56 protein-coding genes (2 of these 56 only partly in view) are annotated in these 57,671 nt (G+C 46.0%); 32 read left to right on the top strand and 24 right to left on the bottom strand.

What is annotated here, in order from left to right; genetic code table 11:
- Positions 1-1,047, top strand: partial view of a THUMP domain-containing protein gene (locus AC5ZC7_RS13210; protein ID WP_496161778.1) — the 3' portion only. It extends 132 nt beyond the left edge of the window; the window shows 1,047 of its 1,179 coding nt (coding positions 133-1,179); the start codon falls outside the window, past its left edge; it ends in the stop codon at positions 1,045-1,047.
- A 134-nt stretch (positions 1,048-1,181) separates the two neighbouring features.
- Here AC5ZC7_RS13210 and AC5ZC7_RS13205 read toward each other — a convergent pair whose 3' ends face one another.
- Together AC5ZC7_RS13205 and AC5ZC7_RS13200 are read right to left on the bottom strand one after the other, a co-directional pair.
- On the bottom strand, positions 1,182-2,294 hold the full coding sequence (locus AC5ZC7_RS13205) for a prolyl oligopeptidase family serine peptidase (RefSeq protein ID WP_496161777.1): 1,113 nt from the start codon (positions 2,292-2,294) through the stop codon (positions 1,182-1,184).
- A gap of 162 nt (positions 2,295-2,456) precedes the next feature.
- Positions 2,457-2,930, bottom strand: coding sequence for an Lrp/AsnC ligand binding domain-containing protein (locus AC5ZC7_RS13200; protein ID WP_089897409.1), 474 nt, complete (start codon positions 2,928-2,930; stop codon positions 2,457-2,459).
- A 209-nt stretch (positions 2,931-3,139) separates the two neighbouring features.
- Between AC5ZC7_RS13200 and AC5ZC7_RS13195 the strand changes: the two genes are divergently transcribed.
- Positions 3,140-4,021 carry an SAM-dependent methyltransferase gene (locus AC5ZC7_RS13195; protein ID WP_496161776.1) on the top strand — a complete coding sequence of 294 codons (882 nt, stop codon included), beginning with the start codon at positions 3,140-3,142 and terminating at the stop codon, positions 4,019-4,021.
- Here AC5ZC7_RS13195 and AC5ZC7_RS13190 read toward each other — a convergent pair.
- Positions 4,008-4,337: a hypothetical protein gene (locus AC5ZC7_RS13190; RefSeq protein ID WP_496161775.1), complete on the bottom strand. Its 330-nt coding sequence runs from the start codon at positions 4,335-4,337 to the stop codon at positions 4,008-4,010. The genes AC5ZC7_RS13195 and AC5ZC7_RS13190 overlap by 14 nt on opposite strands.
- Positions 4,338-4,497: 160 nt before the next feature.
- Here AC5ZC7_RS13190 and AC5ZC7_RS13185 point away from each other — a divergent pair, with 160 nt between their 5' ends.
- Positions 4,498-5,139, top strand: a complete 642-nt coding sequence (locus tag AC5ZC7_RS13185) for a DUF4136 domain-containing protein (RefSeq protein ID WP_496161774.1) — start codon at positions 4,498-4,500, stop codon at positions 5,137-5,139.
- On the opposite strand, the gene AC5ZC7_RS13180 is transcribed toward AC5ZC7_RS13185, so the two are convergent.
- On the bottom strand, positions 5,140-5,577 hold the full coding sequence (locus tag AC5ZC7_RS13180; RefSeq protein ID WP_496161773.1) for a nuclear transport factor 2 family protein: 438 nt from the start codon (positions 5,575-5,577) through the stop codon (positions 5,140-5,142). It abuts the gene before it with no gap.
- A 92-nt stretch (positions 5,578-5,669) separates the two neighbouring features.
- Here AC5ZC7_RS13180 and AC5ZC7_RS13175 point away from each other — a divergent pair, with 92 nt between their 5' ends.
- Positions 5,670-5,903 carry a DUF3820 family protein gene (locus tag AC5ZC7_RS13175; RefSeq protein WP_291924249.1) on the top strand — a complete coding sequence of 78 codons (234 nt, stop codon included), beginning with the start codon at positions 5,670-5,672 and terminating at the stop codon, positions 5,901-5,903.
- Between the two features lie 81 nt (positions 5,904-5,984).
- Here AC5ZC7_RS13175 and AC5ZC7_RS13170 read toward each other — a convergent pair whose 3' ends face one another.
- Positions 5,985-6,458 (bottom strand): polymer-forming cytoskeletal protein, encoded by a 474-nt coding sequence (locus AC5ZC7_RS13170; RefSeq protein WP_496161772.1) that lies wholly within the window; start codon positions 6,456-6,458, stop codon positions 5,985-5,987.
- Between the two features lie 9 nt (positions 6,459-6,467).
- Positions 6,468-7,559 (bottom strand): ParM/StbA family protein, encoded by a 1,092-nt coding sequence (locus AC5ZC7_RS13165; protein WP_496161771.1) that lies wholly within the window; start codon positions 7,557-7,559, stop codon positions 6,468-6,470.
- A gap of 256 nt (positions 7,560-7,815) precedes the next feature.
- Here AC5ZC7_RS13165 and AC5ZC7_RS13160 point away from each other — a divergent pair, with 256 nt between their 5' ends.
- Both AC5ZC7_RS13160 and AC5ZC7_RS13155 read left to right on the top strand, forming a co-directional pair.
- A complete protein-coding gene (locus AC5ZC7_RS13160; protein WP_496161770.1) occupies positions 7,816-8,157 on the top strand; it encodes a hypothetical protein in 342 nt (113 codons plus the stop codon).
- Positions 8,158-8,227: 70 nt separating this feature from the next.
- Complete coding sequence (locus tag AC5ZC7_RS13155; RefSeq protein ID WP_496161769.1) at positions 8,228-10,087, top strand: M1 family aminopeptidase; 1,860 nt, start codon at positions 8,228-8,230, stop codon at positions 10,085-10,087.
- Between the two features lie 120 nt (positions 10,088-10,207).
- On the opposite strand, the gene AC5ZC7_RS13150 is transcribed toward AC5ZC7_RS13155, so the two are convergent.
- The 4 genes from AC5ZC7_RS13150 to AC5ZC7_RS13135 form a co-directional block, all read right to left on the bottom strand.
- Positions 10,208-11,233, bottom strand: a complete 1,026-nt coding sequence (locus AC5ZC7_RS13150) for a DUF4249 family protein (RefSeq protein ID WP_496161768.1) — start codon at positions 11,231-11,233, stop codon at positions 10,208-10,210.
- A 2-nt stretch (positions 11,234-11,235) separates the two neighbouring features.
- The gene (locus AC5ZC7_RS13145; protein ID WP_496161767.1) at positions 11,236-13,782 is read right to left on the bottom strand and encodes a carboxypeptidase-like regulatory domain-containing protein; all 2,547 of its coding nucleotides are present in this window, start codon (positions 13,780-13,782) and stop codon (positions 11,236-11,238) included.
- A gap of 88 nt (positions 13,783-13,870) precedes the next feature.
- Complete coding sequence (locus AC5ZC7_RS13140) at positions 13,871-14,851, bottom strand: FecR domain-containing protein (protein ID WP_496161766.1); 981 nt, start codon at positions 14,849-14,851, stop codon at positions 13,871-13,873.
- Between the two features lie 56 nt (positions 14,852-14,907).
- Positions 14,908-15,468: an RNA polymerase sigma-70 factor gene (locus AC5ZC7_RS13135; RefSeq protein WP_496161765.1), complete on the bottom strand. Its 561-nt coding sequence runs from the start codon at positions 15,466-15,468 to the stop codon at positions 14,908-14,910.
- A 355-nt stretch (positions 15,469-15,823) separates the two neighbouring features.
- Between AC5ZC7_RS13135 and AC5ZC7_RS13130 the strand changes: the two genes are divergently transcribed.
- The 8 genes from AC5ZC7_RS13130 (at position 15,824) to AC5ZC7_RS13095 (ending at position 25,717) form a co-directional block, all read left to right on the top strand.
- Positions 15,824-18,241 carry a glycoside hydrolase family 3 C-terminal domain-containing protein gene (locus AC5ZC7_RS13130; protein WP_496161764.1) on the top strand — a complete coding sequence of 806 codons (2,418 nt, stop codon included), beginning with the start codon at positions 15,824-15,826 and terminating at the stop codon, positions 18,239-18,241.
- Between the two features lie 232 nt (positions 18,242-18,473).
- Positions 18,474-19,832: an acyl-CoA dehydrogenase family protein gene (locus AC5ZC7_RS13125; protein WP_496161763.1), complete on the top strand. Its 1,359-nt coding sequence runs from the start codon at positions 18,474-18,476 to the stop codon at positions 19,830-19,832.
- Positions 19,833-19,909: 77 nt separating this feature from the next.
- Positions 19,910-20,665, top strand: coding sequence for a GDSL-type esterase/lipase family protein (locus AC5ZC7_RS13120; protein WP_496161762.1), 756 nt, complete (start codon positions 19,910-19,912; stop codon positions 20,663-20,665).
- A 160-nt stretch (positions 20,666-20,825) separates the two neighbouring features.
- Positions 20,826-21,332, top strand: coding sequence for a hypothetical protein (locus tag AC5ZC7_RS13115; protein WP_496161761.1), 507 nt, complete (start codon positions 20,826-20,828; stop codon positions 21,330-21,332).
- 324 nt (positions 21,333-21,656) lie between these two features.
- The gene (locus AC5ZC7_RS13110; protein ID WP_496161760.1) at positions 21,657-22,502 is read left to right on the top strand and encodes an alpha/beta hydrolase fold domain-containing protein; all 846 of its coding nucleotides are present in this window, start codon (positions 21,657-21,659) and stop codon (positions 22,500-22,502) included.
- 82 nt (positions 22,503-22,584) lie between these two features.
- Complete coding sequence (locus tag AC5ZC7_RS13105; RefSeq protein ID WP_496161759.1) at positions 22,585-23,694, top strand: SPFH domain-containing protein; 1,110 nt, start codon at positions 22,585-22,587, stop codon at positions 23,692-23,694.
- A gap of 88 nt (positions 23,695-23,782) precedes the next feature.
- Entirely contained in the window at positions 23,783-24,907 is a 1,125-nt protein-coding gene (locus AC5ZC7_RS13100) for a zinc finger domain-containing protein (RefSeq protein WP_496161758.1), read from the top strand.
- A 237-nt stretch (positions 24,908-25,144) separates the two neighbouring features.
- The gene (locus tag AC5ZC7_RS13095; RefSeq protein ID WP_496161757.1) at positions 25,145-25,717 is read left to right on the top strand and encodes a DUF4142 domain-containing protein; all 573 of its coding nucleotides are present in this window, start codon (positions 25,145-25,147) and stop codon (positions 25,715-25,717) included.
- Between the two features lie 70 nt (positions 25,718-25,787).
- On the opposite strand, the gene AC5ZC7_RS13090 is transcribed toward AC5ZC7_RS13095, so the two are convergent.
- From AC5ZC7_RS13090 to AC5ZC7_RS13055, 8 genes are all read right to left on the bottom strand, one after another.
- Positions 25,788-26,198, bottom strand: coding sequence for a DUF6691 family protein (locus AC5ZC7_RS13090; protein ID WP_496161756.1), 411 nt, complete (start codon positions 26,196-26,198; stop codon positions 25,788-25,790).
- Position 26,199: 1 nt separating this feature from the next.
- Positions 26,200-26,775, bottom strand: a complete 576-nt coding sequence (locus AC5ZC7_RS13085) for a YeeE/YedE thiosulfate transporter family protein (protein ID WP_496161755.1) — start codon at positions 26,773-26,775, stop codon at positions 26,200-26,202.
- Positions 26,776-26,913: 138 nt separating this feature from the next.
- On the bottom strand, positions 26,914-27,186 hold the full coding sequence (locus AC5ZC7_RS13080) for an N-acetyltransferase (protein WP_496161754.1): 273 nt from the start codon (positions 27,184-27,186) through the stop codon (positions 26,914-26,916).
- Positions 27,187-27,236: 50 nt separating this feature from the next.
- Positions 27,237-27,680, bottom strand: a complete 444-nt coding sequence (locus AC5ZC7_RS13075; RefSeq protein WP_496161753.1) for a (4Fe-4S)-binding protein — start codon at positions 27,678-27,680, stop codon at positions 27,237-27,239.
- A gap of 3 nt (positions 27,681-27,683) precedes the next feature.
- On the bottom strand, positions 27,684-28,085 hold the full coding sequence (locus AC5ZC7_RS13070) for an OsmC family protein (RefSeq protein ID WP_496161752.1): 402 nt from the start codon (positions 28,083-28,085) through the stop codon (positions 27,684-27,686).
- A gap of 9 nt (positions 28,086-28,094) precedes the next feature.
- A complete protein-coding gene (locus tag AC5ZC7_RS13065) occupies positions 28,095-28,724 on the bottom strand; it encodes an alpha/beta hydrolase (RefSeq protein WP_496161751.1) in 630 nt (209 codons plus the stop codon).
- 1 nt (position 28,725) lies between these two features.
- Entirely contained in the window at positions 28,726-29,658 is a 933-nt protein-coding gene (locus AC5ZC7_RS13060; RefSeq protein ID WP_496161750.1) for a VOC family protein, read from the bottom strand.
- Between the two features lie 75 nt (positions 29,659-29,733).
- The gene (locus tag AC5ZC7_RS13055) at positions 29,734-30,267 is read right to left on the bottom strand and encodes a YceI family protein (protein WP_496161749.1); all 534 of its coding nucleotides are present in this window, start codon (positions 30,265-30,267) and stop codon (positions 29,734-29,736) included.
- A 321-nt stretch (positions 30,268-30,588) separates the two neighbouring features.
- Here AC5ZC7_RS13055 and AC5ZC7_RS13050 point away from each other — a divergent pair, with 321 nt between their 5' ends.
- The 9 genes from AC5ZC7_RS13050 (at position 30,589) to AC5ZC7_RS13010 (ending at position 41,160) form a co-directional block, all read left to right on the top strand.
- Positions 30,589-32,043, top strand: coding sequence for a TolC family protein (locus AC5ZC7_RS13050; RefSeq protein WP_496161748.1), 1,455 nt, complete (start codon positions 30,589-30,591; stop codon positions 32,041-32,043).
- A 12-nt stretch (positions 32,044-32,055) separates the two neighbouring features.
- Entirely contained in the window at positions 32,056-33,045 is a 990-nt protein-coding gene (locus AC5ZC7_RS13045; protein ID WP_496161747.1) for an HlyD family secretion protein, read from the top strand.
- On the top strand, positions 33,042-34,214 hold the full coding sequence (locus AC5ZC7_RS13040) for an ABC transporter permease (protein ID WP_496161746.1): 1,173 nt from the start codon (positions 33,042-33,044) through the stop codon (positions 34,212-34,214). The genes AC5ZC7_RS13045 and AC5ZC7_RS13040 overlap by 4 nt, the downstream gene beginning before the upstream one ends.
- Entirely contained in the window at positions 34,207-35,382 is a 1,176-nt protein-coding gene (locus tag AC5ZC7_RS13035; RefSeq protein ID WP_496161745.1) for an ABC transporter permease, read from the top strand. The genes AC5ZC7_RS13040 and AC5ZC7_RS13035 overlap by 8 nt, the downstream gene beginning before the upstream one ends.
- A 3-nt stretch (positions 35,383-35,385) precedes the next feature.
- Positions 35,386-36,753 (top strand): exonuclease domain-containing protein, encoded by a 1,368-nt coding sequence (locus AC5ZC7_RS13030; protein WP_496161744.1) that lies wholly within the window; start codon positions 35,386-35,388, stop codon positions 36,751-36,753.
- 168 nt (positions 36,754-36,921) lie between these two features.
- The gene (locus AC5ZC7_RS13025; protein WP_496161743.1) at positions 36,922-37,851 is read left to right on the top strand and encodes a phosphoribosylaminoimidazolesuccinocarboxamide synthase; all 930 of its coding nucleotides are present in this window, start codon (positions 36,922-36,924) and stop codon (positions 37,849-37,851) included.
- A gap of 57 nt (positions 37,852-37,908) precedes the next feature.
- Positions 37,909-38,484, top strand: a complete 576-nt coding sequence (locus AC5ZC7_RS13020; RefSeq protein WP_496161742.1) for a DcrB-related protein — start codon at positions 37,909-37,911, stop codon at positions 38,482-38,484.
- 287 nt (positions 38,485-38,771) lie between these two features.
- Positions 38,772-40,568, top strand: a complete 1,797-nt coding sequence (locus AC5ZC7_RS13015) for an ABC transporter transmembrane domain-containing protein (protein WP_496161741.1) — start codon at positions 38,772-38,774, stop codon at positions 40,566-40,568.
- Positions 40,569-40,725: 157 nt separating this feature from the next.
- Positions 40,726-41,160, top strand: a complete 435-nt coding sequence (locus AC5ZC7_RS13010) for a DUF3276 family protein (RefSeq protein ID WP_496161740.1) — start codon at positions 40,726-40,728, stop codon at positions 41,158-41,160.
- A 167-nt stretch (positions 41,161-41,327) separates the two neighbouring features.
- On the opposite strand, the gene pgi is transcribed toward AC5ZC7_RS13010, so the two are convergent.
- Both pgi and AC5ZC7_RS13000 read right to left on the bottom strand, forming a co-directional pair.
- Positions 41,328-42,983: a glucose-6-phosphate isomerase gene (pgi, locus tag AC5ZC7_RS13005; protein ID WP_496161739.1), complete on the bottom strand. Its 1,656-nt coding sequence runs from the start codon at positions 42,981-42,983 to the stop codon at positions 41,328-41,330.
- Between the two features lie 44 nt (positions 42,984-43,027).
- Positions 43,028-43,765, bottom strand: coding sequence for a TspO-related membrane protein (locus AC5ZC7_RS13000; protein ID WP_511911599.1), 738 nt, complete (start codon positions 43,763-43,765; stop codon positions 43,028-43,030).
- Between the two features lie 201 nt (positions 43,766-43,966).
- Between AC5ZC7_RS13000 and prfB the strand changes: the two genes are divergently transcribed.
- The 3 genes from prfB (at position 43,967) to AC5ZC7_RS12985 (ending at position 47,317) form a co-directional block, all read left to right on the top strand.
- A protein-coding gene (gene prfB / locus AC5ZC7_RS12995; protein WP_496161737.1) for a peptide chain release factor 2 occupies positions 43,967-45,062 on the top strand; the annotation gives its coding sequence in 2 pieces (ribosomal slippage) (positions 43,967-44,026 and positions 44,028-45,062; 1,095 coding nt in all).
- 160 nt (positions 45,063-45,222) lie between these two features.
- Positions 45,223-46,854 (top strand): L-glutamate gamma-semialdehyde dehydrogenase, encoded by a 1,632-nt coding sequence (gene pruA, locus AC5ZC7_RS12990; protein ID WP_496161736.1) that lies wholly within the window; start codon positions 45,223-45,225, stop codon positions 46,852-46,854.
- Positions 46,855-46,933: 79 nt separating this feature from the next.
- Positions 46,934-47,317: a hypothetical protein gene (locus AC5ZC7_RS12985; protein ID WP_496161735.1), complete on the top strand. Its 384-nt coding sequence runs from the start codon at positions 46,934-46,936 to the stop codon at positions 47,315-47,317.
- A 106-nt stretch (positions 47,318-47,423) separates the two neighbouring features.
- Here AC5ZC7_RS12985 and AC5ZC7_RS12980 read toward each other — a convergent pair whose 3' ends face one another.
- Positions 47,424-47,915, bottom strand: a complete 492-nt coding sequence (locus AC5ZC7_RS12980; protein ID WP_496161734.1) for a redoxin domain-containing protein — start codon at positions 47,913-47,915, stop codon at positions 47,424-47,426.
- 237 nt (positions 47,916-48,152) lie between these two features.
- Between AC5ZC7_RS12980 and pyrR the strand changes: the two genes are divergently transcribed.
- Both pyrR and AC5ZC7_RS12970 read left to right on the top strand, forming a co-directional pair.
- A complete protein-coding gene (gene pyrR, locus AC5ZC7_RS12975; RefSeq protein ID WP_496161733.1) occupies positions 48,153-48,683 on the top strand; it encodes a bifunctional pyr operon transcriptional regulator/uracil phosphoribosyltransferase PyrR in 531 nt (176 codons plus the stop codon).
- Positions 48,684-48,734: 51 nt separating this feature from the next.
- Positions 48,735-49,664, top strand: a complete 930-nt coding sequence (locus AC5ZC7_RS12970; protein WP_496161732.1) for an aspartate carbamoyltransferase catalytic subunit — start codon at positions 48,735-48,737, stop codon at positions 49,662-49,664.
- A gap of 176 nt (positions 49,665-49,840) precedes the next feature.
- Here the strand turns inward: AC5ZC7_RS12970 and AC5ZC7_RS12965 are convergent, their stop codons facing one another.
- The 3 genes from AC5ZC7_RS12965 to AC5ZC7_RS12955 form a co-directional block, all read right to left on the bottom strand.
- Positions 49,841-53,224 (bottom strand): SusC/RagA family TonB-linked outer membrane protein, encoded by a 3,384-nt coding sequence (locus AC5ZC7_RS12965; protein ID WP_496161731.1) that lies wholly within the window; start codon positions 53,222-53,224, stop codon positions 49,841-49,843.
- Positions 53,225-53,245: 21 nt separating this feature from the next.
- Positions 53,246-54,232, bottom strand: coding sequence for a FecR domain-containing protein (locus AC5ZC7_RS12960; protein WP_496161730.1), 987 nt, complete (start codon positions 54,230-54,232; stop codon positions 53,246-53,248).
- A gap of 70 nt (positions 54,233-54,302) precedes the next feature.
- Positions 54,303-54,845, bottom strand: a complete 543-nt coding sequence (locus AC5ZC7_RS12955; RefSeq protein WP_496161729.1) for an RNA polymerase sigma-70 factor — start codon at positions 54,843-54,845, stop codon at positions 54,303-54,305.
- 254 nt (positions 54,846-55,099) lie between these two features.
- Between AC5ZC7_RS12955 and AC5ZC7_RS12950 the strand changes: the two genes are divergently transcribed.
- The 4 genes from AC5ZC7_RS12950 to AC5ZC7_RS12935 all read left to right on the top strand — a co-directional run.
- A complete protein-coding gene (locus AC5ZC7_RS12950; RefSeq protein ID WP_496161728.1) occupies positions 55,100-55,672 on the top strand; it encodes a carboxypeptidase-like regulatory domain-containing protein in 573 nt (190 codons plus the stop codon).
- Positions 55,673-55,857: 185 nt separating this feature from the next.
- Complete coding sequence (locus AC5ZC7_RS12945; protein ID WP_496161727.1) at positions 55,858-56,187, top strand: DMT family protein; 330 nt, start codon at positions 55,858-55,860, stop codon at positions 56,185-56,187.
- 122 nt (positions 56,188-56,309) lie between these two features.
- On the top strand, positions 56,310-56,876 hold the full coding sequence (locus AC5ZC7_RS12940; RefSeq protein ID WP_331967645.1) for an RNA polymerase sigma factor: 567 nt from the start codon (positions 56,310-56,312) through the stop codon (positions 56,874-56,876).
- Between the two features lie 106 nt (positions 56,877-56,982).
- Positions 56,983-57,671: the 5' portion of a FecR domain-containing protein gene (locus AC5ZC7_RS12935; protein ID WP_496161726.1), read on the top strand. 340 nt of this gene lie beyond the right edge of the window; only the first 689 of its 1,029 coding nucleotides appear in the window; the start codon lies at positions 56,983-56,985; the stop codon falls past the right edge of the window.

Here is a 57,671-nt window from a genome sequence, read left to right as displayed (position 1 = left end):
GCTTCTCTCAATGAATGTATCCGTCTGAACCTGAACCTGCGCTGCGCCAGCCAGGTACTTTATAGCCTGAAGCAATTTGAGGCACTCGATGGGGATGAAATATACAGCCAGCTGCATACCTATCCGTGGGAAACGATCCTGCCAGCCGATGGCTATTTCTCCATTACCAGCAATGTGCAGAATGAATCGATCAACAATAGCATGTTTGCCAACCTGCGGGTAAAAGACGCTGTGGTAGACCGTATGCGCGCTAAAACCGGCAAACGCCCTTCCACAGGAGCAGAGCTCACCGGTGCCGTTATTCACCTGTTCTGGAAAAATGAAAACGCAGAAATATTTATAGATACCTCCGGCGATTCACTGGCCCGCCACGGGTATCGTAAAATACCCGGCCGGGCGCCCATGCTGGAAGCGCTGGCCGCATCTACCATCCTGGCCTCCAAATGGGACCGCAAAAGCCCCTTCATCAACCCGATGTGTGGTTCCGGTACCGTTGCCATCGAAGCTGCACTGATCGCCACCAATAGCCGCCCGGGACTTTTCCGCGATAACTATGCTTTCATGCACCTGGATGGCTTTAAGGAAGAAGTATACCTCAACGAAAGAGGCCTGTTGGAAAAACAAATCGTAGAGGTACCTGGTTTGCGCATTATCGCCACAGATCTCAGCGATATGGCCATCGTCAACGCCCGCAAAAACGCCAAGGCAGCCGGTGTGGAAGATCTGATTGAATTCAGGGTATGCGATTTCGCCAGCACAGAAGTACCGGAAGGCGCTGCCGGCGTGGTATATATGAACCCAGAGTACGGTTTACGCTTGGGAGAAATTGAAGCATTGGAAGAAACTTACGGCCGCATTGGTGATTTCTTAAAGCAGAAATGTGGTGGTTATCATGGTTACGTATTTACCGGTAACCTTGAACTGGCCAAGAAAATAGGCCTGAAAGCCAAACGCAGAATAGAATTTTACAACAGTACGATCGACTGCCGCCTGCTCGAATATGAACTCTATGCCGGCACCCGCGATGCACGAAAACTGGCACAGTAGGATAGCTTTTAGCTATTAGCGGTTAGCTTTTAGCAAAATGCAGCGGAGATATAAGCAAAGTAAAATAACACTTACACTTATATCTCCGCTGCATTTTGCTAAAAGCTAACCGCTAATAGCTAAAAGCTGCATTACTAATATTCCTTATTATATTTTGCCGGTTGTGTGTTTACCAGTGAGTCAGCATAATGCCCAAACCCAGCTTGCGTATTTCCTTTTAAATACTCATCGAAAAATAACCGGGAGAGATGTCGGATGTCCTGCTGCCGGCCCTGATCCAAATCACCAATAGAAGGCTGTACCCGCATAGCAATAGCGATCATATCGCTGAAATCTTCATGCCGCGCATGCATAAATTGGATAAAGTATAACGGAGTAGCGGCACTCTGGCGCTGTACATCATAGATGGAATCTACTTTGGGCGGATGCTCGCTGCTCAAATAGCAGTATGGCATCTTAATCTGTTTCGGCATTACGGACGGTATACGCGTTATGTCGTTGTATACCTTATCCCATTCTGCATCCTCTCCATAACGATGTATCTCAGTACCATCAAAAGACAGGAGGCATTTGAAATCAGGGCGCCGCATTGCCGCATTGCTGATGGCACTGCCACCCATGCTCCAGCCCAGCAAGCCTACACGGGAAGTATCTGCCAGAGGTACTTGCGCTAACTGCTCCCGGGTAAACAGAATATCTTTCACCTGTTCCTCCACGTCTGCGGCAGCGGTCATGTAGCCCGGATAAAGTCCTACGGAGCTAACCGCCGCTACAATATATCCCTGCTGCACTAATTCGCGAAACAGGAGTATGTTTTCCCAACTACTGCCATTCATACCGGCAGCATAAATGATGGCAGGATATTTTCGTTTATCCTTCACCGGTAGTGGTGCTGCATAGATTTCAGTATTGAAATGGAATAGCCGGCTGGCGCTATCCAGCTTGCATTCGTGGGCAATGGCATCGGCTATCGCCTGGCTTTCGAGATGACAACTATCCTTAGGCAAACTGTAGTCCAACCGGAGCGCCGCCATATCCAGTATTTCACCAAAGCTCAGCGGATCGGTACCGGTTACTTTGCTGGCCGGATAGAAAAGATCAATTTTTACCGGCCGGAAGTTTTTATCGAAATGACGGGCGCTGTCGTAGGTTTTAATGCTGTAAAGGCCCGTGTAATAAGACTTTGAAGGTGCCGGCTTACAAGAGAAAAAAAATAGTACTGCTACAGGAAGTAAATATAGCTTCATATGGTAGTAAATTATTTATACGGAAGCTAGCACTAAATTTTGCGGCAGGAGGAACCCGGGTGGTACTTTAACTTTTAATTGATGGGGTTACTTATCATGATGTGCATACACATAAAAAGCGCTGCTATGTAAAAGCAGCGCCTATATAAAAGGAGGATGTTTTTATATGACTTCACTTACATTAATAGGCCGGGAGAAACTTTCTTCCAGCGATATAATGGTTTCAGTCCGCTCTATGCCTTTGATATGCTGCAGATCGTCCTGTAAAATCTTCCGCAGTTCCCCGCTATCTTTACAAATAATCTCCGCAAACATGCTATAGGAGCCAGTGGTATAGTTTAACCGCACAATCTGTGGAATCTTTAATAATTGCTTCGCAACACTTTCATACAGGGAACTTTTTTCCAGGTAAATACCAATAAAAGCCAATACGTCATAGCCGATGGCACGGAGGTTTACCTGTAGCCGGGTTCCCTTGATCACGCCCATTTCATGCAACTTCTTAATGCGTACATGAATAGTGCCGCCGGAAACAAACAGCTTCTTTCCTAACTCAGCATAAGAGATCCCGGCATCGGTTGACATCTCCGAGATGATCTGTAAGTCTAATTTGTCAATATTTAATGGGTGGCTCATTTTTGCTATGCAATTTAGATTTTTTTCTAAAATTAGGTATTTTTTTGAAATTATCGCAAAATAGATCAACGGTGTTTTTGGGGTTTAAGCCGGCAAACTACGAAAGCCGGCTGTGGCCGTATATCACTTACTGCCACCGCCGGCTGAATCCCTGTTTTTTTAGTTAAATTTATTCTTCAAAACCTGTTGTCCCTCATAAAACATCCTCCATGAAAGCTAACGTGACGAGTAGAACAGCCCAATATATGGCCCTTTTCAGGGCATTAGAAACTACCCGCCCTAAAAAAGAACGACTTTTTACCGATCGCTTTGCCACCTGGTTTCTTGATGGGGGACTAAAAACCGGTGTATGGTTGTGCCGTATCCCCGGTTGGCGAAGCATGGCGGAGAAGATTATCCGGAAAAAAATACCCGGCGCGTTGTCTTCCGGTATCGCCCGTACGAAATATATCGACGACCTGCTGCAACAATCGGTAGCCAATGGCGCACAACAGGTATTTATCCTGGGCGCCGGCTTTGATACCCGTGGCCTGCGTTTGCCTTTCCTCGAAAATATTAAAGTAATAGAAATAGATCATCCTAACACGGCGGCTTATAAGCTCGCCAAATTGCGGACACATAAAGTGCCGCCCCGGGTATTTTATTACCAGATCGATTTCAACAAACAAAGCCTGGATCAGCTGAGTGCCTTGAATAACTTCGACTTCACCTTGCCAGCTGCCATTATCTGGGAAGGCGTTACCAACTACCTGGATAAAGAGGCGATAGATAATACCTTCGCATTTTTACGACGCTTTGCACCCGGTTCCACGGTCATCTTTACTTATGTGCATCAACGGGTGCTGGATGAACCAGCAGCCTTCTATGGCGGAGAAAAATTATTGCAGGATGTAGCCTCATTGGAGGAGCGATGGACATTTGGTTTTGATCCGGAGGCTTTACCCGCGTATCTGCAGGCCTTTGATTTTGCTTTGGTGGAAGACCTGGGAGCGGAAGCCTACAGGGAGCGCTACCTGCCAGACCGGGGAGAGAAGGGATATGAATTTTACCGGGTAGCCTATGCCCGCCGGATACCAGCTAAGCACGAATAGCGGAGAGTGCGGTTTGTTGCCAGGCTTTTTCCGGGCTCCATCTATATAATTCCCGCCACGTATGCCATTCTTCTACTATAGAAATTCCGCTCAGCAACGTAGTAACGCTCAACCATATACGACTGTGCAACAATATGGCAGGCAAAGGCAAAAAGAAAAGTAGTAAGGAAAGCATGATGTCTCCCATGCGTTCCTGTATAACCACCTGTTTTCCCTGGTTAAAAGGAAACAAGGCGGTGTGACGGGTGGCCTGATGATAAATCAGGTGTAATATGGTCAGGTAAATGGAGATCAGTGATAGTGTTGCCGTAAACATTTGTATGCACTTTTTTACAAATGTAGTGGCGCTCGAAAACGGGATGAATAGCCGGGAGGCAGGCTACCGCGGTTTCCCGGTAAACGCCCGGTAATTCCCGGTAAATAAACCTTTTGCTAGTTTCCTGTGTTCTCATAATGATTTAAGCAAAACAAATCTTATGAAAGCAATCATCACCTCAGCGCTGATAGGCGCGTTATGCATATTGGGGGCATGTGGTACCACTGTGAATATGACAGGTACCTGGAAAGCGCCGGAGGCACCGGCCACCGGATTCCATAATATGTTGGTAGTGGCAGTCACCTCCAAACTGGACGCGCAGCAAATGGTAGAAACCCGGATGGTGGATGCCCTGAAAAAACACGGTGTGGTGGCAGCCCGTGGACTGGAATATTTCCCTCCGAAATTTGATCCGCGGAGTGAAGCCGATAAAGCAGCCACCGCAGATAAAATGAGAGCCGCCGGGTATACTTCCGTACTCGCGGTGTCGTTGGTAAACAAAGAATCAGAATCGAGGTATGTACCTGGTTCCGTATATGCGCCTTATCCTGCTTTCGGCTGGTACGGCCGCTTCTGGGGATATTATGGCTATATGTATAACTCGGTGTATTCGCCGGGATACTATACCACAGATAAAACCTATTTCCTGGAAAGTAATTTATACGATCTTACACAGGATGGCAAACTGGTGTGGTCCGGACAATCGGAAACCTATAATCCCAATAGCCTGGAATCGTTCGCTAAAGCCTTTGCAGCGAAAGTTTCCACGGCACTTGATCACTCAGGATTGCTGCGGAAGTAATCAGTGAGCGTTGTCGTAGTAGGTATTGTCTCTTACTATTTTTCCGTCTTCCACTGTAAACACGGTGCATATAGGCAGCTTCCATTTTTTGCCATCAGGCCCGGTGCCGGAGGATAAGAATTCTACGGTGATATGATTTTTATCGCCATACATCGTCAGTATTTCATCTTGTACATCCGGGAACATTTGTTGTAATTCGCTGTACTTTTGTATGGTTTGTGCATGGGTACGTTGTACGGGTTCCAATCCCAGGGAAGGATCCAGGAATGTTGCGGTATCTTTATAACAAGCTGCCAATCTTGACCAGTTATGTTCATTAAAAGCGTCAAAGAGTTCTTTTACAACTACTGTATTGGCGTTCGCAAGACTGATTTTGCCACCAGGTTGTACGCAGCCAGCAAAGGAAATTGCCAGTATGATGAATAGGTAATTTTTCATCAGGGATGTATTTTGTGCCAGTACAAAATACGAAGAAGCATGCGAAAACCGATTTATAATTTAAATTCGTGCCTTAACTTAAATCAGCATTTATGGAGATGACACAACCTGATCCGGCGTTATTGCAACAGTTGGTGGTGATGAAAATGCCTTTTGGTAAATATAAGGATGTAGTACTTTGTGACCTGCCGGTGAGCTACCTGGAATGGTTTCAACGCAAAGGATTCCCACAGGGTAAGTTGGGCATGCTCCTGGAAACGATGCTGGTGATTAAAATGAATGGATTGTCGCAGTTACTCGATCCCCTGAAAAAGCCACGCTATTAACGTTGAATAAAAGAAATGTAAAAGGGCTGTTTCTACCTGAGAAACAGCCCTTTTAATAAGGTGTATGTTGGCAGGGAGATATCAGAACCAACTGGTGTTTTGTTCTTCTTCCTCCGGAGGTGTGGTTACGTCTGCAGCTGCAGTTACCCTGGCTTCTTCTGTTTCGCCGGCATGGTGTGGGGCCTCGCTTTTTTGTACGGGAGGTACATTTTTGCGGATAGCGCCTTCCACTACGGCTCCTTCTTCAATTTCGAGTACCATCGCATTTACATCGCCCTTTACCAGCGCTTTATTGCTGATATGTGCTTTGTTACTGATGTAAACATCGCCATACACTTTCCCGTGTACTACCAGGTCGGTAGCATAAATATGGCCACGTATACTTGCCGTTTCACTCACTACCAGCTTACCACTGGTTTTTACATCGCCCCGCACATGTCCATCAATCCTTCCGGAAACAGAAGCGTCAATACTGCCATTTACGGATACGGTTTTAGGGATACGGAAAGCTCCGGGTACAATTATATTTCGGAAAATATGTCTGACGTTGATCACGCGTTAAAGTTAGAGGGTGACAGGATTCGGATTGATATTCGGATTAGGCGTAATGCTGGGAGTGTGTTGTAACTGGTCATCAAAGGTAGAAATGATAGAACTGGAGTTGCCAAGATCTAATCCTACACTACGTTGTGGCTTATTATCTGAAATTCTCAATGAGTTGTAAAGGTATCCGATACTCATCAGTTTTTCTGGCTCAGGAGCTACCTCCACCGGGATAAAGTCGCGGAATTCTTCTACAAAGGCGTCGGTCAGCTCACGATAATGTGCACCACCACCCATCAAATAAATTTTTTCGCAGGTTTCAAAATCCAGGTCTGTGAAATAACTACGCATCAGCGGAGATACTACCTCTTTGTAATATTGCGTCAATACGCCCTTGCGCATATCACGCAAATCAATGCGTTTACGATTGGTGAAAATGGAACCTTTCATAAAGGCGTCATCTACCTGGTGCTCATTTTTCATTTCCAGGTAATGTTTCTGGTTCAGCTCACGGGTAAGGTTGTTGATCGCATAACGAATGCCATGCGAGCTGAAACAGGTACGGTGAATCAAACCATCACCAGTAGCCATGCCACCTTCAATGGTACCAAAACCAAAACTGATCGCGATGAAATTATCCAGCTGAGGCTCGTTAATAGTTTTCTTCAATCCAATGATTCCGCCTACAATTTCAGGGATTACCTCATACTTCTCAATATCAAACATTGCTTTTTTGAAGGAGCCTTTGGTATTGTAGGTTTGGGTATCGTAATCGATCAGGAAATGTCTTTTACTCAGGAACTGCTCGGCAGCCGTCTTGTAAATGTTGTAGGTAGAGAAAGGGAAGCCAACGGTGAGCGCAATAGGTTGCTGTACTTTATCAATAGTATTCAACAAAGCCGCTTTGAATAATATTTCATAATCCTCTTCTGAGGGAGCCGCATTGGTGACTCTGCCAGGATTGATACCACCTCTTTTGGCCAGGTTGCCCACCAGGTACCAGGTATCGTCCTTTTTAATTTTTAATCCATTGAGTAGGTCCTTACTTGAGTTTTCTGTGTTTCCAAATGCGGTCTCAAAAACGCTTGGGAAGCTGGTAGTTGATACTTTCATAGTACTGTGTTGTTAGCCGTGACTCTCCTGCGGAGGGTTTTCATCGGGATTGAAATAGCGGTTAAAGATATTAATTATTAGAACAAAGGCATGACACCTGGCGAATTTACGATAAAAATAATACAGGGGGCTTGAATTTCAAAATAGAACGGCACACAGCTGTTTACGTCGGCCTGGTGTCATAATAAAATCCATTTCCGGACGTTATATACACGTCCCCTTTTCCTTGCCTATACTCACGCTCATACTCATTTACATGAAGTACCTGCTATCTGCAGCCTGTGTTGTGCTCCTGGCTTGTCATTCTTCTCAAAAAGTGTATACGGCTCCCGCAGTAGGAGCAGAGGCGCAATTTGACCGGGGACTACGACCCGAGAAACATCCCAAATATCTCTTTGATAAGAAAACAATGAAAGATATGCAGAAACAAGGCAGCGTCACCGGCTATTCCGCCAAACGCCGCCATACCGGCCCCACTATTCCAATACCCGGTAAAGACGGTAGTGGAAAGGACAGTACCGCTGCACCTGCAGATAGTGGAAGGGTAGTGATCGACTCCTTAAAAACACCTGCAGATACCACCCGGCAGCCGTTCTAACCAACGCACACATCAGTCACGCATTTTCATACTAATTCCCTACATTTGAAGCGATCGCTTTATTTAGCTTATGAGAAGATATTGTATTTTACTGTTGCTGCTGGGAATAGCGCAACAAATCATCGCGCAAACCCCATTATACATGCCCCTGAGCATCAGGAAGGCGTACGACCAGCAAACCCGGTCTTATAGTGGTGCACCCGGGACTAAGTACTGGCAGAATAAAGCCGCATACGATATTCGCGTGTCCTTCGATCCTGCTACCAATCTCATATCAGGTACCGAACAAATCAGCTATACCAACAATAGCCCCGATACCCTGAATATGGTCAACATGAAACTGTTTCCCAATCTCTTTCAGAAAGGCGCGGTCAGAAGCATGGGCGTTTCCCCGGATGATCTGACAGATGGCGTAGTTATTAAAAACCTGAAAGTGAATGGTACCGATAAATCAATGCCGGCAACTACCCGTGGTACCAACATGCCAATGAGCATCCCGGCATTGTTCCCCGGACAAACCGCCCGCTTCGACCTGGACTTTTCCTATACACTCAATGAAAACACCCATATCAGAACAGGGTCGGTAGATACCGGGGCCTACTTCATCGCCTACTTTTTCCCACGTATTGCGGTATACGATGATGTCAACGGCTGGGATATGATCCCTTACATCGGTACACAGGAATTTTATAACGATTTCAGTGATTTTCGTGTAGCCATTACCGTACCAGGCAACTACCAGGTTTGGGCTACCGGAGATCTCAAAAATACCAGTGAGGTATATGCCGACAAATACGTCCAACGCATTGCTACCGCTGAAAAAAGTAATGACATCATTGCCGTAATTGATAGCAACGATATCCGGGAGGGCAACATCACCCGGAATAAAAATAGCCAAACCTGGCGCTATGAAGCCGATAACGTCACCGATTTTGCCATCGGCCTCAGCAACCATTACCTTTGGAACGCTACCAGCGTAGAAGTAGATGCTACCACGAAAAGACGTACCCGCGTTGACGTAGCCTTTAACGCTGCCCACGCAGATTTCTTTGATGTGGTGCACTATGCCCGCATCACCGTTGACAAAATAAGTCACTACTTCCCTAAATGGCCTTATCCCTACAATCACGAAACCGTGTTTGATGGCCTGGATCAGATGGAATATCCCATGATGGTGAACGATAATCCGCTCGCAGATAAGGCACAGGCGATTGAGCTGACTGACCACGAAATATTTCATACCATCTTCCCCTTTTATATGGGAACCAACGAAACACTGTATGCCTGGATGGATGAAGGCTGGGCCACTATCGGAGAATGGATTATTTCGCCCTGTATAGACAGTAACATCGTAGATGATTATGGCATGGCTCCTTACAACAATATAGCCGGTAAAGCCGCAGACCTGCCCATCATGACACCGTCTAATCAAACAACAGACGCTTACGTCACCAACGCTTATCCTAAGCCCGCTTTGGGCTACCTGTACGTAAAAGATATGCTGGGCGATAGCCTTTTCCTCAAAGCATTGCATCATTATATTACGCAGTGGCATGGGAAACATCCGCAACCCTACGATTTCTTCTATTGCATGAATACCGGTGCAGGAAGGAATATGGACTGGTTCTGGAAAAGCTGGTTCTTCGATAATGGTTATCCTGATCTGGGCATCAGCAAGGTAACGCAGAAAGGAAAGCAAGGGATCATTGAGATCCGTTCTATCGGCAATAAACCGGTACCTATTGATGTTACCGTTTTGTTCGACGACAATACCACCACTAAAATTCACCGGAGCATTGCGGCCTGGGAGAAGGGAAATAAAACAGTATCACTCGCGCTTACATCTCCCAAAAAAATAAAAAAAGTAACACTGGGTAGCACCTGGGTAGCGGATATCAATAAAAGAGACAATGTTTACGAAGTAAAGTAAGCTGAAAGCATAAAGCGTAAAGCAAAAAGCTATTAGAGCGAATGATCAAAGCGTATTTATATTCGCAATGGTCATTCGCTCTAATAGCTTTTTGCTTTACGCTTTATGCTTTCAGCTTACTTACAGCTTGTCATAATACAAATAATACACCTTCTGATAACTGCCTCCTACAATACCTAATCCTCCCTGCGTATTGCTACGGAGTTGTATGGCCTGGATAAGACTGTTAAGGCCCGGATTACGCTTCACTTTTTCGTAGGTAAGCAGGAAGTCGTAGTACTCCCTGGAAACAGATTTTACATATACCAGTACCCTTCCTACCGGGGCAATGGCTTCGGCAGGATTAGTACTGAGTGCAGTGGCATTGATATAGAAATAGGTGGTCAATGGTTTGCCTGTCTGGGTAAAGAGAATACTGTTATAGTTTTCATTGAGTCCTCCTACCTGGTTGTTGTCTGCATTTTCGTCCTGTGTATAGCAAGGGATACGGAGATAGTCGTTCAGGTAAAAGCTGTCTTTTTTAATGGCTGCACCAGGAAGGTTTTTGGCCCGCTCATACAGATCCGGTTGTTCGCTTTTCCGGTACCTGACGCCCTGGTAGGTAAAAGAGGTATCTACGTCAACAGTTTGTTTCAGTGCTTCCATCACCACATATTGCTTTACTCCCGGCAACGGATATACGGTAAGATGAAAACGTAATACGGGGCGTCCGTTCAGTAGTGAGCGGAGTGTATCCAGCAGCTCTACCCGGAAAGGAGGAGGGATAGAAGCCATGGCAGTAATGGGTTTCAGCTTAGGGATGTCTACCTGCAGCTTATAATTTTTACCGGCTTCCAGTTTGGTTTTGCCCCGGTAAAGCCCCATTACGTTGGAGGTGTCTTTTACATACGACAGTATTTCCAACGGTTGCCCGTTCTTGTCCATGAGCTGCACATTGGCATTTTCTACCAGCTGAAACCCGTTGTCGAGAAAGGGCCCCGATACCGGTTTACTTTGGCCTACACGCACTTCCGGTAAACTATTGGCTACCAGTTCAGCGTAAACAACACCCCGGGGCGGCGTCTTACTTTTCGGCAAAGGAAGTTCCTGCTCGCATCCCTGCAGTATCACACTCGCAACCAACAATAATAGCATCAGGTACTTCATGATTAAAATTTGAAGGTGTAACTCAGATATGGTAATGCCCGGAACAAGCTGTATTGGTATAACTGTAACGGGTATATGTCATCAAAAGCAAAATAAGAAAACTGGTCAAAACTCACAATAAATGGATTACTGCGGTTATAGATGTTGTAAACGCCTCCTGTAATGACATGCTGGAATCGTTTTTCATTTCCCAGGTTGAGCGTGGCGCCTACATCCAGGTGATGTACCGGGTTTAGGCGGTAGTTGTTTAGCCGGGCTATATATGGAAGATAGTTAACCTGGCTGGTAGAAAACGGAGAATAACGTTCATCCAGGTAGCCTTTGATATTCCGGCTCCAGTCGAAGTCCGGGAATATTTGCAATGGTAGTGTAAAAGGAGCGCCGGAGGCAAACTTATAAGTAGCAGAAACCGTCCACTTTGGATTAAACTGGTATTTAAGTGCCAGGGAAATATTATGTCTCCGGTCTTCTTTATAAGGATACATCTTCCCACCGTTTAACCGGTCAAACTGCCGCCAGGCCCAGGAAAGCGTATAAGAGAAAATGCCGGTGAACCGTCCCTGGGTTTTTTCCAGCAATAGTTCACTGCCATAGTTATAACCATTCCCCGCAATTACTTTTTTCTCCCACAAATCCGAGTTATCAAAGATATTCAGTACGGTGTTGGTGGTAACAATGTTTTTGAGCTGTTTGTAATACAGGTTCACATTGAACCGCCAGTTGCTCTGCCACTGGCGTTGATAGGCCAAACCATAGGAAAAAGCCTGTTCAGGCTTGATATTTTCGGTACTGGGTACCCATAAATCCGTTGGTAAATTGATTACCGGGGTAGTCAGCTGGTGCACAAACTGTGTCATTTTTGCAAAAGACAGCTGTACATACTGTGCTTGTGGAAGTTGCCACCGCACCATTAAGCGTGGCTGCAAACTGGCGTAAAAGGAGCTTTTCTGCGCAAGTGCCCCCAAATGTAGCCCTGGTCTGATGATGAGCCGGTCATTTAATAAACTCAGTTCATCTTCTCCGTAGACAGAAAACTCCGACATGTAATAAATAGGCGCTTTCCGTTGTTGGGCTTCCCCGGCAGAAATATTGTTATGATACGCAGTAGGCGCAAAGTTGTGATAGGTATAACTGCCGCCGAAGGAAATATGTTGCCAGTTACTCAGGTTGTATTCCGTTTCGTTTTTAATCGCAATATCCCGCACCCTGGAAACACCTTTACCTTTTACAAATAAGGAGTCGAAGAAGGAGAGGGGGATAATGGAGTTTTGGGTGAATACATTGTAGAAACGGCTATAAGTGGCAATGGTATTGGTGAATATCTTCGGACTGATTACCCGGGTCCATTTGGCTGCCGCTGTAATATTGCTCCAGTCAAAATTGTAGTCGTCAAACAGTTGTATCACCGGGTTGCTGCTCTGGATAAACATTTTGTCCTGCCCTTTATAAAAGCTGATGTACAACCGGTTCCGGTCATTAATCACCTGGTTCAGTTTGAAGTTAATGTCGTAGAGGTAATATTTTCCATAGTCAGAGAGATACCTGCTGCCATACAACGCATCCACGAGCGAACGGCGGAGCGATAGAGAGGCGGAGCTTTTATCTTTTACGATGGGGCCTTCCAGCAATATATTGCCAGACACGGGGCTGAGTTTGAAGCTACCATGCCAGGTTTTCATATTACCGTCCCTGGTGCGGATGTCCACAACAGAAGACAGCCGCCCACCGTATCGTGCAGGGAAGGCATCTTTATATAGCGACACATCTTTCACGGCGTCTCCGTTAAAGATGGAAAAAAGTCCAAACAGGTGACCGGTGTGGTAAAGCGGAACACCATCCAGCAGGTAGAGGTTCTGGTCTGCGCCGCCGCCCCTGATCAGTAAATTGGCGCTGCTTTCCAGGGAGCTGCTGGTACCGGGGTACAGTTGCAGGGATTTGAGTACATCCTTTTCGCCCAGTAAGGCGGGAAAGCCGGAAACATAGCCTACGGGCATGTTGATAGCGCTTTGCTGTGAGGCAACGTCTTCATGTTCTCCTTTTACCACCACTGTTTGTAACGTGCTTCGAGGCTCCAGGTGGATGTCCAGCTGTCCTTCATCGGGAGGAGGGAGGTGCTGAAACACAGGTTGGTAGCCAACATGAGAAAATACAATGCCCTGGCAGGAATCGGGTACCTGTAAACTATAAAATCCAAAAGCGTTGGTCTCCGTGCCTTTCCGGGTAATGGGATCATATACGGAAGCGTTGATGATCACCTCATTGCTGCTGGCTTCCTTTACGAAACCACTGATAGTATAATATTGGGTTTGCGAATTCTCCCGCAATAGAAATATTTTGCCATTTAGCGCTGCGGCCTGGATGCCGGTTCCCTGTAAAATGGTATTTAAAACAGCGCCGGTAGTTTGTTCGTTGCCATTTAGCTGTACTTTCTTATTCAGGTGCAGGAAACTGGAGCTATAGGAGATATTGATCCCGGTACTTTTTTGAATATGTTGTATAAAAAACAGGATGGTGCCCTGCCGGGAAGGAGGTGCGTAGGCTTCTTGCAATAAATTGCTTTCATTGTTCTGCGCTTGTAGTAAGCTGGTGCAGAACAATGAAATAAAACAGAACAGGTATAAAAAACGATAAAAAAAGTTACTGGCTGATGACGATGGTATCGCCGTTTTGTTGGTATTTAAACCCAAGCAATAGTTGTAATTCATGCAAAACATCATCACAGGACTGATCCCGGAACGTGATCGTAGCTTTTTGCTGCGAGGCGGTTGCGCGGTATTGATCATCAATCCTGATTTCTTTTGCGTAAAAGTCGGCTAATTGTGGCAATATTTCAAGAAGAGACTCATCATTAAATTGCAAAATGCCGGTTTTCCAGGCAATAAAATTCAGATTGTTGTTGTTGCGGGCATATAATTGCCCATTTCCCCAGGTACCTTTTTGTCCGCTGCCCAGGATGAGGGAGGTAGTATCCCCTTCCAGCCCGAGTTTTACACGGCCCGAAGCAACAATAACAGCGGTGCTGTCTTTCCCTGTTTGCACAGTAAAGGAAGTACCCAGTACTTCTATCACTGATTGGTTAGGCGTTTTTACGAGGAAGGGGTGGGCGGGGTCATTGGCGATCTCAAAAAATGCTTCACCTTCCAGTTCCACAATGCGTTGATCGTGATGGTAGCCATTCAGGTAGCGGATACGGGCGCCCTGACGCAGGGTGACGGTAGATTTATCTGGTAATTCCAGGCTCTTTATTTTGCCATCGTTAGCGGCCAGCTCATGTTTTTTCAGGCTGGACCCGCTTTCCAGCCACCAGGCGCCTCCTGTCAGCAGCAATATAATAGCAGCGGCGGCGGCATACTTTGTATAAAGTGATTTGATCCGGGAAACGGGTGGTTGAATGGCCTGGTTGGTTTTATCCCAGGCTGCCGCGGTGTTGTATGGTCGCCGCGGTGTGCCGGATGCATTGGAACTGTCCTTCCATATGGCAGCCAAAGCATTGAACTCAGCCTGGTTTTCGGGCGAGGTATCCAGCCATCGTTGTAATTCCGCAGATTCTGCGTTGGTACATTGACTGGATAGCTTTTTAGCTATAAGTTCATACAGGTAGGTGTCAAAATGCTCCATAGTTACTTTACAGTGTGCTCTGATTAGATAACGCTCGTTTGTGTGACAACCCTCTATCAGGGCATTAATATTTTCAACAAAAAAAGAATACTGACAGGCAGCCCGTATTGTTGCAGGTATTTCCTCAATAGCTTCAATGCCCGTCCCATATAGTTTTCAACGGTTTTGGCTGAAAGCCCCAGCTTGGTAGCCGCTTGTTGGTGAGTCATCCCATTAATCCGGCAACTGGTAAATACTTCCCGGCATTGTGGCGGTAAATTGGCAACGGCCTCGTAAATTAATTGCTCATAGTAAGGCTTGGCATTTTCTATCTCTTTGGCATCCGGATCTTCAGTACTATCTGTGATCCATTCAAAACCCTTATTTCCCGCCTCTTCCGTGTTTAGCTTGCGTAATGCAGAAATAGAATTATTACGCACTGCACGGAAAAGGTAAGCTTTTATATTTGGTATACCAATCAGGCTTTGATGTTTTTCCCAAAGCTTGATAAACGTTTCCTGCACCACATCTTCTGCCGCAGCATCGTCTTTCAGGAAACTATAGGCATAGTTACATAAGTCATTATACTGTGAATGAAATAGTTCTTTATATGCCTGGTAAGAAGGTGATGTAAGCATTAACCTTCACGATATTTTAATATATGAAATGATCGTTGCGAAAGTAACTATCTTTTTGAAAAGAATAAACAACTAAGCAATAGTAATTTATCAACGTCCTATAAAGATTTTTCAAAAGAGGAATAGAGGGATTTTTGTTTTCCTGCGTTGTCAATCATAACAGCTATGCCTATATGTTTGTAGAAGTACTCGTTTTTTTTAGTTGTGTTTTTTTAAAACCAGGGGTTGCATAAGGTTCTGTGCAGCCCTTTTTTATCCCTATACCATTTTAACTAATCATGATGCTGTTTTGGATTATTTTGCAATCCATTGCAACGACTTGTAATTTGGGCGTTGTTAAATAAAAGACTCCGGCATGTATAGCTATTGGACGAAACACTTTACTACAGGAATTATAGGGGCAGCATTGGTGGTAACTGCTGCCAGCGCCCAGCAACCGGCCACCATCTACCACGATGGCTGGATCGATTTTAATAAAAATGGCCGCAAAGATATTTTTGAAGATCCCCGGCAACCCATTGAACAACGCATCCAGGACCTGCTCTCTCAAATGACCCTGGAAGAAAAAACAAGCCAGATGGCTACACTCTATGGCTATGGTCGTGTGCTGAAAGATGAAATGCCCACCCCCGCATGGAAACAGGAAATATGGAAAGACGGTATCGCCAACATAGATGAAGAACTGAATAGTTTGCCATATAATAAAAAAGCTAAATCTGAATACTCTTTCCCTTACAGTAAACATGCTGCAGCCATCAATACCATACAACGCTGGTTTATAGAGGCTACCAGGCTGGGCATACCTGTTGACTTTACCAACGAGGGCATACATGGTTTGTGCCACGACCGTGCTACACCATTATGTGCGCCTATTGGCATCGGCAGCACCTGGAACAAAGACCTGGTAAGCCGCGCCGGACATATTGTTGGAAGAGAAGCTAAACTCCTCGGTTATACGAATGTATATGTCCCCATCCTGGACCCCGCCCGTGACCCGCGCTGGGGCAGAGTAGTAGAATGTTATGGGGAAGATCCTTTCCTGGTGGCCGAACTCGGGAAACAAATGACGCTCGGCGTACAACAGGAAGGCGTAGCCGCCACCCTGAAACATTTCGCCGTTTACAGCGTCCCCAAAGGAGGCCGCGACGGAGACGCCCGCACCGATCCTCATGTGGCCCCCCGCGAAATGCACCAGGTATATCTTTACTCTTTCCGTCGCGTGATCATGGAAGCGCATCCCATGGGCGTTATGAGCAGCTACAACGACTGGGATGGTGTGCCCATCACCGGCAGCTATTATTTCCTCACCCAGCTACTGCGACAGGCATACGGTTTCACCGGCTATGTGGTATCAGACAGCGAAGCCGTAGAATACCTTTTCAGCAAACATCATGTAGCGGCAGATTATAAAGATGCAGTCAGGCAATCTGTAGAAGCCGGATTGAACGTTCGGACCAACTTCACACCGCCGGAACAATTCATCCTGCCACTGCGGGAACTGGTGAAAGAAGGAAAAGTATCCATGGCTACCATCAACAGCCGCGTAGCGGACGTGCTGCGCGTGAAATTCCGTCTTGGCCTTTTCGATCACCCGTACACCGATCCCAGGCTGGCAGACAAGGGTGTACACACCGCTGCCGACGAAGCCTTCGCACTACAGTTGAACCGGGAATCGCTGGTATTGCTGAAAAATGAAAAAACAACCCTACCACTCAACCGGCAAAAAGTGCAACGCATCCTGGTAACGGGCCCCCTGGCCGCCGCTACTACGTATGCAATAAGCCGTTATGGTCCGTCTAACAATAAAGTGACTTCTGTACTGGAGGGCGTCACCCAACTTGCCGGCAAACATATCACCGTCAGTTATGCGAAAGGCTGTGATGTAATAAATCCGGGTTGGCCCGGCACAGAGCTGATTCCTACACCACTGGATAGTACAGAAAGCGCCGGCATAGCCGAGGCCGTAAATAAAGCACAACAGGCAGATGTGATCATCGCCGTAGTAGGGGAAGATGAGAAAAGAGTAGGAGAAAGTCTTTCACGTACCAGCTTATCGCTGCCTGGCCGTCAACTGCAATTATTGCAGGCATTGCATGCCACCGGCAAGCCCGTGGTGGCAGTGCTGATCAATGGCCAGCCCCTCACCATCAACTGGGAACAACAAAACCTACCTGCTATCCTGGAAGCCTGGTTCCCCGGTCCACAGGGAGGTACGGCCATTGCGGAAGCTTTATTCGGCGATTACAATCCCGGCGGCCGTTTGTCGGTTACTTTCCCGAAATCCACGGGGCAAATAGAACTGAACTTTCCCTTCAAACCAGGATCCCATGCCGGACAACCATCTTCAGGGAACAACGGCTACGGCAACACGAGCGTAAATGGCGCCCTGTATCCCTTCGGCTATGGACTTAGCTATACTACTTTTGGCTATGACAACCTGGTGGTAACGCCCACCAAACAGGCCTCTCAGGGTGATATTCACATCAGCGTTGATATCACTAACACGGGTAAACGAAAAGGCGACGAGGTAGTACAACTTTACCTGAAAGATAAAGTAAGCAGTGTAACCACTTATGTGATGCAGTTGCGCGGCTTCGAACGCGTCTCCCTGGAACCCGGTGAAAAGAAAACGCTCTCATTTACGCTACACCCTGATGACCTGGCCATACTCGACCGCAATATGAACTGGACCGTGGAACCCGGCGAATTTGAAGTGTTGATTGGCGCCTCCTCAGAAGATATCAAATTGAAGCAGGAATTTGTAATAGAATAACAGCAGCGGATTTTGTCTTTATACAGGATTATACTGATTAGACTGATTTTTATCTTTAGAACTTTGAAAGATTGAGAAGATTAACGAAGATGGGAGCGTATATTGCTCACCTGTCTACGTTCATCTTTTTTTAATCAATAAAATATAATCAGTGTAATCAGTGTAATCAGTCTAATCCTGTACAAAGACAAAAATCCGCGTGAATCCGTATTTTTATACAAAACCATGCAATATGTCCGGAACCTTTTCCAAACTGAAAAACGCGTACCACCTGTTGAAGAGCATCGACTTCAATATGCTCGCCAAACTCTCAGAAAAAGTAGACCTTCCCAAGGTGATGGCGTCCGTGGCACAAATGGATGATACCCAATTGAACGGCCTGATGAAGATGTTAAGCAGCCGCGGTCCCAAAAAGGCGCTACCGCCTATTGAAGGCGATTTCTACGACCTCGGCGGCAAGCTCAATGCAGACGACCGGGCGCTGCAGTTGAAAGTTCGGGCGTTCATGGAAAAAGAGATAAAGCCACTGGTGAATGAACATTGGCTGAAAGCCACCTTTCCATTTGAAATTATTCCCAAATTCAGGGAACTCAATATTTGTGGTGTCACCTATGAAGGCTATGGTTGTCCTAACCGCTCTTTTCTCATGGAAGGTATAATTGCCATGGAAATGGCCAGGGTAGATGCTTCTATCGCTACTTTTTTCGGTGTGCAAAGTGGATTGGCAATGGGATCTATTTATATGCTGGGATCGGAGGCGCAGAAGCAGGAATGGTTACCCGGTATGCAGCAATTGAATCTTATCGGCGCTTTTGGATTGACCGAGCCGGGAGTAGGCTCCGGTACGGCCGGAGGATTAACTACTACGGCTAAACGTATGGGTGATACCTGGGTGCTGAATGGCCAGAAAAAATGGATTGGCAACGCCACCTTCGCTGATGTAATCGTGATCTGGGCCAGGGATGTGGATGATAACCAGGTGAAAGGTTTCTTGTTGAGAAAAGATACACCCGGTTTCAGCGTAGAAAAAATTCACGATAAAATGGCGCTGCGCATTGTACAAAACGGGCTGATCACCTTAACGGATTGTCGTATTGCAGAAGCAGACCGGTTGCAACAGGCCAATTCCTTTAAGGATACCGCAAAAGTGCTGCAAATGACCAGGGCTGGCGTTGCCTGGGAAGCCGTAGGCTGCGCTCGTGGTGCTTACGAAAACGCATTGTCGTATACCCGTACCCGTGAGCAGTTTGGCAAACCGATTGCCGCTTTCCAGCTAATACAGGGCCACCTGGTAGAAATGTTATCTAATCTCACGGCCATGCAAACCATGGTGTACCGGTTGTCTGAAATACAGGATGCCGGGCAATTGAAAGATGAACATGCCTCTCTGGCTAAAGTTTTCTGCACGCTGCGCACCCGTGATGTGGTGAGTCGCGCCCGCGAAGTGATGGGAGGCAACGGCATACTGCTGGAGTACAATGTAGCACGCTTTGTAGCGGATGCTGAAGCGATTTATTCCTATGAAGGCACCAAGGAAATCAATTCCCTGATTGTGGGGCGGGCGATTACCGGATTTAGCGCTTTTGTCTGAAAAATGTGAAATCTTTTTTATAGTTTAAGCGCCTGATTGCGGAATATGCCGCAAGGCTCATTTAATCAATACCCGTTATGAATTCATCTAACCGCCGTAATTTTCTCAGGAACGTATCACTGGGAAGCCTGGCTGCTATCAGTATTCCAGGGATTGTATCGGCAGCTGTGGCGACAGAGAAACCTAAAAAAATAGCACTCAAAAAAGAGGGTGTTATACTATTCCAGGGTGATTCCATCACAGATGCCGGTCGTAAAAGAGACCATGATGAACCCAATAGCAGTGCAGCATTGGGCAATGGTTATGCGCTCATGGCAGCATCTGCATTGTTGTTCAAACATGCGGATAAAAATCTGAAGATATATAACAAGGGCATCAGCGGAAACAAAGTATTTCAATTAGCCGACCGCTGGGACATTGATTGCCTGGTCATCAAGCCGGATGTGCTGAGTATCCTGGTAGGCGTAAATGACTACTGGCATACAATAAATAATAATTACAAAGGCACTGTTCAAACATACCGGGACGATTATGATAAACTGCTGGCGTGTACCAAAGCAGCCCTGCCGGACGTACAGCTGGTCATCGGGGAGCCTTTTGCGGTAACCGGTGTAGCAGCTGTGAATGAAAAATGGTATCCAGCATTCGATGAATACCGCGCAGCAGCGCGCGCTATCGCCGATAAGTACCAGGCAACCTTCATTCCTTACCAGGCGATTTTTGATAAAGCACAACAGGCAGCCCCTGGTGTTTACTGGACGGGTGATGGGGTACATCCCAGTGTAGCCGGTGCACAGCTCATGGCGGAAGCCTGGCAGCAATGCGTAAAATAATATACCTACCTTCACACCACGTTGAAAAGCGTGGTGTGAAAATATCTCCTCCCAACCACTACCCAATTTTCTGATTAAGTACTTCTACTGAGTTGTGAAACGGTGCAGCACAATAGCTTTGCACTCATTAACCCCTTTTGTTTCACATTAATTTAAAAGTATGAAAAAAGTATTTAACAGATTTGCTGGCGATGCCACGTTATTCCTGGTTGCTATTATGGCGGTATTGTTTTTTACACAATGTAATAAAGACAAAAACAAGCCGGCAAACGGAGGTATCAGCAGCTCGTTTCTCGTGGGCAAAAAATGGCAGTTGAAGGAAATGACCATTAACCCTGGGATCGACGATGGACAAGGTGGTGTGATAACCGATATGTATACGAATGGCCCCGCGTGTATAAAAGACAATTTTACTGTTTTCAATGCTGATGGTACAGCTGTACAAGATGAAGGCGCTGATAAATGCAACGGCACCAGTCAGACTACCACCTATAATTGGAAATTGAAGGACGATGGTACCCTGGAAGGATTTTCAATAGATGATGAATTCACAGGTACTTATAAAGCGGTCAAAAACAGTGATACCAAGGTTACTATCACAGCTACAGGTAAATTTGACGGGGAAGCGGCTGTGCATACATTAACAATGGTAATAGCAGCTATTTAATCCATTAAAAACGGTTAGCACTCAATTTCATAAGCAAGGATACCTTCAGGTACTGCATATCCTGTTGGTCATATTGGCGCCACAGCTTCCTTTTTAGGGAGCTGTCCCTGTTTGGGTGTTGCACGGAGCGGCGCCCCATTCTCCCGTTTTGGCTGCTGCTATACACAATAACGGTCACAAGGAGGCCATCAAATAACGGCTAATAAATATTAATATCTGTATGCCTGGTGGGCATAAAGGCAACACAGCTTCCTGTTCAGGAAGCTGTACTTTTATCTACCCATAACATTTATTACATTTGTTTCATTACACGAAATTCCAGTTATGAAACAATTTTGCATTTTACTAATGATGATAGGAATGACTACCGCTATTAGCGCCCAGCAACAAACCATACACTTGTGGCCCGGCACCGTGCCGGATGAACCGGCAGCGAAACAGCCTGCGAAGGTAGCCGCTGATGGAAGCAATAATGTAAAACGTTTAACAGACGTAACAGACCCTTTACTGGAAGTGTTTCCGGCACCTGCGGGGAATAACACCGGCATTGGTGTAGTAGTGTGTCCCGGTGGTGGTTATAACATCCTGGCCATTAACCTGGAAGGATACGAAATAGCTGCGTGGCTCAATAAACTCGGATATACGGCCTTTGTACTGCAATATCGCGTGCCTCAGAAAGAAGCCGGCGCCTTGCAGGATGCACAACGTGCGATGCGTATTGTGCGCAGCCGTGCGGCAGAATGGGGAGTGCAACCTGATAAGATTGGTATGCTAGGATTTTCAGCTGGTGGTAGTCTCACTGCGAGAGCGGCTACCTTATATAACGTGCATACCTATACGCCATTCGATAAAGCAGACAGTCTCTCTGCCCGTCCGGCTTTTGGTGTATTGCTTTACCCTGCCTATCTTGATAAGGGGGAGAACCGGACCCTCACACCGGAGCTGAAACCAGACAGCCAAACACCTCCCATGTTCCTTTTTGCCACAGCAGATGACTTCTATGGCAATAGTGCCCTGGTAATGGCCGGCGCCCTGCGCGATGCCAAAGTTGCGGTGGAATTGCATTTTTACGCCAAAGGAGGCCATGGATACGGATTACGCCCGGGTAACCCCGCAGCAGAAGCCTGGCCCGGACTCCTGGAGAAGTGGCTAAAAATAGCCATGAAATAAAGTTTGGCGAAATTATAACTTGCCGGATATAGCTTTCCAAGTAAATAATTCTTTAAATTGGCAGCGTATAAAACCTGTTACTATGGGAATTTTTGATAAGCTCAGGAACGAATTTATTGACATTATTGAGTGGACAGACGCGTCCACGGACACCATTGTGTGGAAGTTTCCCCGCTACCAGAATGAAATAAAAATGAATGCAAAGCTTACTGTGCGCGAGTCACAGGTGGCTGTTTTTATGAATGAAGGTAAGATTGCCGATGTTTTTCAACCCGGCATGTATACGCTGACTACACAAAATATGCCTGTACTGAGTACCTTACAGGGATGGAAATACGGCTTTAACAGCCCATTCAAAGCTGACGTGTTCTTTGTGAGCATGCGGCAATTCATCAATCAGAAATGGGGAACAAAGAATCCGGTGATGCTTCGCGATGCGGAGTTTGGACCTTTGCGTGTCCGCGCTTTTGGTAGCTATGCTTTCCGTGTGAAAGACGCCGGCTCCTTCCTGAAAGAGGTATCCGCTACTAATCCTGAATTTACAGTGGAAGGGATCAACGAGCAGCTGCGCAACCTCGCGGTATCCCGCGGTATGGAAGCCATTGCAGAAGCTAAGATCCCAGTACTGGACCTGGCTGCTAATTACGAAGAAGTATCTGGCCAGATCACCGGGAAAATCGGATCAGAGTTCAATGAACTGGGTTTGGAACTGACCAAATTCCTCATCGAAAACATTTCCCTGCCACCCGAAGTAGAAGCTGCACTCGATAAGCGCAGCAGCATTGGCATTGTGGGCAACCTGGGAGCATATGCCCAGTTCCAGGCCGCCAATTCCATGGAAAAGGCAGCCGAAAACCCCTCCGGTGGCGGACTCGCTGCAGCGGGATTAGGTGCCGGTATGGGCGCAGCGATGATGGGACAGGTAGGAAACATCTTCCAAAACGCCAATAATCAACAGGCTAACGCAGGTGGCGCACCACCACCATTACCAACAGCCGCTCCATTTTACGTAGCTGTAGATGGTAAACAAAGTGGTCCTTTTGACCAGGATCAACTGCGCCAATTGGCCGCAGCCGGTAGTCTCAATGCACAAACACTGGTATGGAAAACCGGTATGGCCGCCTGGTCTGCCGCATCTACCGTTCCGGAATTGGCACCAGTATTAGCTACTGTGCCGCCACCATTACCATAAAACTAAAAAAAACGGCTGTAGCAAAGCCCAGGGTGTTGTGATAACACAACAATTTGCCGCATGCTACAGCCGCTCCCAAAATATTCCTATGTCTTTTGAGGAAAAAACAAGTGAGACGGTCAATTCACTAAAATGCCAGAACTGCGGAGCAATACTGCACTATGCACCAGGTACCAATAGCCTGAAATGTGAATACTGCGGTACAGTAAATCAGATCGAAGAAGCCACATTACCGGTAGCCATTCAACCGGTGGATTATGAGCAATTTATAGCAGAACAGAAAAATCATACCGAAACTACCCAGGAAGCAGTAGTGGTGAAATGCACCGGTTGTGGTGCCTCTACTACTATGCTGCCCAATGTAACGGCCGATTCCTGCCCATTCTGCGCCTCTCCGCTGGTAGTGGATACGGCCCAGACTACGGCCATTCTCCAGCCACATTATGTACTGCCTTTCGTGGTAAAAGATAGTGAGGCTGTACAGTATTTCAGAAACTGGATGAGCAAACTCTGGTTTGCACCATCAGATATGGTGAAGAAAGTAAAAGACGGCTCCTCTCAACAATTGAAAGGCGTATATATTCCTCACTGGAGCTACGATACAGATACTGATACCGAGTATACCGGCCAACGGGGCGAATATTACTACACCACCGAAACGTATACAGAGGAAGTGGACGGAAAAACTGAAACCCGCACCAGGGAGGTAAGGCATACAGCATGGTATCCTGCTTCCGGTAGGGTAAATAACAACTTCCGGGATATATTGGTATCTGCCAGCCCTTCACTGCCATTGAAAATGGCGGAAATCCTGGAGCCCTGGCTGCTGGATCAGCTCAAAAAATATGATGGACGCTACCTGAGTGGCTTCCGCGCTGAACTGTATCAAACCAATGCAGAACAAGCATTGGTAGTAGCCAAGAAAAGAATGGATCCCGTTATCCGGGAAGAAATCAGGGATGATATTGGGGGAGATGAACAAAGCATCGACAACTATGATGTGGAATACAATAACCTGGGCTTGAAATATCTCCTGCTCCCTGTTTGGATAAGCGCTTATCGCTATAATGGTAAACTATATCATTTCGTGGTAAATGCCTGCACAGGTGAAGTAACCGGTGATCGTCCATACAGTTGGATCAAAATCGTAGGATTGATACTGCTGATTATTCTCGTAATCATTGTGATCTATTCAATAGCACAATCTAACTAATCATTTTTTAGATAAACTGGTGACGTCGCTTTCCTCTTTAGGAAAGCAGCGTCACCAGTTTTTTTTCGCGCTGTGGGGAAATCCATCTACAATGTTTTGTGCCCGCTACTTTGGAAGTGATTCTTTGTAATGCTTGCTGGTATAGTGTTTTAGTGAGGTCGCTTTTTCGGGGTACCGTTTTTGCAAAGTTGGTCAGTAGTAACAGACACACGTATTACGAACCCAAAACAATGCATCATGAGGAAGTTAGTAATCTTATCAGCAACATTCTTAGCCGTTTGGATGACACAATCCTGCGGTAACAATGCAAAGAATCCACAGTCTGAAAAACCGGTAGACAGTGCGCAAGACATCAATCAGACGGTAAAACCAGTAGATGAAAAATCATCACAATTTGCAGTGGATGCGGCTAACGCCGGCATGAAAGAAGTGGAGATGGGAAAACTGGCACAAGAAAAAGCACAAAATCAAAAAGTGAAAGCTTTTGGTACCATGATGGTGAATGATCACTCCAAAGCAGGGGATGAGCTCAAGGCCCTGGCACAAAAAGAAAACATTACACTCCCGGCGGAATTATCTACAGAAGATAAAAAACACATGGAAGACATGGCGAAGAAAACGGGGAAGGACTTTGATAAACACTACATCGATATGATGGTAGAAGGCCATGAAAAGGTGGTGAGTGAATTTGAAAAAGCATCCGATAATGTAACGGATGCAGACCTGAAAACATGGGCGCGCAATACCTTGCCTACTTTGAAAGCGCACCTGGATTCCGCCAAAGCCATTCAAGCCAGTTTAAAAAAATAGCGTAACAGATTTTCAGTGAATCACGGGAATTGCAACCGTAGCTTCAAGGGCCAGCTCCTTGAAGCTTTTTTTAATGAGGAAGCCGCGATTTCAACGCGCCATATACCCAGGTACCGGCAATGGCACTGAGTAAAGTAACACCAACAACGGTAAAGCCAATACCAATTTGGGCAAACAACGGCCCCGGACAGGCACCCGTAATGGCCCAGCCCACGCCGAAGATCAGCCCCCCAAAGATTTGTCCTTTGCTGAATACTTTCGGCGCCACCACAATAGGGTCTCCGGCGATTGTTTTTACATGGAACCGTTTGATCAGTTGCAATGAAATAATGCCGGTTACTACGGCTGTACCAATGACACCATACATATGAAAAGAAGTGAGCTGGAACATTTCCTGTATGCGGAACCAGCTGATCACCTGTGCCTTCACCAGCACAATACCAAAGAAAATACCTGCTATCAGAAATTTGATGTTCTTCATCTTATTGGAAGCATTTAAAGAGATAAGGGATCAATACATTCGCACTGAAGAAACCACCGGCCATAAAGCAGCAGGTAGCCACCAGTGAAGGCCATTGGAGGTTTGATAACCCCATGATGGAATGTCCGGATGTACAGCCCCCGGCATAACGGGTACCGAAGCCAACCAGGAAGCCCCCGAATACAAAGAAAATCAACCCTTTCCAGGTGAACAGGTTCGACCAGCTGAATATTTCCGATGGCAGCAGGGCATGGTAGTCATGTACCCCGTAGCTGGCCAGTCGTTGCTGTGTGGCAGCGGCTACCCGTATGTCCTGTCCATCCTGTAAGTAATGCCCGGCCAGGAAACCTCCCAGCAAAATGCCTGCTGCAAAAAAAAGATTCCAGGATTCCTTTTTCCAGTCATACTTGAAGAAAGAGATATTAGCCGGAAAACAGGCAGCGCAAATATGCCGCAGTGACGAAGAAATGCCAAAGGCCTTGTTGCCCAGTATCAACAATATTGGTACCGTGAGACCAATCAAAAGCCCGGATATAGACCAATGCCAGGGCTGCTGGATAAATTTTAATAGTTCCATGGAGATAGTTTTATTAAATGAAATTACGAATTACGAATTACGAATTACGGATTTGTGGGGAGATTATAAACGCGAATAGTAACAGTCGCTATAATCTCCCCACAAATCCGTAATTCGTAATTCGTAATTCGTAATTCCTCAAAGTAGATCATTATACTCCGGATGCCTTTTCATATAGGCATTCACGTAAGGGCAGTACGGTTTTACCTTCAGGTGATTTTCCCGCGCATACTCCAGTACATATTTGGCCAATTGTCCGGCAATACCCCGGCCTTCCAGTTCTGGCGGTACTTCTGTGTGCACATAGGCAATGCCACCGGGAAACAAGGTGTAGGCAATGAGGGCCGTATGGCCATCTACTACAGTTTCAAACTGATGTTTGGCAGTATTGTTTTGAATAGTTAATTCCATAAAGTTGTAGCTAAGGTGGTGATGTATGGAACAGTTCCTGTTGCAATTACTCAGGACTTGTCTGAAAAATTGATTTTTGTGTGGGTCCCATCACAGTATGGTTTGTTGGAGGATGCACCACAGCGACAAAAAGCGGTTACTTTGTTTTTGCGGGTTTCCTTGCCATTAGCATCCCGCACCACAATATTGCCATATACCAGCAACGGGCCGTTAGGCGTTGGTTCTACAATGCTTTCCGCAGAAATTTGCGGCTCCACACCGCCTTTCGCTGCCACATCAGCGTTCATGAAATACGTGAGCGCACCCGAAGGGCATTGCTTTACCTGTGCCACAATCTGTTCAGTAGTAGCCGCGTCTGCCTGGATCCAGGGCTTTTGATTGGGATTGAATACCGCGGGAAGACCATGAAAACAAACCTCTGAATGGATACAGACATTTGGCTTCCATACAATGGTAACCTCTCCGTTGGTGTAGTGCTTGGTGATGTCTTTCATGGTTTAAACAGCTTTTGTATTCACTATAATAGGGTTGGTCAAAGCTTTGTGAACAGGGCAGGAGTGGGCAATTTCTAACAGCCTGGCCCGTTGTTCTTCCGTTAGATCGCCTGTAAAATGCACTTCCATATCTATGACGGTGGTAAGCGGATTAGGTTTGGCGGCACTATTATAACGCAACTCAATCTCGATATTCTCCAGGGGCCACTTCTTCCGGTTGGCATACATTTTTACCGTAATCGCGGTACAGGCAGCGAGGCTGCTCAATAGTAACTCACCGGGCTGTGGTCCGGTATCGCCGCCACCCACTTCCTCGGGCTCATCTGCCAGCCAGCGATGATCTCTTGCGCTGATGGATACCTGGTAGGGATGCCCTGATAAATTTACTTTTACTTCCTGGTCCATGTGTTTTATTTACTGAAAATGATGACGCATCCATTCGGTAGCCAACGTAATGTCTTGTTGCACCAGGTTATGCCCCGTATTGATGGTATAGGTACTTACATTAAATCCATTGGCACTTAAAAGTGTGGCATATGCCGCTGTAGCGTCCGGGTTTACCGTACTATCCTGGGCGCCGGAACTCATAAATACAGGTGATTGCCGCTGCGTTTCAAATGAGTCTTCCAAACCGCTGAGTGGCTGCATAGGTCGAAACAACACGGCGCCCGCCAGCAATTCCGGATACAGCATCAGTGCGGCACCCGCAATATTGGCGCCATTGGAATAACCTACTGCAATCAGTTTATGGATATCGAAACCTTCTGCGGCAGCCAATGCTTTAAGAAAATGCACCATTTCATGAGTCCTGAAATGCACATCTTTTTCGTCAAATACACCCATGCCTAAACGACGAAAGAAACGGGGCATGCCATGCTCTTCCACATTGCCTCTCAGGCTTAGTATATTGCATCCTTTCCCCAATGACCCAGCCAGTGGCAACAAGTCGCGCTCATCCCCGCCGGTACCATGTAAGAGTAACAGCGTATAGGCGGTGGCGTTGTCAACCGGCTGGTATACATATTGCATCGGTTTGAAATCCATATCAATCCAGTTTGATCAGTTTCTGCACAATCTCTTCGCGTTGCGCTTCATACTGTTCCGGCAACATCAGGTGGGTACCCAGTTCCGCTGCCGGCTCATCCACCGTAAATCCCGGTACATCTGTAGCCAGTTCAAATAAAACCCCGCCGGGTTCCCGGAAGTAGACGGAACGGAAGTATTTACGATCCAGTTGTGGTGTGACATTTAAGCCACGGTCTTCCAGCAGTTGCCGGTAATGCATTTGCATGGCATCATCTTTCATGCGGAAAGCAATATGATGTACACTACCCCCTGCCACATGACCACGGGGTTCGCCCTTGGCTTCTACCAGGTCAATATAGTTGGCCGTGTCACCAGCAGGACTGGCAAACCGGTAACGGTTAGTGTGATTTTTTTCCAGTTGATAGCCAAACACAGATACCAGCAAATCAGCCGTAGGCTGAATATCCTCCAGGGTCAGCGTAACATGGTGAAAGCCACGGGTGGCATTTGCTTCGGTTACTTCGCTGGTTACCCATGGTGTCCGGTTATCTGCTTTTTCGGGGACCGTTAACTCTACTTTTAATCCATCCGGATCGATAAAGGTCAGGTAAATGTCGCCGAATTTGGCAGAAGGTTTATTATAGATGACATTCTCTTTTTCAAATCTTTTCAGCCAGAAATCAATGCTGCCCTCAGGAATGGAATAACCCACTTCAGTGGCCATATGTGTGCCTCTGCGCCCCGTCATAATATCCTCCCAGGGGAAAAATGTGAGGATAGTACCAGGTGTACCCGTTTCGTCTCCATAATAAAAATGATAAGTATGCGGGTCATCAAAGTTGACAGTTTTCTTTACAAAACGTAACCCCATTACCCGGGTATAAAAATCATAATTCTTCTTAGCATTGCCAGAGATGGCCGTCACATGATGGATGCCTGTGATCTCGTTCATAAATTACTCCTTTTAACTTTAAGCGGCTGATATTTAGCTGTTAGCTACAAATAGCCAACAGCTAAATGCCGGCAACTATTTTTTAATCAACTGCACTTCGCCGTTTATTTTTACTTCGTCACTAACCATTACACCACCTGTTTCCGTAGCAGCGTTCCAGGTGAGCCCAAAATCTTTCCGGTTAATTTTTCCATTGATAGTAAAACCCGCTTTGGTATTGCCCCATGGATCTTTTACCACACCGCCGAATTCTACCGACAGCTTAATGTTTTTGGTAACGCCACGGATAGTCAGATCACCGTGCAATTCATAGGAACCATCATTGTCTATATTCTCATATTTGGTAGCTTCAAACGTGATATTCCTGTAAGTATTTACATCAAAGAAATCAGGAGAACGAAGGTGCTTATCACGGTCATCACTACCCGTAGAAATAGAATCTACATCTACGGATGCTTTTACTTTTGCCGTCATAAAGTCATCGTCTTCTGTTTCAGCTTCTACGGTGAAGTTGTAAAATTTACCACTGATATTGGTGATCATCAGGTGGCGGATTTTGAATCCCAGCTCACTGTGGCTAAGGTCTACGGCCCATTGTTGTTTTGCCATAAAGAAATGTAGTTTTAAAATGAATCAATGAAACTTTTGTTGCCGCGTAAGTCGCTGCAGGGCTATATTTTAACAAGTATTCTTTCTGATTGTTTAATATTTTACTATCACAAATATCGGCTGATATGGCAAGGGTTCAAATGGACCAAATACCGTAATTGATGTACTATTTACGGCAGCTATTAAAGATAACGATTTTAAGGTAAGTGTCTTATTATCAAATTATGTATAATTTTTTTCAAATACTTCAAACATTATTCATGAAATGTTGTTTGGTGGTGTTGAGGTCCCGGACGGCCTTCGGGAAGAAAAGAAAACCGTATGAGATATTACCTGCTTTTAATATCGTTACTGACTGTAGTATATGTGAAAGCGCAACAGAACGGGCAACAACTGACTTTAAAACAATGTTATCAACTCGCTAAGGACGGAAATACCCTCATCCGGCAGGCACAACGATCTTTACAGGCGAGGGAATACAACCTGCAGGCAGAGAATAGCAGCTATTACCCGAAGCTGGATCTCCTGGCCGGTTATAATTACCTGGGTAAACCCCTGGAGATAAACCTGCAGCAGGTAAAAGATGGTGTAGTCAACGGATCATCTGCACAAAGTGTCAATACCGCCAATACGGTATTTCAACAAATCACCGGTCAGCCACTTCCCCAAAGTGTAAAGGACGTCATCTATAATGGTACCAAAGGTATTATCAACACATTTTACCCCGATTATAACCCGGAACTGTCAAAGCAATCCTATTTTACGGCTGCACTGGCACTGCGACAACCGATTTACCTCGGTGGTAAAATAACCGCCGCACAGCAACTGGCACGGACGCAGGTGACAGGCGGACAATTCAACCAGCAAGTTGTGGAAAAAGAATTATACTTCGCTATCAGCGCACAGTATATCCGTATCCTTTACCTCAACACAATGCTGGCCCATGAAGAAGTAATCGTAGCCGCCTTTAAGAAAAACCGGGACTACGCCACTTCCCTGAAAGATAACCAAATACTGCCCCCTTATCTGCTTAATTGGGCCAGGGTAGCTTATATACAGGCTACCAGCCGTTACAGCAACCTCGGGCTGGAAAAAGAAAATGCCCTGCTGGAATTGAACAACCTGTTGGGGCAGCCACTGGAAACACCCATCATCATTGAAGATACCCTGCAATATGAGTTGAAGCCCGTCACCGGCGATGGACAGATGATGCAACTGGCAAATAACCCAACCTATCGCCTCGTGGAGAATAAAACAGACCTGGCGAATGTGGCCGTAAAAGCTTCCCGCTCCCTGGCATTACCCAATATATTTGCCATCGGCAGTTTAAACCTCTATCAAAAAGACTTACCGGTAACTATGCCGCCATGGCTCGTTGGCGTGGAAATGCAATGGAACCTCTTTGATGGATTCCAGAAGTATAAACGCACCAAAGCGTCTAAAATGCTCGTAGAAGAAGCACAGATGGCCGCGGCCAATACTAAAACATCGCTGGAATTACAACTCCGTGTGGCTATGAACAAAATGAAAGCCCTGCAAAATGATGTGGCGTCCCTCGATAGCGCTCGGCAACAGGCACGTGTTACTACCACACTGGTGACAGACCGGATGCAAAACCAGTTATCGTCCGTAAAAGATGTCAATGACGCACTCCTGCAGGAAGAAGAAATGCAGAAGATCTATTATACCGCCGTGATGGGTTACTACCTGGCACTGGCTGCATACTGGAATGTAATGGGTACACCGGAACAATTTGCTACTTATGTTGACAGATAAACAGCATCATTCATGAAAGGCACATTAAAAAATTATTGGGCGCTGCTGATCCCCATTGCTGTATTAATTGTTGCACTGTTCTTTTTCGTGAAGCAGCCAGCCGCAGCAGAAAAATCAGTGATAGGAATGGTGGATGCAGACTACGTGGATGTTGCCGCTGAATTTCCCGGCCGGCTCGACAGCCTGCTGGTAAAGCAGGGAGACACCATCCGCAAAGGGCAACTGCTGGGCGTACTCAGATCCACCGAAATAAATGCTATCCGCAATCAGGCGGAAGCCGCCATCGACGCCGCCAAAGGGCAACTCACCCTGTTGCAGAAAGGCGCCCGTCCCGAAGCCATCAAGGCTGCCGATAACCTCTATAACATCACCCAACGCCAGTATGAGCTGATGCAGAAAACCTATCAGCGCATGCAAAACCTGTTCGACGACGAAGTGATTTCCGGACAGGAAAAGGACCTCGTATACTTTAAACTACAGGCCGCAAAGAAAGAAATGGAAACAGCCAAACTGAATATGGATATGCTGCAACAAGGGAGCAGGCCGGAATTGATTAGCACTGCGGAAGCCATTGTTCGCCAGGCACAACAAGGATATGAACTCACCAAAGCTTTGTCTGATAATACATACATTCATGCGCCAACAGATGGCATCATCACTTCCATGGTGATTGAGGAGGGCGAAATTGTAGCCATCGGATACCCGTTGATGACCATACAGAAACCGGCCACCTATCATATTACCTATAATATCCGGCAAGATGATATGAAAGATTTTCCACTGGGCAGCAAGTTCTCTATGCGGGTGCCAGGTTGCGAGCCTGAAAGCTTTGAAGCAGAAGTCTCCAAAGTAGCGCCATCTCTCACATTTGCTAACTGGGTACCGGTAAAGGAAACAGGGAAATTTGAACTACGCACCTTTACGGTAGACCTGAAACCCATTCATCAAACCGACATCAAAGGGCTACGCCCCGGCATGACCGCCTCCATGACGCTTCCATGATGCTACGCACCATTACCCATATCACCATCCGGGAATGGAAGCGTATCCTCACGCTCCCGGAACACTACCTCGTACTGCTGGTATTGCCGGCACTGGTATGTTTCCTGTACGGCTACATCTATAAGAACCAGTTTGCACGCGAATTGCCGGTGGCGATCTGGGATGAGTCCAACTCACCCTTGTCAAGGCAGTTTACTTTTATGCTGGAACAAACAGAGAGTATTCATATTACGCAACAGGTACATAACGAGGCCACAGTTGAAGAAATGATGCAGCGCGGGCTTATCCAGGGAGCGGTTCATTTCCCCGCCCGCATGGATGACCATATCAAGAGCCGTCAGCCTGTGTATGTCACCGTTTATACCAACGGCGCCTCCGTGGTAACGGCGAAACTGATTTATAAAGATGCTGCCAAAGTATTGATCACAGCGGGTTCCGGCGTGGTATTGCAAAAATTCATGAAAACAGGTATGCCGGCAGGCAAGGCGATGGCGTTGGTGCAACCCATCAAACTAACTTCATATTTGCTATATAATCCGCAGTTCAGCTACCTGCAATACCTGGTGCCGGGCCTTATTGCCGTGGCGTTGCAAATGATGATCATCATGGTGACCATATTGGCCATTAACCTGGAAGGAAAGCGGGGCACGCTGGCCGGGTTGAACCATCTTGCCAATGGATCGGCCTCCAATGTGTTGCTGGGAAAGGGATTGGCATACCTCAGTGTAAGCTGGCTGCATTATATCCTGGTAACGTGCATTGTATACCCAGTTTTTGCCAGCGGAAGAATTGGTGGGTCCTGGGCGCTGTTTTTACTTTTTACGCTGCTGATTATTGCCTGTATCAGCATTGGTTTCATGGTGTCGGCCATCGTGAGTGATGTAATGGTGTCCTGCGACCTGGGCCTGTTCTATACATCGCCCGCTTTTGTGTTCAGCGGTTTTACATTTCCCCGCTGGGCCATGCCCTGGTACGATCAATATTACGCGTGGTTGATGCCTTTTACGCCTTTCCTCGACGGATTTTTTAAAGTGTATTTCATGGCGCTGCCATTACATTATGTACATAAAGAAATTGGGCAGCTGTTCATTTACATCATCGTTACATTCCCGGTGGCGTTGTTATTCCTGCAACGCAGGTTGAATAAATTATCGTTAGCACATGCGTGATTTTCTTCGTCATATTACCCGGTTGTTCCTGCGGGAGGTGAAGCTGGTGGCTAAAGATCACAGCCTGCTGCTTACCTTGCTGATAGCGCCGCTCCTGTATGCCTTTTTCTATGGGAGTATATATAGTTATAAGGTAGAAGAAAAAGTAACCCTTGCCGTGGCGGATGATGACAAAAGCGAGTTATCCCGCACCTTCCTGCAACAGTTGACCAAAATGCAGATCGTGGATGTGGTAGGGGCGGTAGACCTGGAAGATGCCCGGGAGAAAATGTACTATGGCAACTGCCAGGGCTATCTCTATATTCCAAATGGCGTTCAAAAGAAAGTCCTCGCTTTGCAGCAGGGAGATATTGTATTAGCGGTAAATGCGGCACGTTTCCTCCCGTCCAGCGAATTAGCCGGGGGCATCACCACGTTAGCACTCACGGTGGGAGCAGGGGTACGCTTAAAGTACAATGAAATGCAGGGCATGAACACACAAATGGCCATGCGGGAAACCCAACCCGTGAACCTGGATTACCGGCCGATGTATAATTCCCGTTCCAGTTATGGAGCCTTTCTGTTGCCCGGCTTGCTGGCGCTGATATTGCAGCAGACTTTATTAATTGGGTTGTCAGAAAGTATGGCGCTGGACAAGGAAAGAATAAAAGTGCCGGAGTTGGTGAACATAGGCGGTGGCGGCCTGTCGGCCACCTTGTGGGGAAAAGGACTGTTTTACCTGGTATTGTTTGGCTGCTACGCTTTCTTTTTCATGACGGTAAACTACACGATGCTGAGTATTCCTTTCCGTGGCCATGTATCCGACGTGGTGGTGGCGTTTGGCTGTTTCTTTTTTACCCTCATTCCCCTGGGAATCTGGCTGGGTACCATGTTTCCCAGTCAGCTGCTGGCTGCCCAGATGATGGTTTTCTCTACGTATCCGGTATTCCTGATTGCGGGTTATGCCTGGCCGTATGAGTCGTTGCCGGTACCGCTGCAATGGTTGTCGTCGATGGTACCCACTACGCCGTTTCTCCGGATGTATGAGTCTGTAGTGCAAACCGGCGGAACGATCTCCGATAATGTGCCGTCTGTGCTGCATTTGCTGGCGCTGTCGGCTTTTTATACTTTGCTGGCACTGCTTGGATTAAGGCGCTTGCATAAGCAACAACAATCCCTATCTTTGTAACGGATGTATGCAATTGTAGATATTGAAACAACAGGCGGCCATGCCAGCGCAAATGGCATTACGGAAATCGCCGTTTTCTTGTATGACGGAAAGGAAATCACACAGCATTACCAGACTTTGGTAAACCCCGGTATCCCCATTCCTTACTACATAGAATCGCTGACGGGTATCAGTAACAGTATGGTAGCAGAAGCACCGCCTTTTGAGGCGATAGCTCCACTGCTGTACGACTTGCTGAAAGCCCGCATCTTTGTGGCACATAACGTTAACTTCGACTACTCTTTTATCAAGCACCAGCTGGACAATGCAGGCTTCGACCTGCAATGCAAAAAGCTGTGTACCGTGCGATTGGGACGGAAAATATTCCCGGGTCTGAAATCTTACAGCCTGGGTAATATCTGCCGGCATTTCGGTATCCCGGTGAATGGCCGCCACCGGGCAGGTGGCGATGCGGAAGCCACCACGAAGCTCTTCGGCCTGTTACTGGCCAATGATAAAGAAAAACATATTGCGGCAGCGCTGAAAGTGGGCTCCAAGGAACAGTTCCTGCCACCCAACCTGCCACCGGAACAAGTAAAGTCGCTGCCAGACCGGCCCGGCGTGTACTACTTTCATGATCAAAAAGGAAAAGTAGTATATGTAGGGAAGGCCAAAGACCTGAAGAAGCGGGTCAACAGCCACTTTACCGGGCATAGTACCAGTCGTCAGCGACAAAACTTCCTTAGGACCATTCATAATATTACCCATCAGGAAACCGCTACGGAGCTGATGGCCTGTATATTGGAATCTGTGGAAATAAAGCGCCTGTGGCCTGTTTTCAACTATTCCCAGAAACGGGTGGAATTCCGCTACGGCTTCTACCTGTTTGAAGACCAGCAAGGCTACCTCCGGTTAGCCATCGAGAAGAAACGCAAGTATTCTCATCCGGTACATAGCTTCAACCTGCTGATAGATGGACACCGGCTGTTACGCTCCCTGATAAAGGAGTTTGAGTTATGTCCCAAATTATGCTTCCTGCAAAAGGGGAGTGGTACCTGTGCCGGCATTACAGCTGCCACTTGTAAGGGTGCCTGCGAAAAAATGGAGGCCCCGGCCACCTATAATGAACGGATGAAGGCGGCAGTGGCATTCCTGCAGGAACAACAACCTTCCGTGATCATTGTAGATAAAGGCCGCCACCCGGAAGAGAAAAGCTGCATCCTGATGGAGAAAGGCCGCTTTTACGGGATGGGCTATATCCCTGCGCATGTGAATACCTCGGAAGTGGAACAGTTCCGGGAATACCTGACACCATACGCTGAAAATGAAGTGATCATTGGGTTGCTTCGCCCATACGCCAGCAACAGCCGGCAATTATCGGAAGTCAGCTGATGGATAAACAACAAAAAGTGGTCATCTTCTTACAAAAAATCAAAATCAGTATCATCTGTTGAACCGGGGTTAAGAAAAAAAATTGCGCAATCGCTGTAAATCAGCTGATTCCTGATTACTTTTGCACCTCGTAACAGTGATCTTCTTCTTTAATTATTAATTTTATTCATGTTAGAGCCAAATTTCAAATTGCCAGGTCAAACTGCTTTTTACAAAGGAAAAGTACGTGACGTTTACTCCATTGATGACAGGCTGATGGTAATGGTAGTAAGTGATCGTATCTCTGCATTTGACGTTGTATTGCCGCGCCCGATTCCTTTCAAAGGGCAGGTACTGAACCAGGTAGCTGCTATTATGCTGGAAGCTACCAAGGATATTATGCCTAACTGGGTAAAATCATCTCCACTACCCAATGTAACTATCGGTTTGAAATGCGAAACCTTCCCGGTGGAAATGGTGGTACGTGGTAACCTTACCGGTCACGCCTGGAGAACTTATAAATCCGGTCAGCGTGTGTTGTGTGGCGTTACGATGCCGGAAGGAATGAAAGAGAACGATTTCTTCCCGTCTCCCATTATTACCCCAACTACCAAAGCACATGAAGGACACGACGAAGATATTTCCCGTGAAGAAATCATTGCGCGCGGTTTGGTAAGTAAAGAAGACTACGAGCAACTGGAAAAATATACCCTTGCTTTATTTGAAAGAGGGAGAGAAATGGCGAAAGCCCGTGGCCTGATCCTGGTAGATACCAAATATGAGTTCGGAAAAATCGGCGATACCATCTACGTAATTGATGAAATCCATACACCAGATTCTTCCCGTTACTTCTATGCAGAAGGTTACGAAGAAAATCAGAAAAAAGGCCTCCCGCAAAAACAACTCAGCAAAGAGTTTGTTCGCGAATGGCTGATGGCGAATGGTTTCCAGGGTAAAGACGGACAACAGGTACCTGAAATGACAGATGAGATTGTAAAGAGCATCAGCGAACGTTATATCGAGTTGTTCGAAAATATTACCGGTCAAAAATTTGTGAAAGAAGAAGTTGCGGCTGCGGATGCAGAATCCAGGATTATAGCTGCACTGAAAAGTTTATAATCATTTTAATTGCGCTGGTAGTTGGCTACCAGCGCAGTTTTATCCCTTTTGTGCACGATGAAAATACAATTGATCTCCGCGGTAGTTTGTTTGTTAAGCATTATCGCCTGCAATAACGGCACCAAATCTCCCAAAGAATTAAGCAGCGCTGAAATACTGGAACAGGCAGGAAAAGCACCTGGCATGAATGCTGGTAACGGCACCTTTTCTGTACAAACACCCGAAGGCTGGTCTAAGAAAGATACCGTCATCAGCCGGGTGGAATATACCTTTATGATGGCGCCTGTTCAACCAGGGAGCGCATTTCAGGCCAATGTAAATATTATTACCCAGGAGTTGAAAAGTGGGTCTTCGTTAGATAAATACATGGCGACTACCCAACAAGAAATGCAGCACTATTTTGATGGCTATCAGAAACTGGAAGACGGAGAACGTACTGTAACCGATGTGAAGGCCAAATGGATGAAATGCCAGTATACACACAGGGAAACCGGTACTAAGCTGAACATCGTAGTAACCATCCTGGTGAAGCACAATATTGCATATGCCATTACATTGACCACCCTGGCTGATGAATTAGAAAAATATGCGCCGCAGCTGGACGGAATACTAAACTCATTTGTAGCGAAGTAAAGTATAAAGCTATCATAGCGAATGATCAGAGCGGATTTTGTCTTTGGACAGGATTAGACTGATTATTCTGATTATATTTTATAAGATTTAAAAGATAATGGGAGATGAAAGAGGATATATCTGCTTTCATCTCCCATCTTTCTTTATCCAAAAAAATCAAAAATATATAATCAGAATAATCAGTCTAATCCTGTCCAAAGACAAAATCCGCTCTGATCATTCGCTATGATAGCTTTATGCCTTCAGCTTCTCAAAATCCCTTATTTTTGTTAGCAAATTGACGACCATTGAAACACCTTGCCGCACTTAATAAATATTTTCTCTCTAATAAATGGCGACTGATCCTGGGATTGTTGTTTACCGCAATATCTATTGTATTCAGCGTTTTTCAACCCATTATGGTCAGGCAGATATTTGACCTGCTGTCTCATAACATCGATGAATACCGGCAGCTCAGTGATACTTCGCTGAAAAGCTTCTTCCGGGCGGATTTTACACATGTACTCGCATTCTATGGCGTGAGCATTTTAATCTTTGCTCTCCTCAGTGGATTCTTTCTTTTTCTGCAAAGACAAACACTGATTGTAATGAGCCGCCATATTGAATACGACCTGAAAAATGAAGTATATCAGCACTATCAGAAGCTGGACCTGAACTTCTTCAAGATGCACCGTACCGGTGACCTTATGAGCCGTATCACAGAAGACGTATCACGGGTACGCATGTACGTAGGACCTGCTATTATGTATGCGTCGCGTACGTTGTTCCTCGTGGTGATTATTGTATACCTGATGTTGCAGGTGAATCCTTTGCTCACGCTGTATACTTTATCGCCGTTGCCTTTCCTGGCATTAACGATTTATTATGTGAACCGTATTATTCATCGTAAAAGTGAAAGAATACAATCGCAGTTGTCTAATATTACTTCCATTGCGCAGGAATCTTATAGTGGTATCCGCGTAATAAAATCCTATATCCAGGAAGATGCCAGCGCCAAACATTTTGAAGAAGCCAGTGAGGCATATAAGCAAAGCTCTATCAGCCTGGCGAAAACGGATGCCTTGTTTCAGCCTACCATGGCGTTGATGATAGGCCTGAGTGTAATACTCACCATCTTCATTGGTGGTATACAGGTGATTCACGGTAACATTACCGTAGGTAACCTGGCGGAGTTTGTGATTTATGTGAACATGCTCATGTTTCCATTTTTCTCTATTGGTATGGTGGCCTCTATGATACAGCGGGCGGCCGCCTCACAGCAACGCATAAACGAATTTCTGCAGCTGGAGCCTACTATCAAAAACCTGCCTGGCGCTAAAGCGGCGAAATTGCAGGGAGGTGTGCAACTGGAGAATGTAACCTTCACCTATCCGCATACAGGTATTACCGCTATCAGCAACTTTAACCTGCACATTGCTCCGGGGCAAAAGGTGGCCGTCATTGGTCGCACGGGTTCCGGGAAGAGTACGCTGGCACAGCTGCTCATACGGATGTACGATCCGCAGAAAGGTAAAGTGATGGTAGACGACCTGGATGTGCGGCAACTGGAACTGTCCAGCTTGCGCAGCCAGATCAGTTATGTACCACAGGATGTGTTCCTGTTTTCCGACAGCATTGCCAATAACATTCGTTTTGGTGATCCTTCCGCCAGCATACAGGTAGTGCAAGCTGCCGCCAGACAAGCATCTGTAGAAAAAGATATCCTGGGCTTTAATGAAGGATTCGATACGGAAATAGGAGAGCGGGGGGTAACACTCAGTGGCGGGCAGAAGCAACGTATTTCCATTGCCAGGGCGTTGATCAAGAACCCGGACATCCTCATTTTCGACGACTGCCTGTCTGCCGTAGATGCCCGGACCGAGAAGGAAATTATCGGCAACCTGTATGCCTATCTGAAAAACAAAACAGCCATCATCATTACCCATCGCATTTTTGCGTTATTTGAATTCGATAAAATCATCGTATTGGATGAAGGAAAGATAGTAGAACAAGGTACGCATAGCGATTTATTGTCATTGAATGGTTACTACGCAGAATTGTATGCGCGGCAGCAATCTGGTGAAGAAGAAAGTGTAACAGAGTAACAATCATGTGCTTGTATATCCCCTACGGAGGCCGGTTACACGCTGGTTTTATGATTTTTCAAAATCATTTAAAAATATTTTGATATTTGTAAAACAATAGTATATTTGTCTCTTATTGTAACAGGATTTGATTCGTTAACACTTAAATCTATCAACTGTGGCGTACGAAAACAACAATCAACAGGAAAGAAACAATGATAGCATCTTTTCTAAACGATTGAAAGCGGGCAAAAGAAGGACGTACTTCTTTGATGTAAAGACCACTCGGGGAAACGACTATTTTCTTACTATAACAGAAAGTAAGAAACGTTTTAATGACAACGGTTATGACAGGCACAAAGTATTCCTGTACAAGGAAGACTTCAACAAGTTCCTGAACGCACTAACCGAAACCATCAACTATGTTAAAACAGAATTGATGCCCGATTTCGACTTTGATGCGTACAACCATGATTATGTGCAGGAAGAACAGGACGAAGCAGATGCAGAAGGTGCGGAAGTACGCACTCCAGCTGCAGTTGAAGCTGTTCCTGTAGAGGCGTCAGTAGCTGCGCCAGCTTCACATAGCTCAGATGAGGTAGACAAATGGTAAGATTTTTTACTTAATTTTTTTACTTAAAATAATTGTCAACCCCCGGATTTCTCCGGGGGTTTTTTGTTGGAGCAGAAAGCTATTGAGGCGAATGACCATTGCGATTATTAATACGCTTTGATCATTCGCCTCAATAGCTTTTTGCTTTCTGCTTTCAGCTTTCTGCCTTATGCTGTCCGCATAGCTTTCCAGGCATTGATTAATCCATTGGTGCTGGCATCGTGGTTCAGTACCACCTCGTTGTTTTCCAGCTCCGGCAATATTTTGCTGGCCAGTTGTTTACCCAGTTCTACGCCCCATTGGTCAAAGCTATAGATGTTCCAGATCACTCCCTGTACGAAGATCTTATGTTCGTATAGGGCTATCAGTGAGCCAAGTGAACGAGGCGTAATTTTCTTCAGCAGGAAGGAGTTGGTAGGACGATTACCGCTGAATATTTTCGATGGTACAATCTTCGCCAGTTCTTCTGCAGAGGCGCCGGATTTCTCTAATTCAGCACGTACTTCCGCTTCTGTTTTACCATTCATCAGCGCTTCTGTTTGCGCAAAGAAATTTGACAACAGCTTTACATGATGATCACCGATCGGGTTATGACTGATAGCTGGTGCGATAAAATCGCAGGGGATCAGGCGCGTGCCCTGGTGAATGAGTTGATAGAAAGCATGTTGCCCGTTAGTACCTGGTTCACCCCATACAATCGGACCGGTTTCATAACTAACGTTATGGCCTGTACGATCTGCCGTTTTACCATTACTTTCCATATTACCTTGCTGGAAGTAAGCCGCAAAACGGTGCATGTATTGGTCGTACGGAAGAATCGCTTCTGTAGCGCTGCCAAAGAAGTTACCATACCATAAACCCACGAGCGCCATAATAGCCGGAATGTTTTGTTCCAGCGGTGTTTCGGAAAAGTGATTGTCTACCACATGCGCGCCTTCCAGCAATTCAGTGAAGTTGTCGAAGCCAATAGTCAGCGCAATAGACAAACCGATAGCAGACCATAAGGAGTAACGGCCGCCTACCCAGTCCCAGAACTCAAACATATTTTTAGGGTCGATACCAAAAGCCGTCACGGCTTTTTCATTGGTAGACAACGCCGCAAAATGTTTGGCAATGAATTTTTCATCTCCTGCATGTTCCAGGAACCAGCTGCGCGCGGTATGTGCATTGGTCATGGTTTCCTGCGTGGTAAAGGTTTTGGAGGCAATCAGGAACAGGGTTTCATCGGGTGTTATTTTTTTCAGCGTTTCGGCAATGTGTGTGCCGTCTACGTTGGAAACGAAATAGGTCTGGATGTTAGGCTTCCAGTAAGGTTTCAGCGCTTCCGTTACCATTACCGGACCCAGGTCAGAACCACCGATACCGATGTTCACGATATAACGTATAGGCTTACCCGTATATCCTTTCCATTCGCCGGAATGGATCTGCCGGCAGATGTGATCCATTTTGTTCAGTACCGCCTTCACATCCGGCATTACATCGCGGCCATCCAGCATCACTGGTTTGTTGGAGGTATTGCGTAAAGCGGTATGCAGCACTGCACGGTTTTCGGTGACATTGATTTTCTCTGCACCAAACATCGCTTTGATAGCGGCGGGTACCCCACATTCGTTGGCCAGCCCTAACAGCAGGGTACGGGTATCTTCAGTAATAATATTCTTGGAATAATCGAAAAGGATGTCTTCAAACTGCAGTGAGAATTGACTAAAGCGTTCTTTATTCTCCATAAACAAGGCACGCATATGTACCTTTTTCATTTCTTCAGCGTGTTTCTTTAAAGCATCCCACGATTTGGTGGTAGTTGGATTGGTAGATGGAAACATAGTAGTATATATATTAAATGCGCGTCAAAAATAATCTTTTAGTGTCAGGATTTCTGCTTCCTGTAGAATTGCCAGGAAATTGTGATGGCAATAAGGCCAATGGCAATAATGCAACTCTGTACAATGGCATTCTCTTCCAGTATGTCTGCCGCTTTTCTTTTCACCAGGATGCCATAGAAGGCCCATACACTAACAAGCGCGTATACGATATTGTTGCGCAACAATACCATAGCCATGCTGAACAGGGTGCCCAGTCCAATCATAGCAATGGTCCAGCGGATTTGTGTATGCAGGTTGCCCTCCCATCCGGCGTATACCAGCAGGGTGGTGAGGTTGGCCATGGTAGCAATAGTGAGCCAGCCCAGGTAAAGACTGAAAGGAAAGTGAATGAACCATCTTTCAGGTAACGTAGCCGGTGCCACGCCTATGCGAAAGTTCAGCTGAATAATCACCAGGGAAAGGAGCAGCATAAACATGATGACTACACTAACCGGAATCAGGTGGTAATGCCAGGCAAAGAGCCAGCAGGCGTTGGCAACGGAAGAAATAAGAAACCATTCTTTCATTTTTTGCATGAGCTGTGATAAGGCTTCCGGATGCTTATTGGAAAAGGCCAGCCAGAGCTGGTAAATGATGAATGCGCCAAGAGAAACATAGATCAGCCCCCAGATCAAAAATGTAAAATGTGCCGGTGCAAAAAGATTGGGATATTCCTCCGAAATCTGGGCAGTAGTTTTACCGTTGATGGGAAGTGCAATAGCCAGTACATTGACTGTTAACATAAGCACGTAACCAAGCGTATTAAAGACAGATTTGTTCTTAAAGTGGAGGGTTTCATGGCTGACCATAATGAATATGAACTTTTTATAATATTAGCGACATGGTTACCGCGTTATTGCGCAAATATTATGCTAAAATGGACAACTAAAACAAACTTATCCGACATTAGCAGATATCTGTATTTTTACATACATTTGCCAGCTATGACAGCTGAGCAACTTAAAGCTATGAGGGACCGTTTATATGTCCTGGGAGGTTTTCTTTAACGTACCTGACCGATTAGCTAAAATAGAAAACGACAAACAACTAAGCCTGGCGCCCGGTTTCTGGGACGACAACGTCAGAGCGACTTCGATTCTGAAGGAAATTAAGGTAAACAAATATTGGGTTGACCTTTACGATCAGGTAAACGCCGCTATCGATGATAGTGCGGTACTGAACGATTTTTTCAAAGAAGGAGAAGCTTCCGAGGAAGAAGTAGAACAGGCGTATGGTGCTGCAGTAGTGGCATTGGACGACCTGGAGTTTAAATCTACTTTGAACCAGCCGGAAGACGAAATGCCTGCAGTACTCACCATTAACTCCGGTGCAGGCGGCACGGAAAGCCAGGATTGGGCTGAAATGCTGCTGCGTATGTACCGCATGTATGGAGAGAAACAAGGTTGGAAAGTATCAGAAATTGATACACAATATGGGGATGGTGCCGGGATAAAATCCGCTACACTCGAGTTTGATGGCGACTTTGCTTATGGTCACCTCAAGGCAGAAAGCGGGGTACACCGACTGGTACGTATTTCACCATTTGATTCCAATGCCCGCCGGCATACCTCTTTCGCCTCCGTATATGTATATCCGTTAGTAGACAATACTATCGAGATTGCTGTAAACCCTGCAGACCTGGAATGGGAATTCTATCGTTCCGGTGGTAAAGGTGGACAGAACGTAAACAAGGTGGAAACTGCCGTGCGATTAAAGCACATCCCTTCCGGTATCATTATCGAATGCCAGCAGGCGCGTACACAGGGAGAGAACCGCGAAAAGGCGCTCACCATGTTAAAGTCGCGTTTGTATGAAGAAGAAATCCGCAAGCGGGAAGAGCTGAAAAATGCAGCCAACGCCAACAAACGAAAAATCGAATGGGGCTCACAGATCAGATCATACGTATTCCATCCGTATAAAATGATCAAAGACCACCGTACCGATTTTGAAGTAGGTAACGTAGGGCCTGTAATGGACGGCGATCTGAACGGATTTATCAAGGCATACCTCATGATGCAGAAAGAAGAGGACAATAATTAATAAGGATCTACTAATTATTATTAAGCCAGTAGGCTTTGTAACCATTAATTTTGCTGCGGAAACAAAACACGTAGTCATTTGTTTATTTGGTTGTTTACAGTCCGGGTATTTTCACCCCGTCTATAAATGACCAAATAAACAAATATAAAATCAGGTTACAATGAATACAGGATACTTTGAGTACGCAGCGCCAGCAAATGAGCCTGTGTTGTCTTATGCGCCGGGTTCCGCTGAGAGAATTGCCCTTAAGAAACAATTAGCCGCATTTAAGGGAGAAGTAGCTGATATACCTATGTACATCGGCGGTGAAGAAATCCGTACCGGTAAAACGGTAGATCTGCGCCCTCCGCACGAAATCAAACACAAATTAGGTCATTTCCATGTGGGAGACGCCACCCACGTAAAAGCCGCTATCAAAGCCGCTTTGGATGCCCGTGAAAAATGGGCCAATATGGATTGGGAGCAACGCGCCGGCATCTTCTTACGCGCCGCTGAACTCCTCGCTACCAAATACCGCTATCATATCAACGCCGCTACCATGCTCGGCCAAAGCAAAAATGCTTACCAGGCTGAAATAGACAGTGCTTGTGAACTGATCGACTTCCTCCGCTATAATGTACACTTCCTGAGCGAAATTTATCGCCAGCAGCCGGTATGTGCGCCTGGTATCCACAACCGCGTAGAATACCGCCCACTGGAAGGTTTCGTACTCGCAGTAACACCTTTTAACTTCACCGCTATTGCCGGTAACCTGCCTACTTCCGCAGCTATGTGTGGTAACGTAGTAGTATGGAAACCCGCTAATACACAAGTATTTGCCGCTCAGATTATCATGAAAGTGCTGATAGAAGCAGGATTGCCAGCCGGTGTTATCAACCTGGTATATGCAGGCGGCCCGTTGATCGGCGATATCTGCTTCGCAGATCCTCACTTCGCAGGTATACATTTCACCGGCTCCACCGGCGTATTCCAGACCATGTGGAAGACAATCGGTGAAAACATTCACAAATACAAAACATACCCACGCATCGTAGGTGAAACCGGTGGTAAAGACTTCGTGCTCATTCACAAATCAGCCGATGTAGATATTGCTGTTACTGCCTTAGCACGTGGCGCTTTCGAATACCAGGGCCAGAAATGTTCTGCTGCCTCCCGCGCATACATACCAAACAATCTTGCTGACGATATAAAATCAAAATTAATTGCTGAACTGAAAACCATGAAAATGGGTACCACAGAAGATTTCAGCAACTTCATCAACGCGGTAATCGATGAACGCTCTTTCGATAAAATTGCGCAGTACATCGATAATGCGAAGAGTGATCCTTCCGCAAAAATCATTGCAGGAGGTAACTACAGCAAAGCAGAAGGTTATTTCATTGAACCTACCGTAATTGAAACAACCGATCCTAAGTATGTAACCATGTGCGAGGAAATCTTCGGACCAGTACTGACGATTCATGTATACGAAGCCGATAAGTTCGAAGAAATCATGCAGGTAGTAGATACCACTTCCGAATACGCGTTAACCGGCGCCGTGATTGCACAGGACCGTTATGCAGTGGAACTGGCTACCCGCAAACTGGTAAACAGTGCAGGTAACTTCTATATCAACGACAAACCAACCGGTGCAGTGGTAGGCCAGCAGCCATTTGGCGGTGCCCGCGCCTCCGGTACCAACGATAAAGCAGGCTCTATGCTGAACCTCTATCGCTGGTTGAGTGCAAGAAGTATCAAAGAAACTTTTGTACCAGCTACCGACTACCGGTACCCGTTCCTGAAGGAAGCTTAGTAAATGTTCATGATTTATATGTAGGCGGTGGATTTATATCCATCGCCTTTTTTGTAACTTGCAGCCTCATTTCAGTATCATGGAAACTATGCAGGGAGAGATTATTCAGACTTACTTCTCAGAACATCATAAACAACGCCGGGTAGCCGACCTGGAACAACGACTCATCGCAGCCGGTGTCACTCAGCCGGAAGCCAGCATTGCCGCCGTGAAAGGGTTTAACCAGTATTTCAGTAAACAGATGCGTACTACCGGTGTTAAAGCCGGCATTTTCCTCGCAGTAGCACTGGTATTCCTCATCCGTGTGATAACACTCACCAACCGCGAAGAAGGCAGCTTTATGCAGGTATCCTTTTCCCTGGCCCTGGTAGCCTTTGCACTGGTAAGAGGATTAATATGGGGGATACAGTTATTTGCCCTGAAAGAAGAAATTAATTCCTTTAGAGATTTAAGAGGTATATAGTATAACCCAATACAACAGCTAAACAGCTCTTTCCAGACCATACTTTCACTACCCGGTGAATCATCTCACCAGGTAAATCGCGCAACAACAAGATTCAACGAAATAATCACTGCATTTTCTTCAGCGCCGCCAGTGCCTCTGTTACATGTTTCTCTCCATCACGAAGGGAGTTAAACTCATGTACTACAATACCTCTCTTATCAACGATATAGGTAACACGACCAGGTATCACAAAGGTTTTAGGCACACCAAATAATTTGCGTACTTCATTTTTCGGGTCGCTCAACAGCGTAAAGGGAAGGTGGTGATGCGTGGCAAAGCTCTTATGCGACGCTACATTGTCCGAACTGATACCAATCACCATGGCGCCATATTGCTGGAAATCCTGGAACGAGTCACGGAAAGAACAAGCCTCCTTGGTACATACACTGGTTTCATCTTTTGGATAAAAATAAATCACCAGGGGTTGCTTCCCTAAAACAGTAGTGATATCAAAGGTTTTTCCATTTTGATCCTGTAGCGAAAAAGCGGGTATTTTATCGCCTGTTTTAATTTGGGCATCTGCATTAGTACCCCAGAGTTGGAAGAAAGCGGCCATAGCTATAATTGACTTAAGAAGTTGCATATTAAAATATTGATACAGCTAAGTTACAAAGATTAGCCCGGCTAAATGTCGTTTTGCCCTATTAGTATAAATTACAATTTGTACATGCTGTTAAACGATGATAAAATGGGCATCAAAATGAAATATTAGATTGTTAATCAGGCATTTCTCACAATCAGCTTTTTATCTGTTGCATTTAATCATTATTTTTGGCACCTAAAACGTTGTGTTTTGAAAACCATACTAAACGGCAAGCAGATGGCTATCACAATAGACAGGCTTTGTCACCAGTTGATAGAAAATCATTTACAGTTTGAACAAACGGTACTGATTGGATTGCAACCCAGGGGGATTTATTTATCCGGCAGAATTCATCAGACCTTGTTGAAATTGGTACCAGGCGCACATATTGACTATGGTAAACTGGATATTACCTTTTACCGGGACGACTTTAATCAAAGCAAAACGTTGCATGTACCCAGTGAAACAAGCATTGATTTTTCTATAGAAAATAAAAAGGTAGTGTTGATAGATGACGTATTGTATACAGGACGCACTATTCGGTCTGCGCTGGATGCAATGATGGATTTCGGCCGGCCTGCTTCGGTAGAGCTGCTTACGCTGATCGACAGACGATTCAGCAGACAGCTACCTATTCAGCCCGACTATACCGGACGGACCATAGACGCCCTCATTTCCCAGAAAGTAAGGGTGTTATGGAACGAAAGAGACGGTAATGACGAAGTAATTCTAATTGACTAATATGAATCCGGATTTCAGAATTCAGATTTCACCCTTTATATTTGCACATTAATGTCACTTTCTGTAAAACACTTACTCGGAATTCGCGATCTGCAGCGCCAGGATATAGAGCTTATTTTTCAAACAGCCGACCAGTTTAAGGAGGTTTTACAAAGGCCTATTAAAAAGGTTCCTACGCTGCGCGATACAACTATTGTTAATTTATTTTTTGAGAATTCTACCCGCACACGCATCTCCTTTGAGTTAGCGGAAAAGCGGCTGGGTGCAGATACCGTTAACTTTTCTGCCTCCGGCTCTTCCGTATCCAAGGGAGAAACGCTGATTGACACGGTGAACAACATCCTGTCCATGAAAGTGGATATGGTGGTGATGCGCCACTCGGCCAGCGGTGCACCGCACTTCCTGGCCAAGCACATCAACGTGCCTATCCTGAATGCGGGCGATGGTATCAATGAGCACCCCACGCAGGCATTACTGGATGCTTTCTCTATCCGCGAAAGACTGGGTAGCGTAGAAGGTAAAAAAGTAGCCATCTGCGGGGATATCATGCACTCCAGGGTAGCCCTCTCCAATATTTACTGTCTTAAAAAACTGGGCGCCGAAGTAACCGTAGTAGGACCGCCTACGCTGATTCCTAAATATATGGCCGCTGCACTTGGTGTGAATGTGAGCTATGATATCCGGGAAGCACTGCAATGGTGCGACGTAGCCAATGTATTGCGGATTCAGCTGGAAAGGCAAAACACCCCTTTATTCTCTTCCCTCCGGGAATACTCCCTGGCCTACGGCGTAAACCGTCAGCTGCTGGATAGCCTGAATAAAGAAATCGTGATTATGCACCCCGGACCCATTAACCGCGGGGTAGAAATAAATTCTGATGTGGCTGATTCCGGTCAGTCCATCATCCTCGAGCAGGTAGAAAATGGAGTGGCCGTTCGTATGGCAGCACTGTACTTACTGGCAGGAAAGAAATCGGAATAGGATTTTGTCTTGTTCAGGATTAAACTGATTAGACTGATTTTTTATAAAGATGAAAAAAGATAAAGGGAAGATATAAGCCAATCATGCTTACATCTTCCCTTTATTTTTTTAATCTTATTAATCAAAAATAAAAATCAGTCTAATCAGTTTAATCCTGAACAAGACTAAAATCCGCGCTAGAAGCTCATCCCCAAGCCCAATGTGTAGGAACGGAAAAACGGATATACGTTCCCGTTATATCCACCCGCCTGTTCAGGATCATAATATTTTATTTTCATTTTAGTGCTTTCCCATAAATCCTGCCCCGAGAAATAAATGCGCAAACTGTTGATCTTCATTTTTTGCAACCAGTGACGAGGTAGTGTATATCCTAGCTGCAGATTCTTTAACCGGATGTAAGCCCCGTTCATCACCCAGTGTGAAGAAGGAACGGTGTTCTGCTGATCGTTTAGGTATAATCTTGGAAACAGGGCATCCGGATGCGTTGGCGTCCAGTAATCCTGGTTGATATCCCAGGGTTGCTGCCAGGCGCTGGTAAATGGCAGGTTATAGCGTGGATCTGGCATCACCTTACGTTGAGCCACGCCCTGGAAGAACACAGAGAAATCAAATCCTTTCCAGGCCAGGCCGGCATCTATACCATATGAGAATTGCGGATCCGTGCTGCCCAGGTATACCAGGTCGGCATTATCGATTTTATGATCACCGTTGATGTCTTTGTAACGAAGATCGCCGGGCCCTGTTTGTGCGTGTTGATAGGCATGTTGTGATACTTCATCGGTAGTCTGGAAATAGCCCTCTGCCTGGTGCCCAAATAAGGAGGAGTAGGGATATCCCGCAATACCCTGGTTCCAGCCTGCCTGTGGCGCTACGTTGTCGTTGCGCAGCACTTTGTTCTGACTGTTGAACAGGTTGGCGTTGATATACCAGGTGAAAGGTCCGCGATCATCCCGCCAGCCGGCATTGATTTCCCAGCCCCAGGTTTTCATTTCTCCGCGGTGGAAATCAATCGGCCACGCGCCAAGGGTGGAAGATGTTAATACGGGAATTTGCATATCCCGGTTTCGCTTAACAAAATAATCAGCGGCGATTGTAAGCCGTCCACGGAAAAGTGTGGCATCCCATCCATAGTTATAGGTGGAAATATTTTCCCAGCCATGGGCCTGTATCACCGGGTTCTTATAAACAAATGGCAGTAAATGCTGGGTGTTATCAAAAGTAAAAGTTTGTAGCCGCTCATCATTAGGGATGCTGTTCCAGCTGTTTACATTTCCCAATCGCCCCCAGGACCAGCGCAGCTTAAAGTCGTTAAAAAACGGCAGGGCGTTGTTAAACCAGGTTTCATTATTCAAACGCCATCCGGCAGAGAAAGAAGGAAAAGCCTGCCACTGTGTGCCACCGGGAAACGAAGTGCTGTATTGCGTTAGCCGGGCACCAATCAGGTTGGCCTCCAACAGGTAACGATTGTCGTAGTTGTAATTTAGTTTACCAAAGATAGATTGCAGAGAACCAGACGCGGCCAACAACTGCGTATATTCGGGAACGTTAGAGAACCGGTCATGGTTTATATCAGCTGCCGGCACATTATAGGAAGACGCGGTATTTTGCGTGGTGTTATAGGTTTCCTGTGTGTAGCCTCCCAGCAGGTGAATATTGTGTTTCTCTATCTTCAGATCATAATCTGCCAATAGTTGCAGGTTACCACCTTTGGCGACCAGCTTGCTTTGCTGCAGGAAGTTATCCGGTTGGATCAGGGCTGCTGTATCAACACGATTCCACAGGGCGAGGGTATTTCTTCCCAGGTTGTCCTGCAGCGTGTGTTGTTGCGGACTATATACCGCCCGTAGAGTAAGACCTTTCACGATGCTATCGATACGCAAGGTAAACACGGCATCTGCATAATTATTTTTTTCTTCCCGTACACCACCATTCTCCAGGATAGCATAGGCAGGTGTGGCACCATATGCATAATGATCAGTACCTGGTACATATACCGGTACATTTCCGGGGCCTCTGTAAAGCCCGGCCAGTAAGCCTTTGGGGCCTTCCACGGCCTGGGAGGGGGAGAAGGTATTGGTTTGGGCATATGATAGGCGGGTTTCCAGGCTCAAATGTTTGCTAAGCCGGTTGTTCATGTTCACCCGCGCATTCACCCGGTGTGTTTTATCAGGGCCTACAGCAAAAAGCCCTTGTCGCCCGAAATACCCGAAGGACGCAGAAAACTGGTTGGTGCTGTCACCGCCTTTCACAGATACATTGTAATTCTGGATACCTGTTTTGCTTTTGGTAAGCACCCGTATCGGATCAAAATTGTAATAGTATTTATAGTAGTCCGGACGTTGATAGTCGATTGCGTAGTGGTTGCCCGACTGCATCAGGGCTATTTCTGCCGGATCCCAGGGAGCTGTTTCGCCGGCATTGACTGCCGCCTCATTTTGCATGGTGGCCGCTTTCCAGGAAGGTACCCGGTTGGGTAAACGAATGGGTGTTTCGAAACCAGCGAGGGTATTAAAATCTACTCTCAGTTTGCCGGGCTTACCTGTGCGCGTGGTTACCAGTACTACACCACCGGCGCCGCGGGCGCCATAGATAGATGCCGCGGAAGCATCTTTGAGAATAGACACGGATTCAATGTCATCCGGGTTGAGGACTGCCAGGGAACCGGGTACGCCATCTACAATAACAGGTGTATTACCGGAAGCAGAACTGCCACCCCTTACCTGTATATTAAATCCTTCGCGGCCGGGTTGCCCGTTGCTGCGGGTTACCACCAGGCCGGTAGCGGTACCTTGTAATGCAGCCATTACATTGGCTACGGGCCGGCTTCTCAGCCGGACACCATCCACCTGGGCAATAGCGCCGGTAATGTTGGCGCGTTTCTGCAAACCATATCCCAATACCACCAGTTCATTAAGTTTACGCAGATCCGGCTCCAGTATGACAGCAATATTTTTTCGTTCCCGTACATAAACCTCTTTGGTTTCGTATCCAATGAGCGATACCTGCAGGGTAGCCTGTGCATTGGCCAGGTCCAGCTTAAATGTCCCGTTTTCTGCGGTGGCAGTGCCGTTGGTACTGCCTTTTTCTCGGATAGATACGCCACTGAGCGGCTGTATACCGTCTGTGACCATACCGGTAATACTCCATTTGTTGTTGTCGGTATTTTTATTGGGCGCAGGTGTTGTAGCTGGTATAATAGCACTGAGCGGGATGACGATGATTTGCCCGTCTTTTATTTCTACTTTATACTTAGTGGGAGGAAAGATATTGGGAAGTACTTCCGAAAGCCTGGCATTATGTACATGTAAACTAACTCCATGGCGGCTTTCCAGCTCTTCAGATGAAATGGCGAAAGTATATTTTGTTTGTTTTTCTATTTCCCGGATCACTGTTTTCAGACTGGCATTGCTGACCTGCAGGGTAATTCGTTTAGGTGGGGCAATAGGATTTTGGGCCATAGCAACAGCATTGGCCAATACCAGGATAACAATGAAAATAAAATCAGGCACGCCCCCAAACCTGGTATTGGAGCAACGCGCCTGTAGCAATAAATGCTGCATAAGCAAAAAGTCAGGCGCGTATTAGTAGATGTCTACCAGGTCGTTTTTATGCGTGATATTAATTTGCAGGGTCTTTCTCATAATGTCCAGTACCTCATCCAATGACATATTGGGGAAGGTGGCCAGCAATTTTTTATCAGCGAGTTGCTGATTGCTGATCTTTATCTGTACATGATAGAAATCTTCCAATGATTCCGCTACTTCATTCAGCGGGGTGTCATCGAAGGTCAGGGTCCGGGTTTTCCACGCCAGGATATTATTATTCTTTTTGTGTATGCGGGTGTCAATTTCGCTACCATGATGCTTCAGAGAGGCTTCCTCGCCCGGGGTGAGGATTACTTTTTTCTCTGTGCCTTTATAAGCGGCGCTTACTTTACCAGATTGTACAAATACTTTTACACCGCTGTTGGCTGCTTTCACGTTGAAGGCAGTACCCAGCACCTGTACTTCTACTTCCGGTGCATTTACGATGAAGGGGAGGGCATCATTTTTCGTAACATCAAAAAAAGCTTCTCCTTTATCTATTTTTATTAACCGGTTGGCTTTACCAAAGCCACGGGCATAACGCACCTGCGTATGTGCATTCAGGTACATCATGGAGCCATCGGGCAGTTTCAAGCTGTCCTGTTGTTGTGCGGTGGCATAAGTCTGGTAACCACCAGGCCCCAGCCAGGTCCAGGTGCCGGCAATAGCCAATACAGCTGCAGCTGCCCACCAGTAGCGACGTTTCATTTTAATAACACGCCCCCCGGGGGTAGTAGCAGGGGCTACCGTGGTTGTAACAGGCACTTCGTCCAGCATGGTATTAAGTTCCTGCCATTTTCCACTGGTATCAAAAGCAGAAGGCGTCGGGAGAGGATCTCCATGCCACATGGCTTTCATATCCAGGAAAATATCCAGGTGGCCAGCATCCTGTTGTATCCAGTCATTGAGCTGCTGCTTGAACTGCTCATTTTCCGGATCCTCCAGGTAACGGACTACTATATCTATGTCTGTTTGATTATTCATGGCTACTTATTAGTAATACAACCGGTGTATGTGATACCACTAAACGAACTGAAAAAAAATTTCAAAACGGTCAGGATTTATTAATCAGATCTACCCGCAGTCGTTTTAATGCGGTGGTCAGATGCGCATATACTGTATTAATAGAGATGTTGAGTTGTTCTGCGATTTCGGCTGGCGATAAGCCTTTGAGGCGACTCATTTCAAAAACACGGCGGCACTGGTCGGGTAATTTCTCGAGGGCACTGTGATATTGTGCTTCCAGTTCTTTATGCTCCAGTAGTTGGTGATTATTTTCTGTCGGGCTGCTACGCAGCATTTGTTCTTTGGTATATACTTCCTGTCGTTGATCTTTTTTGAGGCGATTTAAGCAGGTGTTGACAGTAGCTCTTGCCAGGTAATGATTAATAGGGGCTCTTTCGTCCACGTTTTCCGCACCTTTCCACAAGTTGAGGAAAACATCCTGTACCATATCATTGGCATCATCTTCATTCTTCACGTACCTCACGGCTATATTATACATAGAAGGGGCGAACTGTTTAAAAACAGCTTCAAATACATCTTTATTTCTGCTCCGGATGCCTTTTACTATTTCTTCATTACTCAATTGCAACATGCTTTTGATCTTTTGTATTTGTTTCCGTACCGCGAAGATAATTTTTAAAATTACTAATTACGAACGCTTACCTGTTGATGGCTTCTTATTCTTTTTTCACTTTAACATTTCTTTGACTAATGGTAAGTGAATGTCTGGATGTATTGTTATTATACGGCAGCCAACGATGAGGGCATATATCAAAAACCATGCACTTCTGTCTGGGCCGGAGAAGAGTCATCATTAAATCTTAACCATACAAAAAATTGAATGCCATGAAAAAATCAATTGTAGGAATGTTCGCATTAGCAACAATGGTCGTAGGAATGTCCGCTTTTAAAAGTGCTGACGTAGTTGCAGTAAAGTCTGTTGACAGCACCGCCGCAATGGTGGATTCTGTAGCAGGCGTAGATTCCCTGGTTCGCCTGGACTCTATAAAGATGTACGGATTGGATTCTTTGCAAAGCATCGACTCTCTGCAAAGCATCGATTCTTTAAAAGGAACTGACTCCTTAATGAGATTTGATTCCTTAATGAGATTTGATTCCCTGCAGCGTGTAGATTCGTTACAAGGTAGGGACTCCCTGAAAAGTGTTGCAGTAGAAGGTGGTTCTATCACTGGTAAAATTACACCTGCTGATGGTGCTGCAGAAGTAGAAGCTGATAATGGTACCGATAAATTAAAAGGCGCGGTATCCCAGGGTGCATTCACCATCCCTGCTGCCAAAGCCGGTAATTATACCGTAACCATTCTCGGTAAAAGCCCATATAAAAATGCCGTGATTAAAGCCGTAAAAGTAGAAGAAGGTAAGGCAACTGATCTGGGCGAAGTTAAACTGGAGCAATAGTCTGAATTAAAATGAAATAGCAACCAACAACACAACATCATTCAATATGGAAACCCATTTTGTTTGATCCAGGGGGACCCAATACGGTCCCTCTTTTTTTGCCCAATCAAATATATGTGATATAATTTGTATGGGTAAATAACCCGGATAGCTGTAAATTGGTCGCAGAAATATTAATTATATACATGCGCACCATCATTTTGCTCACCGTTTCCAACACCTTTATGACTTTTGCCTGGTATGGCCACCTGAAACATCAGGATGTGGCACTCTGGAAAGTTATCCTGATCAGCTGGGGCATTGCTTTTTTTGAATATTGCTTCATGGTGCCGGCAAACCGGTATGGCGCACAGGAAGGATTTAGCGGATTTCAGCTAAAAACCATCCAGGAAGTAATTACCCTGACTGTTTTCAGCATCTTCGCCGTCACCTTCCTGAAAGAGCCCCTGCGCTGGAATTACCTCGTGTCTTTTTTCTTCCTGGTTGGTGCAGTGTATTTTATGTTTAAAAAGTAAGGTCAGCAGCCTGTATTATATTAGTAATTAATTTATTATATAAAAAAAGATGTAAAACAATATTAATTTAATATGAATCCGTATTATCTTTAGGGATCAACTTTCAACCAAAAACGAAATCATTGAGGGAAGAAGCTAATATACAGCTACTGGTGGAACGGGTGGCCTCTTTAGGCGATGAGCAGGCTTATAAGGCGTTGTTCAGGTTATTTTACAAGCCATTGAGTCAGTTTGCCTATTCTATCATCAAATCCTGGGAGTCGGCAGAAGAAATAGCTTCAGACGTATTTATGAATGTCTGGAACCACCGGGAGCGACTGCTCCAGGTAGAAAACCTCCGGGTATACCTCTATGTATCTACTAAAAATATTGCCCTCAACTATTTAAATAAAGCAGCCCGGACCCAACATTTCAGTTTGGATGAACTGGCGGTCGACTTTAGCGTCAGCTATGCCACCCCGGAACAAATCTTCATTTCAGGTGAAATGGTGAAAAGAATTGAAGCTGCGGTCAATGCCCTCCCGCCAAAAAGAAAAATGATCTTCAAACTGATCCGGGAAGATGGTCTTAAATACAAAGAAGTAGCCCAAATCCTCGATATCTCCGTGAATACCATTGATGTACACATGGCCCAGGCCCTCAAAAAAATCAGCGAGGTGATCAACCTCTCCTTCATCAAAACAAAATAATTTAAATTTTTTTTCAGCGGGAGTAGTAGATTTTCAATATCTGCTTGTCCTTCTATATAATCATGCTTTTGTATCATACATGGAACAGGAAAGAATATGGCTTTTGATGGGAAGAAAGGTATCGGGCGAAGCCACGATGGGAGAGTTGCGTGAGCTTGAAGAGCTGCTGCAGAAGGATCCTGATCTGAGATACAAACTTTCCGTTTTAAGCAACTGGCCTCAGCCGGCTAATAGCGAAGAATGGAATCATAGAACAGATACCGCACTGGAAAGACATCTCCACAAAATGGAAATGATACTGCCATCGGCCGAATTGCCCGTAAAAACGACTGGCCGCAACATCCGTAAAATAGTAGCCGCACTCAGTGTGCTGGTATTATTACTGGGCAGCTATTGCGTTTACCTGCTGGCCAATAAATCCCCGCTTAAGGGCAACGAAAAAGCAATGGCCGCCATCTTTACCCGCGATGGCGTTCGCTCTAAAGCACAGTTACCCGATGGTACCGAAGTATGGCTCAATGGAGGCAGCCGTTTAACCTATAATCCTGACATGAATAACCTGGACAACCGGGAAGTAACACTGGAAGGAGAAGCCTTCTTTGATGTAGCAAAGAATGCAGCCAAACCATTTTATATACACACCGCCAAAATGGGCATTAAAGTATTAGGGACTTCTTTTAACGTAAAAGCCTATACGCAGGATCAGACAACAGAAGCCACCCTGATCACCGGCGCCGTGGAAGTAACACTTAACGACGGACTGGAACGCAGTGTAAAACTGTTACCCAACCAAAA

The sequence above is a fragment of the Chitinophaga sp. 9-1-y genome (assembly GCF_059511905.2).
This window is presented reverse-complemented; position numbering and strand designations above follow the sequence as displayed.

Bases quoted from the DNA above. Each gene is read 5' to 3' on its own strand.
- AC5ZC7_RS13205 (WP_496161777.1), bottom strand. From the start codon at position 2,294: ATGAAGCTATATTTACTTCCTGTAGCAGTACTATTTTTTTTCTCTTGT.
- AC5ZC7_RS13200 (WP_089897409.1), bottom strand. From the start codon at position 2,930: ATGAGCCACCCATTAAATATTGACAAATTAGACTTACAGATCATCTCG.
- AC5ZC7_RS13195 (WP_496161776.1), top strand. From the start codon at position 3,140: ATGAAAGCTAACGTGACGAGTAGAACAGCCCAATATATGGCCCTTTTC.
- AC5ZC7_RS13190 (WP_496161775.1), bottom strand. From the start codon at position 4,337: ATGTTTACGGCAACACTATCACTGATCTCCATTTACCTGACCATATTA.
- AC5ZC7_RS13185 (WP_496161774.1), top strand. From the start codon at position 4,498: ATGAAAGCAATCATCACCTCAGCGCTGATAGGCGCGTTATGCATATTG.
- AC5ZC7_RS13180 (WP_496161773.1), bottom strand. From the start codon at position 5,577: ATGAAAAATTACCTATTCATCATACTGGCAATTTCCTTTGCTGGCTGC.
- AC5ZC7_RS13175 (WP_291924249.1), top strand. From the start codon at position 5,670: ATGGAGATGACACAACCTGATCCGGCGTTATTGCAACAGTTGGTGGTG.
- AC5ZC7_RS13165 (WP_496161771.1), bottom strand. From the start codon at position 7,559: ATGAAAGTATCAACTACCAGCTTCCCAAGCGTTTTTGAGACCGCATTT.
- AC5ZC7_RS13160 (WP_496161770.1), top strand. From the start codon at position 7,816: ATGAAGTACCTGCTATCTGCAGCCTGTGTTGTGCTCCTGGCTTGTCAT.
- AC5ZC7_RS13155 (WP_496161769.1), top strand. From the start codon at position 8,228: ATGAGAAGATATTGTATTTTACTGTTGCTGCTGGGAATAGCGCAACAA.
- AC5ZC7_RS13150 (WP_496161768.1), bottom strand. From the start codon at position 11,233: ATGAAGTACCTGATGCTATTATTGTTGGTTGCGAGTGTGATACTGCAG.
- AC5ZC7_RS13140 (WP_496161766.1), bottom strand. From the start codon at position 14,851: ATGGAGCATTTTGACACCTACCTGTATGAACTTATAGCTAAAAAGCTA.
- AC5ZC7_RS13135 (WP_496161765.1), bottom strand. From the start codon at position 15,468: ATGCTTACATCACCTTCTTACCAGGCATATAAAGAACTATTTCATTCA.
- AC5ZC7_RS13130 (WP_496161764.1), top strand. From the start codon at position 15,824: ATGTATAGCTATTGGACGAAACACTTTACTACAGGAATTATAGGGGCA.
- AC5ZC7_RS13125 (WP_496161763.1), top strand. From the start codon at position 18,474: ATGTCCGGAACCTTTTCCAAACTGAAAAACGCGTACCACCTGTTGAAG.
- AC5ZC7_RS13120 (WP_496161762.1), top strand. From the start codon at position 19,910: ATGAATTCATCTAACCGCCGTAATTTTCTCAGGAACGTATCACTGGGA.
- AC5ZC7_RS13115 (WP_496161761.1), top strand. From the start codon at position 20,826: ATGAAAAAAGTATTTAACAGATTTGCTGGCGATGCCACGTTATTCCTG.
- AC5ZC7_RS13110 (WP_496161760.1), top strand. From the start codon at position 21,657: ATGAAACAATTTTGCATTTTACTAATGATGATAGGAATGACTACCGCT.
- AC5ZC7_RS13105 (WP_496161759.1), top strand. From the start codon at position 22,585: ATGGGAATTTTTGATAAGCTCAGGAACGAATTTATTGACATTATTGAG.
- AC5ZC7_RS13100 (WP_496161758.1), top strand. From the start codon at position 23,783: ATGTCTTTTGAGGAAAAAACAAGTGAGACGGTCAATTCACTAAAATGC.
- AC5ZC7_RS13095 (WP_496161757.1), top strand. From the start codon at position 25,145: ATGAGGAAGTTAGTAATCTTATCAGCAACATTCTTAGCCGTTTGGATG.
- AC5ZC7_RS13090 (WP_496161756.1), bottom strand. From the start codon at position 26,198: ATGAAGAACATCAAATTTCTGATAGCAGGTATTTTCTTTGGTATTGTG.
- AC5ZC7_RS13085 (WP_496161755.1), bottom strand. From the start codon at position 26,775: ATGGAACTATTAAAATTTATCCAGCAGCCCTGGCATTGGTCTATATCC.
- AC5ZC7_RS13080 (WP_496161754.1), bottom strand. From the start codon at position 27,186: ATGGAATTAACTATTCAAAACAATACTGCCAAACATCAGTTTGAAACT.
- AC5ZC7_RS13075 (WP_496161753.1), bottom strand. From the start codon at position 27,680: ATGAAAGACATCACCAAGCACTACACCAACGGAGAGGTTACCATTGTA.
- AC5ZC7_RS13070 (WP_496161752.1), bottom strand. From the start codon at position 28,085: ATGGACCAGGAAGTAAAAGTAAATTTATCAGGGCATCCCTACCAGGTA.
- AC5ZC7_RS13065 (WP_496161751.1), bottom strand. From the start codon at position 28,724: ATGGATTTCAAACCGATGCAATATGTATACCAGCCGGTTGACAACGCC.
- AC5ZC7_RS13060 (WP_496161750.1), bottom strand. From the start codon at position 29,658: ATGAACGAGATCACAGGCATCCATCATGTGACGGCCATCTCTGGCAAT.
- AC5ZC7_RS13055 (WP_496161749.1), bottom strand. From the start codon at position 30,267: ATGGCAAAACAACAATGGGCCGTAGACCTTAGCCACAGTGAGCTGGGA.
- AC5ZC7_RS13050 (WP_496161748.1), top strand. From the start codon at position 30,589: ATGAGATATTACCTGCTTTTAATATCGTTACTGACTGTAGTATATGTG.
- AC5ZC7_RS13045 (WP_496161747.1), top strand. From the start codon at position 32,056: ATGAAAGGCACATTAAAAAATTATTGGGCGCTGCTGATCCCCATTGCT.
- AC5ZC7_RS13040 (WP_496161746.1), top strand. From the start codon at position 33,042: ATGATGCTACGCACCATTACCCATATCACCATCCGGGAATGGAAGCGT.
- AC5ZC7_RS13035 (WP_496161745.1), top strand. From the start codon at position 34,207: ATGCGTGATTTTCTTCGTCATATTACCCGGTTGTTCCTGCGGGAGGTG.
- AC5ZC7_RS13030 (WP_496161744.1), top strand. From the start codon at position 35,386: ATGTATGCAATTGTAGATATTGAAACAACAGGCGGCCATGCCAGCGCA.
- AC5ZC7_RS13025 (WP_496161743.1), top strand. From the start codon at position 36,922: ATGTTAGAGCCAAATTTCAAATTGCCAGGTCAAACTGCTTTTTACAAA.
- AC5ZC7_RS13020 (WP_496161742.1), top strand. From the start codon at position 37,909: ATGAAAATACAATTGATCTCCGCGGTAGTTTGTTTGTTAAGCATTATC.
- pgi (WP_496161739.1), bottom strand. From the start codon at position 42,983: ATGTTTCCATCTACCAATCCAACTACCACCAAATCGTGGGATGCTTTA.
- AC5ZC7_RS13000 (WP_511911599.1), bottom strand. From the start codon at position 43,765: ATGTTAACAGTCAATGTACTGGCTATTGCACTTCCCATCAACGGTAAA.
- pruA (WP_496161736.1), top strand. From the start codon at position 45,223: ATGAATACAGGATACTTTGAGTACGCAGCGCCAGCAAATGAGCCTGTG.
- AC5ZC7_RS12985 (WP_496161735.1), top strand. From the start codon at position 46,934: ATGGAAACTATGCAGGGAGAGATTATTCAGACTTACTTCTCAGAACAT.
- AC5ZC7_RS12980 (WP_496161734.1), bottom strand. From the start codon at position 47,915: ATGGCCGCTTTCTTCCAACTCTGGGGTACTAATGCAGATGCCCAAATT.
- AC5ZC7_RS12970 (WP_496161732.1), top strand. From the start codon at position 48,735: ATGTCACTTTCTGTAAAACACTTACTCGGAATTCGCGATCTGCAGCGC.
- AC5ZC7_RS12965 (WP_496161731.1), bottom strand. From the start codon at position 53,224: ATGCAGCATTTATTGCTACAGGCGCGTTGCTCCAATACCAGGTTTGGG.
- AC5ZC7_RS12960 (WP_496161730.1), bottom strand. From the start codon at position 54,232: ATGAATAATCAAACAGACATAGATATAGTAGTCCGTTACCTGGAGGAT.
- AC5ZC7_RS12955 (WP_496161729.1), bottom strand. From the start codon at position 54,845: ATGTTGCAATTGAGTAATGAAGAAATAGTAAAAGGCATCCGGAGCAGA.
- AC5ZC7_RS12950 (WP_496161728.1), top strand. From the start codon at position 55,100: ATGAAAAAATCAATTGTAGGAATGTTCGCATTAGCAACAATGGTCGTA.
- AC5ZC7_RS12945 (WP_496161727.1), top strand. From the start codon at position 55,858: ATGCGCACCATCATTTTGCTCACCGTTTCCAACACCTTTATGACTTTT.